The organism is Mycobacterium sp. NGS45, assembly GCF_059812645.1.
In genome coordinates, this window is sequence record NZ_JCALDB010000001.1 from 339925 (window position 1) to 397418 (window position 57494).

At 67.8% G+C, this 57494-nt stretch carries 52 protein-coding genes, 2 tRNA genes and 2 pseudogenes (2 of these 56 only partly in view); 34 read left to right on the forward strand and 22 right to left on the reverse strand.

Translation table 11 applies throughout. The features are described 5' to 3' along the window. Both pat and AC5Y3P_RS01640 read left to right on the forward strand, forming a co-directional pair. On the forward strand, positions 1-242 hold the end of the coding sequence (gene pat / locus AC5Y3P_RS01635; protein ID WP_500044130.1) for an acetyltransferase Pat. The gene continues 754 nt to the left of window position 1, outside the view; 242 of the gene's 996 nt are visible here — the last part of the coding sequence; the start codon falls outside the window, past its left edge; the stop codon is at positions 240-242. A gap of 1 nt (position 243) precedes the next feature. Then, positions 244-1065, forward strand: a complete 822-nt coding sequence (locus AC5Y3P_RS01640; protein WP_500044131.1) for a shikimate 5-dehydrogenase — start codon at positions 244-246, stop codon at positions 1063-1065. A 3-nt stretch (positions 1066-1068) separates the two neighbouring features. Here AC5Y3P_RS01640 and lpqN read toward each other — a convergent pair whose 3' ends face one another. Continuing rightward, on the reverse strand, positions 1069-1770 hold the full coding sequence (lpqN, locus tag AC5Y3P_RS01645; RefSeq protein WP_500044132.1) for an envelope biogenesis lipoprotein LpqN: 702 nt from the start codon (positions 1768-1770) through the stop codon (positions 1069-1071). 588 nt (positions 1771-2358) lie between these two features. Here lpqN and AC5Y3P_RS01650 point away from each other — a divergent pair. The 4 genes from AC5Y3P_RS01650 (at position 2359) to AC5Y3P_RS01665 (ending at position 6506) form a co-directional block, all read left to right on the forward strand. After that, positions 2359-4554, forward strand: coding sequence for a PE-PPE domain-containing protein (locus AC5Y3P_RS01650; RefSeq protein WP_500044271.1), 2196 nt, complete (start codon positions 2359-2361; stop codon positions 4552-4554). A 10-nt stretch (positions 4555-4564) separates the two neighbouring features. Beyond that, a complete protein-coding gene (locus AC5Y3P_RS01655; protein ID WP_500044133.1) occupies positions 4565-5047 on the forward strand; it encodes a TspO/MBR family protein in 483 nt (160 codons plus the stop codon). Positions 5048-5160: 113 nt separating this feature from the next. Further along, positions 5161-5832: a DUF5642 family protein gene (locus tag AC5Y3P_RS01660; protein ID WP_500044134.1), complete on the forward strand. Its 672-nt coding sequence runs from the start codon at positions 5161-5163 to the stop codon at positions 5830-5832. 29 nt (positions 5833-5861) lie between these two features. Next, on the forward strand, positions 5862-6506 hold the full coding sequence (locus AC5Y3P_RS01665) for a DUF5642 family protein (RefSeq protein ID WP_500044135.1): 645 nt from the start codon (positions 5862-5864) through the stop codon (positions 6504-6506). A 49-nt stretch (positions 6507-6555) separates the two neighbouring features. Here AC5Y3P_RS01665 and AC5Y3P_RS01670 read toward each other — a convergent pair whose 3' ends face one another. Next, entirely contained in the window at positions 6556-7161 is a 606-nt protein-coding gene (locus AC5Y3P_RS01670) for an alpha-ketoglutarate-dependent dioxygenase AlkB (protein WP_500044136.1), read from the reverse strand. Positions 7162-7326: 165 nt separating this feature from the next. Here AC5Y3P_RS01670 and arcA point away from each other — a divergent pair, with 165 nt between their 5' ends. Continuing rightward, positions 7327-8517, forward strand: coding sequence for an arginine deiminase (gene arcA / locus AC5Y3P_RS01675; RefSeq protein WP_500044272.1), 1191 nt, complete (start codon positions 7327-7329; stop codon positions 8515-8517). Positions 8518-8549: 32 nt separating this feature from the next. On the opposite strand, the gene AC5Y3P_RS01680 is transcribed toward arcA, so the two are convergent. After that, positions 8550-9815 (reverse strand): HNH endonuclease signature motif containing protein, encoded by a 1266-nt coding sequence (locus AC5Y3P_RS01680; protein WP_500044137.1) that lies wholly within the window; start codon positions 9813-9815, stop codon positions 8550-8552. A 53-nt stretch (positions 9816-9868) separates the two neighbouring features. Continuing rightward, positions 9869-11413 (reverse strand): dolichyl-phosphate-mannose--protein mannosyltransferase, encoded by a 1545-nt coding sequence (locus tag AC5Y3P_RS01685; protein WP_500044138.1) that lies wholly within the window; start codon positions 11411-11413, stop codon positions 9869-9871. Between the two features lie 25 nt (positions 11414-11438). Here AC5Y3P_RS01685 and rsmI point away from each other — a divergent pair, with 25 nt between their 5' ends. Beyond that, on the forward strand, positions 11439-12275 hold the full coding sequence (gene rsmI, locus AC5Y3P_RS01690) for a 16S rRNA (cytidine(1402)-2'-O)-methyltransferase (protein ID WP_500044139.1): 837 nt from the start codon (positions 11439-11441) through the stop codon (positions 12273-12275). Between the two features lies 1 nt (position 12276). Here the strand turns inward: rsmI and AC5Y3P_RS01695 are convergent, their stop codons facing one another. The 5 genes from AC5Y3P_RS01695 to metG all read right to left on the reverse strand — a co-directional run bounded on the left by AC5Y3P_RS01695 (position 12277) and on the right by metG (position 18691). Next, positions 12277-13539, reverse strand: coding sequence for an aminodeoxychorismate synthase component I (locus AC5Y3P_RS01695; protein ID WP_500044140.1), 1263 nt, complete (start codon positions 13537-13539; stop codon positions 12277-12279). A gap of 50 nt (positions 13540-13589) precedes the next feature. Beyond that, complete coding sequence (locus tag AC5Y3P_RS01700; RefSeq protein WP_500044141.1) at positions 13590-14495, reverse strand: RNA polymerase sigma-70 factor; 906 nt, start codon at positions 14493-14495, stop codon at positions 13590-13592. Beyond that, positions 14495-15679 (reverse strand): NAD(P)/FAD-dependent oxidoreductase, encoded by a 1185-nt coding sequence (locus AC5Y3P_RS01705; protein WP_500044142.1) that lies wholly within the window; start codon positions 15677-15679, stop codon positions 14495-14497. Before AC5Y3P_RS01705 ends, AC5Y3P_RS01700 begins: the two co-directional genes overlap by 1 nt. 103 nt (positions 15680-15782) lie before the next feature. Further along, positions 15783-17138 (reverse strand): NADP-specific glutamate dehydrogenase, encoded by a 1356-nt coding sequence (gene gdhA, locus AC5Y3P_RS01710; protein WP_500044143.1) that lies wholly within the window; start codon positions 17136-17138, stop codon positions 15783-15785. Continuing rightward, positions 17138-18691 carry a methionine--tRNA ligase gene (gene metG / locus AC5Y3P_RS01715; protein ID WP_500044144.1) on the reverse strand — a complete coding sequence of 518 codons (1554 nt, stop codon included), beginning with the start codon at positions 18689-18691 and terminating at the stop codon, positions 17138-17140. The genes gdhA and metG overlap by 1 nt, the downstream gene beginning before the upstream one ends. A gap of 26 nt (positions 18692-18717) precedes the next feature. Here metG and AC5Y3P_RS01720 point away from each other — a divergent pair, with 26 nt between their 5' ends. From AC5Y3P_RS01720 to rsmA, 3 genes are all read left to right on the forward strand, one after another. Next, the gene (locus AC5Y3P_RS01720; protein ID WP_500044145.1) at positions 18718-19581 is read left to right on the forward strand and encodes a TatD family hydrolase; all 864 of its coding nucleotides are present in this window, start codon (positions 18718-18720) and stop codon (positions 19579-19581) included. Positions 19582-19700: 119 nt separating this feature from the next. Further along, on the forward strand, positions 19701-20828 hold the full coding sequence (locus AC5Y3P_RS01725) for a resuscitation-promoting factor (RefSeq protein WP_500044146.1): 1128 nt from the start codon (positions 19701-19703) through the stop codon (positions 20826-20828). Beyond that, entirely contained in the window at positions 20792-21727 is a 936-nt protein-coding gene (rsmA, locus tag AC5Y3P_RS01730) for a 16S rRNA (adenine(1518)-N(6)/adenine(1519)-N(6))-dimethyltransferase RsmA (protein WP_500044147.1), read from the forward strand. Before AC5Y3P_RS01725 ends, rsmA begins: the two co-directional genes overlap by 37 nt. On the opposite strand, the gene AC5Y3P_RS01735 is transcribed toward rsmA, so the two are convergent. Then, on the reverse strand, positions 21724-22590 hold the full coding sequence (locus tag AC5Y3P_RS01735) for a serine/threonine-protein kinase (RefSeq protein WP_500044148.1): 867 nt from the start codon (positions 22588-22590) through the stop codon (positions 21724-21726). The two genes, rsmA and AC5Y3P_RS01735, sit on opposite strands and share 4 nt — an antisense overlap. 72 nt (positions 22591-22662) lie before the next feature. Here AC5Y3P_RS01735 and AC5Y3P_RS01740 point away from each other — a divergent pair, with 72 nt between their 5' ends. The 5 genes from AC5Y3P_RS01740 (at position 22663) to AC5Y3P_RS01760 (ending at position 27212) form a co-directional block, all read left to right on the forward strand. Beyond that, on the forward strand, positions 22663-23607 hold the full coding sequence (locus AC5Y3P_RS01740) for a 4-(cytidine 5'-diphospho)-2-C-methyl-D-erythritol kinase (RefSeq protein ID WP_500044149.1): 945 nt from the start codon (positions 22663-22665) through the stop codon (positions 23605-23607). Positions 23608-23873: 266 nt separating this feature from the next. Beyond that, positions 23874-25508, forward strand: coding sequence for a fatty acyl-AMP ligase (locus AC5Y3P_RS01745; protein WP_500044150.1), 1635 nt, complete (start codon positions 23874-23876; stop codon positions 25506-25508). 55 nt (positions 25509-25563) lie between these two features. Then, positions 25564-26331: a thioesterase family protein gene (locus AC5Y3P_RS01750; RefSeq protein ID WP_500044151.1), complete on the forward strand. Its 768-nt coding sequence runs from the start codon at positions 25564-25566 to the stop codon at positions 26329-26331. 178 nt (positions 26332-26509) lie between these two features. Further along, positions 26510-26911, forward strand: coding sequence for a DUF4189 domain-containing protein (locus tag AC5Y3P_RS01755; protein ID WP_500044152.1), 402 nt, complete (start codon positions 26510-26512; stop codon positions 26909-26911). A 1-nt stretch (position 26912) separates the two neighbouring features. Continuing rightward, positions 26913-27212, forward strand: a complete 300-nt coding sequence (locus tag AC5Y3P_RS01760) for a hypothetical protein (RefSeq protein ID WP_500044153.1) — start codon at positions 26913-26915, stop codon at positions 27210-27212. Between the two features lie 58 nt (positions 27213-27270). On the opposite strand, the gene pth is transcribed toward AC5Y3P_RS01760, so the two are convergent. The 5 genes and pseudogenes from pth to glmU form a co-directional block, all read right to left on the reverse strand. Beyond that, complete coding sequence (pth, locus tag AC5Y3P_RS01765) at positions 27271-27849, reverse strand: aminoacyl-tRNA hydrolase (protein WP_500044154.1); 579 nt, start codon at positions 27847-27849, stop codon at positions 27271-27273. A gap of 6 nt (positions 27850-27855) precedes the next feature. Further along, positions 27856-28506, reverse strand: a complete 651-nt coding sequence (locus AC5Y3P_RS01770) for a 50S ribosomal protein L25/general stress protein Ctc (RefSeq protein WP_500044155.1) — start codon at positions 28504-28506, stop codon at positions 27856-27858. A gap of 220 nt (positions 28507-28726) precedes the next feature. Beyond that, positions 28727-29068: an arsenate reductase (glutaredoxin) gene (gene arsC / locus AC5Y3P_RS01775; RefSeq protein WP_500044156.1), complete on the reverse strand. Its 342-nt coding sequence runs from the start codon at positions 29066-29068 to the stop codon at positions 28727-28729. Positions 29069-29070: 2 nt separating this feature from the next. Beyond that, positions 29071-30051 carry a ribose-phosphate diphosphokinase gene (locus tag AC5Y3P_RS01780; protein WP_500044273.1) on the reverse strand — a complete coding sequence of 327 codons (981 nt, stop codon included), beginning with the start codon at positions 30049-30051 and terminating at the stop codon, positions 29071-29073. 807 nt (positions 30052-30858) lie between these two features. After that, positions 30859-32289, reverse strand: a pseudogene (gene glmU, locus AC5Y3P_RS01785) (bifunctional UDP-N-acetylglucosamine diphosphorylase/glucosamine-1-phosphate N-acetyltransferase GlmU); the annotation flags it as partial. A gap of 120 nt (positions 32290-32409) precedes the next feature. Here glmU and AC5Y3P_RS01790 point away from each other — a divergent pair. Next, positions 32410-33390: a DUF1444 domain-containing protein gene (locus tag AC5Y3P_RS01790; RefSeq protein WP_500044157.1), complete on the forward strand. Its 981-nt coding sequence runs from the start codon at positions 32410-32412 to the stop codon at positions 33388-33390. Between the two features lie 12 nt (positions 33391-33402). On the opposite strand, the gene AC5Y3P_RS01795 is transcribed toward AC5Y3P_RS01790, so the two are convergent. Then, a tRNA-Gln gene (locus tag AC5Y3P_RS01795) sits at positions 33403-33474 on the reverse strand. A gap of 76 nt (positions 33475-33550) precedes the next feature. Between AC5Y3P_RS01795 and AC5Y3P_RS01800 the strand changes: the two genes are divergently transcribed. The 3 genes from AC5Y3P_RS01800 (at position 33551) to AC5Y3P_RS01810 (ending at position 38862) form a co-directional block, all read left to right on the forward strand. After that, positions 33551-34144: a TetR/AcrR family transcriptional regulator gene (locus tag AC5Y3P_RS01800; RefSeq protein ID WP_500044274.1), complete on the forward strand. Its 594-nt coding sequence runs from the start codon at positions 33551-33553 to the stop codon at positions 34142-34144. A gap of 66 nt (positions 34145-34210) precedes the next feature. Beyond that, a complete protein-coding gene (mfd, locus tag AC5Y3P_RS01805; protein ID WP_500044158.1) occupies positions 34211-37888 on the forward strand; it encodes a transcription-repair coupling factor in 3678 nt (1225 codons plus the stop codon). 8 nt (positions 37889-37896) lie between these two features. Further along, on the forward strand, positions 37897-38862 hold the full coding sequence (locus tag AC5Y3P_RS01810) for a nucleoside triphosphate pyrophosphohydrolase (protein WP_500044159.1): 966 nt from the start codon (positions 37897-37899) through the stop codon (positions 38860-38862). On the opposite strand, the gene efeB is transcribed toward AC5Y3P_RS01810, so the two are convergent. From efeB to efeU, 3 genes are read right to left on the reverse strand one after another with little or no spacing between them, the layout of a single operon-like run. Next, positions 38835-40136 (reverse strand): iron uptake transporter deferrochelatase/peroxidase subunit, encoded by a 1302-nt coding sequence (gene efeB, locus AC5Y3P_RS01815; RefSeq protein WP_500044160.1) that lies wholly within the window; start codon positions 40134-40136, stop codon positions 38835-38837. The genes AC5Y3P_RS01810 and efeB overlap by 28 nt on opposite strands. Continuing rightward, a complete protein-coding gene (gene efeO / locus AC5Y3P_RS01820) occupies positions 40117-41286 on the reverse strand; it encodes an iron uptake system protein EfeO (protein ID WP_500044161.1) in 1170 nt (389 codons plus the stop codon). The genes efeB and efeO overlap by 20 nt, the downstream gene beginning before the upstream one ends. Further along, positions 41283-42209, reverse strand: coding sequence for an iron uptake transporter permease EfeU (gene efeU / locus AC5Y3P_RS01825; protein WP_500044162.1), 927 nt, complete (start codon positions 42207-42209; stop codon positions 41283-41285). The genes efeO and efeU overlap by 4 nt, the downstream gene beginning before the upstream one ends. A gap of 210 nt (positions 42210-42419) precedes the next feature. On the opposite strand from efeU, the gene AC5Y3P_RS01830 reads away from it, so the two are divergent. From AC5Y3P_RS01830 to AC5Y3P_RS01850, 5 genes are all read left to right on the forward strand, one after another. Further along, positions 42420-43142, forward strand: coding sequence for a lytic transglycosylase domain-containing protein (locus AC5Y3P_RS01830; protein ID WP_500044275.1), 723 nt, complete (start codon positions 42420-42422; stop codon positions 43140-43142). A 98-nt stretch (positions 43143-43240) separates the two neighbouring features. After that, entirely contained in the window at positions 43241-44524 is a 1284-nt protein-coding gene (gene eno / locus AC5Y3P_RS01835) for a phosphopyruvate hydratase (protein ID WP_500044163.1), read from the forward strand. 54 nt (positions 44525-44578) lie between these two features. Further along, a complete protein-coding gene (locus AC5Y3P_RS01840) occupies positions 44579-45310 on the forward strand; it encodes an FtsB family cell division protein (RefSeq protein ID WP_500044164.1) in 732 nt (243 codons plus the stop codon). Continuing rightward, positions 45303-45797, forward strand: a complete 495-nt coding sequence (locus AC5Y3P_RS01845) for a DUF501 domain-containing protein (protein ID WP_500044165.1) — start codon at positions 45303-45305, stop codon at positions 45795-45797. Before AC5Y3P_RS01840 ends, AC5Y3P_RS01845 begins: the two co-directional genes overlap by 8 nt. Beyond that, complete coding sequence (locus AC5Y3P_RS01850) at positions 45794-46732, forward strand: Ppx/GppA phosphatase family protein (protein WP_500044166.1); 939 nt, start codon at positions 45794-45796, stop codon at positions 46730-46732. Before AC5Y3P_RS01845 ends, AC5Y3P_RS01850 begins: the two co-directional genes overlap by 4 nt. Here the strand turns inward: AC5Y3P_RS01850 and AC5Y3P_RS01855 are convergent. Continuing rightward, complete coding sequence (locus tag AC5Y3P_RS01855; RefSeq protein ID WP_500044167.1) at positions 46729-46965, reverse strand: hypothetical protein; 237 nt, start codon at positions 46963-46965, stop codon at positions 46729-46731. The genes AC5Y3P_RS01850 and AC5Y3P_RS01855 overlap by 4 nt on opposite strands. Before the next feature lie 372 nt (positions 46966-47337). Between AC5Y3P_RS01855 and AC5Y3P_RS01860 the strand changes: the two genes are divergently transcribed. The 6 genes and pseudogenes from AC5Y3P_RS01860 to AC5Y3P_RS01885 all read left to right on the forward strand — a co-directional run bounded on the left by AC5Y3P_RS01860 (position 47338) and on the right by AC5Y3P_RS01885 (position 51832). Further along, complete coding sequence (locus AC5Y3P_RS01860) at positions 47338-48846, forward strand: FAD-dependent oxidoreductase (protein ID WP_500044168.1); 1509 nt, start codon at positions 47338-47340, stop codon at positions 48844-48846. Continuing rightward, a complete protein-coding gene (locus AC5Y3P_RS01865; RefSeq protein ID WP_500044169.1) occupies positions 48843-49484 on the forward strand; it encodes a TetR/AcrR family transcriptional regulator in 642 nt (213 codons plus the stop codon). The genes AC5Y3P_RS01860 and AC5Y3P_RS01865 overlap by 4 nt, the downstream gene beginning before the upstream one ends. Positions 49485-49499: 15 nt before the next feature. Continuing rightward, a tRNA-Leu gene (locus AC5Y3P_RS01870) sits at positions 49500-49573 on the forward strand. Positions 49574-50135: 562 nt separating this feature from the next. Further along, positions 50136-51194: an LLM class flavin-dependent oxidoreductase gene (locus AC5Y3P_RS01875; RefSeq protein WP_500044170.1), complete on the forward strand. Its 1059-nt coding sequence runs from the start codon at positions 50136-50138 to the stop codon at positions 51192-51194. Positions 51195-51390: 196 nt separating this feature from the next. After that, positions 51391-51441 (forward strand): annotated as a pseudogene (locus AC5Y3P_RS01880) (hypothetical protein); the annotation flags it as partial. 247 nt (positions 51442-51688) lie between these two features. After that, positions 51689-51832, forward strand: coding sequence for a hypothetical protein (locus AC5Y3P_RS01885; protein ID WP_500044282.1), 144 nt, complete (start codon positions 51689-51691; stop codon positions 51830-51832). A 279-nt stretch (positions 51833-52111) separates the two neighbouring features. Here the strand turns inward: AC5Y3P_RS01885 and AC5Y3P_RS01890 are convergent, their stop codons facing one another. Further along, positions 52112-52738 carry a hypothetical protein gene (locus tag AC5Y3P_RS01890; RefSeq protein WP_500044171.1) on the reverse strand — a complete coding sequence of 209 codons (627 nt, stop codon included), beginning with the start codon at positions 52736-52738 and terminating at the stop codon, positions 52112-52114. 199 nt (positions 52739-52937) lie between these two features. Between AC5Y3P_RS01890 and AC5Y3P_RS01895 the strand changes: the two genes are divergently transcribed. The 3 genes from AC5Y3P_RS01895 (at position 52938) to AC5Y3P_RS01905 (ending at position 56039) form a co-directional block, all read left to right on the forward strand. Continuing rightward, the gene (locus AC5Y3P_RS01895; protein ID WP_500044172.1) at positions 52938-53798 is read left to right on the forward strand and encodes a formate/nitrite transporter family protein; all 861 of its coding nucleotides are present in this window, start codon (positions 52938-52940) and stop codon (positions 53796-53798) included. Further along, complete coding sequence (cynS, locus tag AC5Y3P_RS01900) at positions 53795-54244, forward strand: cyanase (protein WP_500044173.1); 450 nt, start codon at positions 53795-53797, stop codon at positions 54242-54244. Before AC5Y3P_RS01895 ends, cynS begins: the two co-directional genes overlap by 4 nt. 142 nt (positions 54245-54386) lie before the next feature. Beyond that, on the forward strand, positions 54387-56039 hold the full coding sequence (locus AC5Y3P_RS01905) for an acyl-CoA synthetase (RefSeq protein WP_500044174.1): 1653 nt from the start codon (positions 54387-54389) through the stop codon (positions 56037-56039). Positions 56040-56156: 117 nt separating this feature from the next. Here AC5Y3P_RS01905 and AC5Y3P_RS01910 read toward each other — a convergent pair whose 3' ends face one another. Then, on the reverse strand, positions 56157-57494 hold the 3' portion of the coding sequence (locus AC5Y3P_RS01910) for a PE-PPE domain-containing protein (RefSeq protein ID WP_500044175.1). 930 nt of this gene lie beyond the right edge of the window; the window shows 1338 of its 2268 coding nt (coding positions 931-2268); the start codon falls outside the window, past its right edge; the stop codon is at positions 56157-56159.

A 57494-nucleotide genomic window follows, 5' to 3' on the forward strand; every position in this document is an offset into this window, starting at 1 on the left:
TGAAGGCTCTCGTGCTGGCCGCGCCGGTGGCCGGGGTGCGGAAGTTCACCGCGCGGGTGCTGGCCGACAATGGTCCGATGCGCAAGATCCTCGACGGGCTGGGCGCAGTGTGGGTGAGGGAGGACCTGGGAGTGGTGATGACCGCGGTTGAGGTACCCGATCGGGCCGACGTGCATCTGCCCAAACATTTGAAGGCGCAGATCGCGGCGATGGCCGCCCAGGTACTGCAGGCGGTGAGCTGAAATGCCGCGCCCGCCGCTGAGCAAGGACACCACGCTGTGTATCTCGTTGGCCGCCCGGCCCAGCAACATCGGCACTCGCTTCCACAACCATCTCTATGAGCTGCTCGGGTTGGACTACCTCTACAAGGCGTTCACCACCACCGATATCGAAGGTGCGATTGTCGGCGTGCGGGCCTTGGGTATTCGGGGCTGCTCGGTGTCGATGCCGTTCAAGGAAGTGGTCTTGAGCCTGGTCGACCACGTCGAGCCGTCGGCTCAGGCCATCGGCTCGGCCAACACCATCGTCAACGATCGCGGACTGCTGACCGCTACGAACACCGACTACCTTGCCGTCGAACGGTTGATCGACCAGTACGGCCTGGATCCCGCGCGCAGTGTGCTGATCCAGGGCAGCGGTGGGATGGCGCATGCGGTCGGGGCGGCCTTCCGGGACAGCGGATTTGGCAACGGGTTGGTGGTGGCGCGAAACCCGGACGCGGGACCGGCGCTGGCCGGCCGGCTGGGTTACCGCTGGCGTCCACACATCGGTGGGGCGCGGGCCTCCATCCTGGTCAACGTCACCCCGATCGGAATGGCCGGCGGGCCCGAGGAACACGAGTCGCCGTTTGCGGACGAGGTGATCGACGCCGCCGACACCGTGTTCGACGCCGTCGCGCTACCGGCCGAGACGCCGCTGATCCGGGCCGCGCGGGCGGCGGGCAAGCAGGTGATCACCGGCGCGGAAGTCATTGCGCTGCAAGCCGCCGAACAGTTCGAGCGCTATACCGGGGTGCGGCCCGGCCCCGAGCAGATCGCCGAGGCGTCCGCGGTGTCGCGGGCCTGACGTCTAGACCGTGATGGTGGTCTGTTCGTCGATGATGTCGGTGGCCGCATCGAGGATGTCGGCTTCCGATTCGTCGACGTACGCATTGAGCTGCAGCACGTAGACCGCACCGTCGCCGGGGATCACCACCGTCTTCTGCGCGATCATGCCTTGGTTGCCGTCCATGTCGTAGCTGCCACCGATCTGCACCGCATCGAAGCCGCCGAGGCTGTCCCGGGTGCCCTCGCTGGGTCCGTCGAAGCCCGGAATGTTGCGCAGCTCACCGGGTGCCAGTGCGAGGATCTCGTCGGGATCGACATTGCCGGTGAGCTTGGACAGCAGCGACAGGATGCGCGGCGGGTTGTTCGGCACGGCCGAGGAGTCATAGACGATCGCGCCGTACGGCGCGGCGGGGGCGTAGGCGTCGGTGACCGACCAGCCCGGCGGGGTCGGCAGGTTGATCGTCGGGCCCGGATCCTGCGGCCGGAGCGTGGTTTCTTCAATCCCGTTCTCCAGCACGTAATCCCGGATGGTCCGATGCTGTCCGGCCTGCGGTGTCGCGGTCGGGGCGGCGGTGCTGGTCGCGGCCGACGTCGTCGCTTCGGTCGAGGTATCTTCGGGCGCGGTGCGAGCGGTGCCCTCGGTGGTGGTGGAGCAACCGGCCATCGCCACCGCGATCCCGGCAGAAATCAGAGCGGCGCCGACACGCTCGGCCAAACGGGTCATTGCTGCAGCTTACGGTGATCCGCCGGCCGCGTCGTCGATCCTGGGCCACTGGTAGGTCCGGCGCACAACGGCCCCGGTCACGGGTGCCGGGTCTCCGGGCGCCCCGTCCGCTGCATGTCATCTGACGGCGTTGTTGTCAATTTCGCTGCGCAACCCCCGGCACCGGCGCACACTGCTGCTGTACTGCGGGGTCGGGACCCGCGATGACGTGTGGGGACGTCGCTGCGGCGGGGCAGTGCAGGGGTTCTGATCTCAGGGGGAGGTCGGATCATGCGCGGGTGGCTTCGTTCGCTGGCGGTAGCGGTCACTGCATTGGTTGCGGTACTCGCGCTCGGTTGGTCACCACAGCTGAGCACTGTGGTGCGACTGCTGGGCACCACGGCTTTCGTGATGGGCGGTACCGGGCATCCCCTGGTGAACCGGAACGGAAGCCCGCCGAACTACCCGTACTCCGAGCCCGAGGTCGCCGAGTATTACCTGCCGCACGCCCGTGACATGTACATCGTGCCCGCCGGCGGTGGAAACGACGACGACTACCACATGGCGGTGGCCTGGACTCCCGAAGAGTTCTTCCCGGTGGCCGGCCGGATGACCTTCGACGAATCGGTGGCGATCGGGTTCGCCAATTTGTCGAACTGCGTGGCGGGCGACGACGACTGTATTGCGCACTACGAGACCAACCCGGTACCCGGGGATGACTTGGCGGTCTTCGGCTACTCCCAGAGCGCCCGGATCGCCACCATCCTCAAGCGCGTGTTGATCGCCGGTTACGACTCCGACGGGCCGCACCCGGTGAAGGTGATGTTCGTGGTGATCGGAAACCCTAACCGGGCCAACGGCGGGATCCTGCAGCGGTTCAAGGTCCTCGTCATCCCGATCCTGGTCGTGACGTTCGACGGGGCCACGCCGACGAACGGTCCGGTCGACGACAATGGTCACTTCCTGTTCCCGACTGTCGATGTCACCCGCCAGTACGACGGGTGGTCGGATTTCCCGCTGTACCCGCTGAACGTGGTGTCCTTGGCCAACGCAGTGGCCGGAATCCTCTATCAGCACGGCGATTACTTCGGTGCCCCGGACAGGCCGCTGGGCCCGCTGTACGACCAGGGCACCACCGGCGACACCAGCTACTACATGTTCGGGACCGAGCGGTTGCCGATCCTGCAACCGCTGGCCGACCTCGGCGTTCCGTCGCCGATCCTGACCGCCCTCGATGCGCCGCTGCGGGTATTGGTCGAGTGGGGCTACGACCGCGACATTGCGCCGGGCACACCGACCACCGCCCGCCTGCTGCGGTTGGAGAACCCGCTGCGTGATCTGGTCAACCTGCTCGTTGCGATCCCGACCGGACTCGATGATGCGATCGCCGAGGCCACCGGTGACCCCACCAATCGTCCGTTCGGGACCACGCCGGTGCAGTCACCGTTCGGTGTCGGCGGACCGGTGCTCGACGAGGTCGACCACCCGGTGGCTCCGGTGGGCCCGCCGATGACGTTGGCGGCGCCCGATCGAACGCCTCCTGAGACGACGGTCGGGGATCCCCCGGGCCCGGTGCCGGGTGCGGGAAGGACGTCGGCACCCCAAATGACGATGGTGACGCCAATGAACTTGGCGTCGCCGTTTGGGAACGAGCGGCTAGGACCCACCGCGCTGCTCGCCCCGGCCCTCGGCACGCACGAGACCCGTGCTGCCGAGGGTGCCGGGGGTCCCCAGCCGGATCCCGAGACCAAAGGTGCGCCACTCGGTGCTGACCCGTCGGTCGAACTGGACGATCCGCCCACGACGGCGCCGACGCCCGCGGTCCAGGACCTGCCACCGGCACCACCGGCCGCAGCACCGCAAGTCGAACGGCCGACTGCCGCTGCGCCGCAGGAGAACACCCGCCGGCCCTTCTCTCGACTCTCGCCGCAGCGGCGGCCGCTGTCTACCGTTGGAGCATCGAAATATCAACGGCCCCAGGTAGATCAGGATGAGGTCAAGCTCAAGGAACCGGCGCAGGCGCCGCAAGTGCGACAACGAGGGAATGAGGCAACGGCGCCGGGTGAGAGCCGGGCACAGCAGCCGCAGCGGGTCAGGACGGGGCCGCAGAGCAGCTTCGGCCCGCAATCGACCCGTCCCGGCCTCGGCTCACCCGGTCCCAACGACGCATCCGGTCCCGACGCATCCGGTCCCGACGCATCCGGTCCTGATGACGAGCCCGACCGCACCGAGCATCGGGACCGCGGCGACAACGTCGCCGAACGCCTAGCAGATCACGTCGACGTAGACGGTCATGCCGGTGACGGTGGTGACCGGACGATCACGTGCGCCCGGGGTCCGGGAGTCCATGGACGAGAACGTCTGGCCCGGTCGCACCGCGCTGATGGAGCATTGCTCCAGAGGCGCGGAACCGACCTTGTTCAGCACCACCTGGTAGCCCTCGGACTCCAGCTTGGTCACGGTCTGTTCGACGGACTCTCCGCTGGGTGTAGCCGCTGCGATGCCGGACATGCCGATCGCGCCGACAGTCAGCGCGCCTGCTGCCAGCGCGGTGATCAGCAGTCTGCTGGTTTGTTTCTGCATCTCGCTGCCCTGCCCCTCTTTGTGCCTCTTTGCCTCGCCGTTCGCCAACGCCGGGGGTATCAGTGCAAACCACTTGGTTCACAGTTTTGTTCCACAGGATTCAAAATCTGTTCACCTGAACTGCAAATGGCGGGATCTTGTCGCAAATTGGCGGTGTTGCGGGCGATTTCGGCCGCCGTGACCTTGCCCTCAGTGGGTTTGGCGGCGGCCAGGGCCGGGTAGCTGAGCAACCATGCGAATTCCGACTTTGATTGCCACCACGGTCGCCACCGCGGCGGCCGGCGCCATCGGCAGCGTTGCCAGCAGTTCGGGGGTGCGGACCTGGTACCGCACCATCGACAAGCCGGGCTACGTCCCGCCGGACGGTGTCTTCCCGGTGGCCTGGACCAGCCTCTACGCGAGCATCGCGGGAACGTCGGCGTCGACCCTCGATCGGTTACGCGAAAAGGGCGATACCGCCGAGGCCCGCGCGTTCGTCGCTGCACTGGCGACCAACCTGGCTCTCAACGCAGGCTGGAGTTGGGTGTTCTTCCGCCGGCACCAGCTGGGTCCGGCGGCCGTCAACGCCGGACTGTTGGCGCTCAGCAGTGCTGACCTGACTCGCCGAGTCGCGCAGGTGAATCCCAAAGCGGGCCTTGCCCTCATCCCGTATCCCTTGTGGACCACGTTCGCGACCGTCATGTCGGTCGACATCTGGCGGCGCAATCGTCGCTGAGCGTGCTTCGAGCGGTGCTGAAACGAGTGTGCCGAGTCGAAGTTCGACTCCCGACGCCGACGACATATCCGTAATCCACCGTCGCTGAGCGGCGGCTGTGATATCAACGGGCGGTGCGGGTTCGGGTGCCCCCAGTGCTGGCCGTCGCGGTTTGCCTCGTCGCGGCCTGCGGCTCGCCCGCTGACTCCCCTGCGGCGCACCATTCGTCGGGGAAATCCGCGACCCAGCAAACCGGACGCGTCGATCCGAGCCGGATCAAACGGGTCAGCGGGGCACTGCCCGACGGATACGAGGTCGCCGACGCATCCGGGGTCGACTCGCCCGCCCACTTCTGGGGCCTGCGGGACGGATCGATCAGCGCACCAGCGCAGTGCGCTGCGTTGGTCGACGCCGGTGCCGACGGGCCCGCCGTGGGAGTGTCCGGCTCCGGTGCGGGCGGCATTCTCTACGTGGTGGCGGTACCGGGGCCGGTCGCCCCGGACGTCGGTGTGCGGAATTCCTGTGGGCATTGGGTGATGTCGAATCGCAATTCCACAGCCGACATTTCGCTCGTCGACGCGCCGAGCATCGAGCGCGCGCAGACCGTGGGAATGACCGCGACGATCCACACCGCGGTCGAGTCCGGTAGCCAAACCGAGTCCCGGGCAAGCACTTTCACTGCCTACGCCGACGGCCAGCTGGTGTTCGTCACCTTGGTGGTCGACCCCGGATCACCGCTGCCGGCGTTGGATTCCCGGGTGGCCGCCGAATTGTTGGTCGACGCGGTGGCAGTGTTGCGCGGCTGATCCGGCCCGGGTGGGTAGATTGACGCCCGATGAAAACACACGCGGCACTGGCGGCCACCGCGATCGTCGGCCTGCTGGCCGGTTGCACCGCCAACTCGGCCGACATCAGCAAGATCACCGAACTGAAGTCGTCGTTCGGCCCGGAGTTCACCGTCACCGAGCAGGCTCCGACCGGCATCGATCCCAAGATGCTGGGCGGTCAGAAGCTGCCGGAGGGTGTGGCGTTCGAACCCGCGGATTGCGCGCAGTTCGCGGCCGGCCAAGCCATGCCCGACGGGCTGCAGGGCAACATGGCCGCGGTGACCGCGGAAGGTATGGGCAACCGATTCCTGGTGATCGCACTCGAGACCTCCGAGGAGATTCCGCTGAGTGCTCCCGGCGAGAACTGCAAGAAAGTCTCCTTTGCTGGTGAGGGGCGGCGCGGCACGGTCGAGTACGTGCCCGCCCCGCAGATCGACGGCGCTCAGACCCTCGGTGTGCATCAGGTGTTGCAGGTGACCATCGACGGCAAGGTGCAAACCGGCGAGCTCTACAACTATCTGGCCCAGTTCGGCGGTTACCGGGTCTCGGTGACGGCCAACCCGCTGGTCGCCTCGGACCGCCCGACCGTGCCGGTGGACACCAAACGGGCCGAACAACTGCTGGTCGACGGCGTCGCCGCCATCCGTACCTGAGCGATTTCGGTGCGTTTAGGGGCGCTCACCGCACCTAAACGCACCGAAATCACCGGACGCCGCGCGGGCGGAACTGGATGCTGATCCGCGGGCCGACCGGACGCGTGGTCTTCGGGATGGCGTGTTCCCAGGTGCGCTGGCAGGATCCGCCCATCACCAGCAGGTCGCCGTGGCCATGTTTGAGCCGCAGCGACGGGCCACCGCCGCGTGGTCGCAATGCGAACGTGCGCGCGGCGCCCAGGCTGACGATGGCCACCATGGTGTCCTCGGTGCGGCCGCGGCCGATGGTGTCGCCGTGCCAGGCCACGCTGTCGTTGCCGTCGCGGTACAGACACAGTCCCGCGCTGACGAAGGGTTCGCCGAGCTCGCCGGCGTAGATGTCGTTGAGCCGACGGCGGATCTGTTTGAGCGCCGGGTGCGGCGCGGGCTCCTCGACCAGGTCGTGGAAGCTGATCAGCCGCGGGACGTCGAGCACCCGGTCATACATCTGCCGGCGTTCGGCCCGCCACGGGATGCTGGACAGCAACTCGTCGAACAACTGAGCCGGGTTGGCCGGACCGTCGAGCCAACCGGCCCGCACGTCGATCCACGCGCCATTGCTCAACCAGCGCCGATCGGCGTGCTCGAACAGGGCTTCCTGTACCGCCTGCGACACGTGGCCAGTCTATCGCACAGGCGTTCGATAGAAAGCGGTGCGGCACGCCGAATCGTTGGGTTCGAAATGCGCGGCGGCGCGAAGGCTCACAGCCGGGTCGGGCCAGGGCAAAGCGTAGTTGAGCTGGCCGGCCGCGCTACCGTGCTAGCTGTGACCACACAGGCGTTGGGCGTGGATTCCGAGGTGGGCCGGCTGCGAGCGGTCATCTTGCATCGGCCGGGTGCCGAACTGCAGCGGCTCACACCGCGCAACAACGACGCGCTGCTGTTCGACGGGTTGCCCTGGGTGGCGCGCGCGCAAGAGGAACACGACGCCTTCGCCGAGCTGCTCCGCTCGCGTGGTGTCGAGGTGCTGCTGCTGGCCGATCTGCTGGCCGAAGCGTTGCACAGCGGCGCTGCCCGCATCCACGGAGTCGGGGCTGCCGTGGATTCACGCCGGCTGGGTTTGCCTCTGGCGCAGGAACTCTCCGCGTACCTGCGGTCGCTGGAGGCAGCCGAGCTGGCGCACGTCTTGATCGCCGGCATGACGTTCACCGAATTGCCGTTCGACGGCAACGATTTGTCGTTGGTGCGTCGGATGCACCATGGCGCCGACTTCGTGATCGACCCGCTGCCCAACCTGATGTTCACCCGGGACTCGTCTTTCTGGATTGGTCCGCGGGTCGCGATCACGTCGTTGGCGCTGCCGGCCCGGGTGCGTGAGGCGTCGTTGACCGACTTGATCTATGCCCATCACCCGCGGTTCCTCGGGGTGCGCCGGGCCTACGAATCGCGTTCGGCGCCAGTCGAAGGCGGGGACGTGTTGCTGCTGGCGCCCGGCGTGCTGGCCGTAGGGGTGGGGGAGCGGACCACCCCGGCGGGCGCAGAAGCCTTGGCTCGCAGCCTGTTCGACGACGACCTGGCGCACACCGTGCTGGCCGTTCCGATCGAGCAGGACCGCGCCCAGATGCACTTGGACACCGTCTGCACCATGGTCGACGTCGACGCCGTGGTGATGTACCCGAACATCGTCGACTCGGTGTCGGCCTACACCATACGCCGGTCCGGATCCGGGGTGACGATCGCCGATGCGGTGCCGTTCGTGCAGGCCGCCGCCGAGGCGATGGGTATCGACCGGTTACGGGTGATCGACACCGGCCTGGATCCGGTCACCGCCGAACGCGAACAGTGGGACGACGGCAACAACACTTTGGCATTGGCGCCCGGCGTGGTGGTGGGCTATGAACGGAACACCGAAACCAATGCGCGGCTGGAGGATTCGGGGATCGAGGTGTTGCGGATCGCCGCCTCGGAACTGGGCACCGGCCGCGGCGGGCCGCGCTGCATGTCGTGTCCGGCCGCTCGCGACCCGATCTAGGTCCGCCGGTCGGGGTGGAAGTCCCTGGAGGCCTAGAGGGTGATGGGTGGTGGTGGTCGGTAGGGGTCGTAGAACCACCACATGGCGCGTTCGCCGGTGGGTCCGGGACATGGTGGGACGTCGGGGAATCCGGTGGTGGGTGGTCGGGCCAGCGAACCTGGGTGTAATCGCCTGCCTTCGCTGTCGGTGACGACGAGGCGGTGGGCCGGGCCGGTGATGGTGATGATGCCTTTGTGGTGCAGGCGGTGGTGGTACGGGCAGACCAAGACCAGGTTGTCCAGTTCGGTGGCGCCGCCGTTTTCCCAGTGGGTGATGTGGTGGGCGTGCAGTCCGCGGGTGGCGCCGCAGCCCGGTACTGCGCAGGTCCGGTGGCGGTGTTCGAGGGCGCGGCGCAGGCGGCGGCTGATGGTGCGGGTGGTGCGGCCGGATCCGATCGGCACCCCGTCGCGTTCGAACCAGACTTCGCAGGTGGCATCGCAGGTCAGGTACTGGCGTTCGGATTCGGGCAGCACCGGGCCCAGGTGTAGGGCGGCGATGCGGTCTTTGATGTCGAGATGGATGACGACGGTGGTGCGTTGGGCGTGCGGGCGGCGTTGGGTTTCGCTGTCCCAGCTGGTCTCGACCAGGCGTAGGAAGGCGTCGAAGGTGGTGGGCATCGGCGGGCGCTGGTCCGGGGATTCGTCCGGCTCGTCGTCCTCTTTGCTGTCGCCGTGGTCGTGTTTCCAGTCGGTGATCAGGGCGTCGAGGTGGGAGTGCAGGGCGGCGTCGAGTGCGGCGGAGTCGGTGTGGCTCATGGTGATGCGCCAGTAGTCGACGTCGTTGCGGGTGGTCTTGGTGATGCCGTGTTCGGGGGCGGGGCGCTTGTCCGGGTCGGGGCGGGGTTCGAGTTTGACCGCGTGGCGCAACTGGGTGACGGTGGCGACGCCGACCAGCGGTTCGTAGTGGGCGTCGGATCCGGTGCCGGCGCGTTCGGCGATGACGCCGACTTGGTCGAGGGAGAAGCGGCCTTCTTTCATGCCTTGGGCGCAGCGGGGGAATTCGTCGAGGCGTTGCGCGATGGCGGTGATGGTGCGCGCGTTCGATGGTGAGCAGCCGGTTTTCCAGGCGACCAGAGCGGGCAGGGAGCGCACGCCGGTGTTGCCCCAGATGGCGTCGCGGTGGATTTCGGCGATGATCTCTACGACCCGGGCGTCGATGGCGTTGCGTTGCCCGTTGAGTTCGGCCAACTCATCGAAGAGCACCTCGAGGCGCTCATTGGGCCCCACCCGAGGGGCTTCATCGACGACGTCGGTGGACATGACCCCAGCATGACACCAGCCACCGACAAAAAACCGCGCCGAGAGCCCGGCCGTCAACGCCAGGACGGCAACCAGATCTGCATCTGCCAGGTGGACGCCGAAATCGGCGTCCCGGTCAGTACCGGGAACAGCCACGCGAAGTTGGTGATCACCAGTGCCACATAGCAACTCACCACGATCAGGCCAAGTGTTCGTCGTTCCGAGTTCTGCCCGGGTTGATACAGGATGTCGCCGCATATCAGCGCTATCGCCATCACCAGGAACGGCGCCATCGTGGCTGCGTAGAAGAAGTACATCTGCCGGTCGACGTCGGCGAACCAGGGCAGGTATCCGGCGAAGTAACCGACCAGCACCACGGCGTAGCGCCAATCCCGGCGCACGAACGTTCGCCAGGCCGCATACACCAGTACCGGTACCGCGATGAACCACATCGCGGGGGTGCCGACCAGCAGGACGGCCTTGACGCAGGAGGCGGTACCGCAGCCCGGCACGTTGTCCTGATCGATGGCATAGAGCACCGGCCGCAACGACATTGGCCACAGCCACGGCTTGGATTCCCATGGGTGGTGATTGCCGGCGCTGTTGGTCAAACCGGAGTGGAACTCGAAGGCCTTCGACAGGTAGTGCCACAGCGAGCGGATCGCGTCCGGCGGCTGGTACCACGCGCGTTCGCCGATCGCGCGGCCCGCTTCGTAGCGGTCGACGGCGGTTTCGGAGGCGAACCACCCTGCATAGGACGCCAGGTACACCGCGAACGGAATCAGCAGCAGCGCATACGTCGTCGGCCCCAGATCGCGGCGCACGGTGCCCAGCCACGGCCGGGCCACCCGGTACTGGCGGCGGGCCACGATGTCGAACGCCAGCGACATCGCACCGAAGAACACCACGAAGTACAGCCCGGACCACTTGGTCGCGCAGGCCAACCCGAGCAGCACGCCGGCGCCAAATCGCCACCAGCGCACCCCGAGTCGCGGACCCCACGGGGTGTCGGCGATGCGCCCGTCGAGCAGCACGTTGTGCATCCGCTCCCGGACCTGGTCGCGGTCGACGATCAACGCGCCGAACGCCGCGACCACGAAGAACACCAGGAAGCCGTCCAACAGCGCGGTGCGTGAGGTGACGAACGTGACGCCGTCGGCGATGAGCAGCAGACCCGCGATGCCGCCGACCAGCGTGGAGCGGCTGATCCGCCGCACGGTTCGGGCCACCAGCACCACCAGGATCGTGCCCAGCAGCGCGCCGGTGAACCGCCAACCGAGTCCGGTGTAGCCGAACAACGCTTCGCCGATCGCGATCAGCTGCTTGCCGACCGGTGGATGCACCACCAGCCCGTAGCCCGGGTTGTCCTCGATGCCGTGGTTGTGCAGCACCTGCCAGCCCTGCGGTGCGTAGTGCTTCTCGTCGAAGATCGGGGTGCCGGCGTCGGTCGGCGACTGCAGGTTCAAGAACCGGGTGACCGCGGCCAGCGCACCGATCACCAAGGTCATCGCCCAGCCCTGGGCACGATCCAGCGGGCCGAAATCCGCAATGGGAACCAGCGGGCCCGGGCTGATCACGGGTACGGCGCGCTCCGGCAACACCGGACTGGGAGCGGTCATCGTCCACGATCGTAGGCTGTTCGGCATGACCGCCGGCCGACTGTTGCTGGCCGCCACGCCGTTGGGTCAGCCCGCCGACGCCTCCACCAGGCTCGTCAAGGCCTTGAGCACCGCCGACGTGGTGGCCGCCGAAGACACCCGCAGGGTCCGGACGCTGGCTCAGGCGCTCGGCGTGCGGATTGCCGGGCGGGTGGTCAGCCTGTTCGACCAGAATGAAGCCGCCCGGGTGCCGGGTCTGCTCGACGACATCCGCGCCGGGGCGACCGTGCTGGCCGTCACCGACGCCGGAATGCCCTCGATCAGCGATCCGGGCTACCGCTTGGTCACCGCGTGTGTGGCTGCCGACCTGCCGCTGAGCTGCCTGCCCGGGCCGTCGGCAGTGACGACCGCCCTGGCGGTGTCCGGGCTGCCCTGCGACCGGTTCTGTTTCGAAGGCTTCCCGCCGCGCAAGCCCACCGCCCGCCGCACCTGGTTGCAGACGCTGTCCGACGAGCCACGCACCTGCGTGTTCTTCGAGTCGCCGCGGCGGCTCGCCGAGTTGTTGAACGACGCCGTCGACGTGCTCGGGGGGCAGCGCCGCGCGGCGGTGTGCCGCGAACTGACCAAGACCCACGAGGAAGTCATCCGCGGCACGCTGGCCGAACTCGCCGAGTGGGCCACCGGCGGCGTGCTCGGTGAGATCACCGTGGTGCTGGCCGGTGCGACGCCGAGCGCCGACGTCGACGAGTTGGTGGCGGCTGTGCAGGCCCTGGTCGACGACGGCGTCCGGGTCAAGGACGCCTGTCAGCAGGTGGTGGCGGCCCATCCGGGCGCGCCCTCGCGCCGCGAGCTCTACGACGCGGTGGTACGCGCGCGGGGCTGAATCAGCGCGCCGGAACGATTGGCCGAGATCCTGCTCGCGCGGGTTCGGCGCTACACCTGAGCTCCAGCAGCGGCGCCGCCTTGTGCAGGCATTCGGCCCATTCCGCCTCCGGGTCGGAGTCGGCGGTGATGCCGCCGCCCACACCGAGCACCGCGTTGCCGACGGCGTCGAACTCGACGGTGCGAATGGCCACGTTCAACTCGGTGCCGGCCAACGGCGAGGACAGTCCGACCGCACCGCAGTAGACGCCGCGCCGATGCGGCTCCCAGACCGAAAGGAGTTCGCGGGCGCGGTGTTTCGGGGTCCCGGTGACCGAAGCCGGCGGGAACGTGGCCGCCAGCAGCGCGGCCGCCGGCAGCTCCTCGTCGACCTGCGCGGTAACCGTCGACACCAGATGCCAGACCCCGGGCGCAGGCCGCACCGCCAGCAGTTCGGGCACCGTCACCGAACCGGTGGCGGCCACCCGGCTCAGATCGTTGCGGACCAGGTCGACGATCATCACGTTCTCGGCGACGTCCTTGACCGAACTGCGCAGCGCAGCCGGGTCGGCGTGCTTGGGCAGCGTGCCCTTGATCGGGCTCGAGGTCACTGCGGCGCCGCGCCGCACCAGGAATGTCTCCGGCGACAGCGAGGCCACTGCGCCCCACTCGCCGGCCAGATAGGCCGCCCGCGCCGGAGCCAGCTCAGCCACCGCGTCGGCGAAGAAATCCAGGCTGGAGCCGTCCGCGACGCCGGTGAACTGGGTGCAGATACAGGCCTGATACACCTCACCGGCGCCGATCGCGGCCAGACATGCCAGCACCCCGGCGCGGTGCTCGTCGGCATCGGGTGCGGTCCAGTCGACATGCCACCGGCGCGGCCGGGCCGGGGCGGCCAGCGACGCGCTCAACCAGGTCGGCATCGCGGCGCCGGACAGGCTCTCGAAGAACCAGCCGCCGTCGTCGGCGCAGCGCAGCACGCAGTCGGTCCAGCCGCCGGCCGCCTCCGGGATCCGCGGGCCGGCACCGTCGGCGCCCGCGTCGGGATAGGACAAAAAGCCCAGCCAACCGCCGCCGACCACCGGACCACAACCGGGCCGGCCGCCGAACACCTGGTCGGGCGGCACCGCCTGGGCCGACAGCGTCGGCGCGATGACCGCGCGGGAACCGAACCATTGCCCGGTCAGGGCCGCCGGCGGCGCCAGGCCCAGCCGCACGGTCGCGGCCGCCACCGCGCGCAGCACCTCAGCGGGGCTGCCGAGGGGCCCGAGCCGGTCGACGCGCATCGCATCAGGATGGCAGAGGCGACCCGGCGCTGCCCAATGCCGGGCGCCGGCTACCGCGCCAGCCGGCGCGGCACCGACCATGCGGTCAGCTTGTCCGGGTTGCGCATGGCGTAGAAGTTCGTGATCAGGCCGTCGACGACGTCCACCAGGATCACACCCTCCATTTGATCGCCGATGTAGAGCACGAACGCCGGGGCGTTGTTGTACCAACCGGGTTCGACCCGACCGCCGACCCCACCGAGGCGCACCAGACCGACCACCAGCCGCGCGACGTTGCCGGCACCGTGCACCGGCCGGCGCGCCGCGCTGACCTTGCCGGCACTGTCGGCGGTCCACACCACGTCGGGTGCGAGCATCGACATCAGCGCGTCGACATCCCCGGTGGCCGCGGCCAGGAAGAACCGGGTGGTCAACTCCCCGGTGGTCTTGGGGTCCACGGCGTCCACCCGCTTGCGGCGCGCCCGCACGTGTTCGCGGCTGCGGTGCGCGATCTGGCGTACCGCAGCCGTCGACTTGTCCACCGCCGAAGCGATTTCGTCGTACTCGAAGCCGAACACCTCGCGCAGCACGAACACTGCGCGTTCGTCGGGGCTCAGCGTCTCGAGCACCACCAGCATCGCCATCGACACCGACTCGGCGAGCACCACGTCGGCTGAGGCGTCCTGATCGATCAGCAGCGGTTCGGGCAGCCACGGCCCGATGTAGTCCTCACGACGCCGGGCCGCCGCGCGCAGTGCGTTGAGCGACTGCCGGGTGACCAGTGCAGCCAGATAGGACTTGGTGTCGCGCACCGTGGCCAGGTCCACCTCGGCCCAGCGCAGGTAACTCTCCTGCAGCACGTCGTCGGATTCGGTTGCCGTGCCGAGGATCTCGTAGGCAATGGTGAACAGCAACGGCCGCAGCTGGGTGAACCGATCGGCGTGCTCGGTCGAGTTTCCTGCGCTGGGTGCCGACATCAGACCAGCGTCTCCTCATTCGCCTCGGTGATCAAGCGATCCCGGTCACCGCCCTTGAACCAGAAGTAAGCGCCCGGTTTGCGGCCCTCCTTGCCCAGGTAGGTCACGGTGGCCCGGCAGACCTGCTCCTTGATCAGCGCCGCGGTGCGCCCCCCGATGAACAGCCGGCGCGGCGAATCGTCGGCGTGCGAGATCTGCACGGTGCCGTGCGTGCGGCCGATGCTCACGCACTGCCCGGTGAACCGCTGGTCGATGCAGGCGGGCTGGGTGCCGGCGATCCGGGCCAGCACGGTGTTGGCGGATTGGATGCCCATCGGGCCGGCGGCCTGGCAGCTCATCCGCAGCGGCACGCCCGACGGGGAGGCTGCGTCGCCGGCGCCGATGATCCGGTCGTCGTCGACGCTGGTCAGGGTTTCGTCGGTGATCAGCCGGCCCATCTCGTCGGTGGTCAGGCCGCTGGCCGCGGCCAGTCCGGGCACCCCGAAACCGGTGGTCCAAACCGTGACTGCGGCCGGCAGTCGGGTGCCGTCGGCCAGCGTGACGGCGTCGGACTCGACGCCGGACACCAGGACGTCGGGTCCGTCGATGATCGTGACGTGCAGCTTGGTCAGCGCCTTGATCACCGAGCGTCGCGCGCCGGCACCCAGCGACGCGCCCAGTGCGTCGGTGACCAGGGTGACGGGTCGGCCCCGCTCGGCCAATTCGCCGGCCGCTTCGATCCCGGTCAGGCCGCCACCGACGACCACCACCGGAGCCGACATCGGCACGTCCTGAAGTCGTGTGCGCAGCCGCTGCGCCTGCTCGAATTCGGAAAGGGGATAGGCGAATTCGGCTGCCCCGGGCACTGAGTTCGGCACCCCGGCGGTGCTGCCGACGGCGTAGATCAGATAGTCGTAGTCGAGTCTGGAGCCCGAGGTCAGCAGCACCTGACGGGCCTTGGCGTCGATGTGTTCGGCACCGTCGACCACCAGTTGCACGCCGGGCCCGAGCACCTGCGCGTACGGCGTGGTGGCGTCGTGGTTACCGGCGACCAGCTGGTGTAGCCGGATCCGTTCGACGAAATCCGGCCGCGGGTTGACCAGGGTGATCGCCAGGCCGGGTTGGCTCTGCAGGTGGTTGGCCGCCAGCACTCCGGCGTACCCACCGCCGATCACGACGGCGTGAGCAGTCTTCTGCGTGGTCATGGTGTCTCCTCTCGTTGGGCTCCTGCCCTCGAGACACCGCGTAACGCCGGTTTGTGACGATCCGGGCCCGAATGTGGCCTAGATCACGCCCGGGCTCGGCTGCTCAGACCAATCCGAGGGCGGCCATGGCATCGGCGACCCGGATGAATCCGGCGATGTTGGCCCCGGCGGCGTAGTTGCCCGGCTGCCCGTACTCCTCGGCGGTGGACAGGCACCGGTTGTGGATCCGGCGCATGATCTCTTCCAGCCGGAGCTCGGTCTCGGCGAACGTCCAGGAGTCCCGGGACGCGTTCTGCTGCATCTCCAGCGCGCTGGTCGCGACCCCGCCGGCGTTGGCGGCCTTGCCCGGGGCGAACGTCACCCCGGCTTCGGTGAACTGCTTCACCGCGCCGGGCGAACACGGCATGTTGGCGCCCTCGGCGACGAACCGGCAGCCGTTCTTGATCAGGTAGCCGGCCTCGTCGCCGTTGATCTCGTTCTGCGTGGCGCACGGGATGGCGATGTCGCACGGCACTTCCCAGACCGGCCGGTTGTCGATGAAGTGGGCGGCACCGGCCCGGGCGTCGACGTAGTCGGCGATCCGCGCGCGGCGCACCTCTTTGATCTCCTTGAGCAGGGCGAGGTCGATGCCCTTCTCGTCGACCACGTAGCCGCTGGAATCCGAACAGGCGACCACGATGCCACCGAGGTGGTGGATCTGTTCGATCGCGTAGATCGCGACGTTGCCGGCACCGGAGACCACGACCCGCTTGCCCTCGAACGAGTCGTTGGCGGCCTTGAGCATCTCCTTGAGGAAGAACACCGTGCCGTAGCCGGTGGCCTCGGTGCGGACCTGGGAACCACCCCAGGTCAGGCCCTTGCCGGTGAACACGCCGGACTCGTAGCGGTTGGTGATCCGCTTGTACTGGCCGAACATGTAGCCGATCTCCCGCGAGCCGACGCCGATGTCGCCGGCCGGCACGTCGGTGTATTCGCCGAGGTGGCGGTACAGCTCGGTCATGAACGACTGACAGAACCGCATCACCTCGCCGTCCGAGCGGCCCTTCGGGTCGAAGTCCGAGCCACCCTTGCCGCCGCCGATCGGCAGGCCGGTCAGCGAGTTCTTGAAGATCTGCTCGAACCCGAGGAACTTCACGATGCCCAGGTAGACCGACGGGTGGAAGCGTAGGCCGCCCTTGAACGGGCCGAGCGCGGAGTTGAACTCCACCCGGAAGCCACGGTTGATCTGCACGTTGCCGGCGTCGTCGATCCAGGGCACCCGGAAGATGATCTGGCGCTCCGGCTCGCACAGCCGCCGGATGATCGCGGTGTCGGCGTACTCCGGGTGCTTGGCCACCACCGGGCCGAGACTGGTCAGTACCTCATAAACCGCTTGGTGGAATTCACTCTCACCGTTGTTGCGTCGCGTGACCTCGTCGTAGACGTCATGCAGTCGTTCATGTAATCCGTTGGAATTCATCATTTTTCCTCTGCCTGATAGCGCGGGAACACGCCTTCCGGTGCGGGCAACCGGATGCCTGGCGCCAGGCGTTTCCCGGCGGCCACAAAGTCACGGGCGTCAGCGGTCTGCCCGAGCAGGTCGAGCAGCTTGGCCGACGAGTTCGGCATCACCGGCTGGGTGAGCAGCGCGGCGATCCGGACGGCTTCCATGGTGGTGTAGAGCACGGTGGCGAACCGCTGTTGGTCCGCCGGATTCTCGGACTTGCGCAGCACCCAGGGCTCCTGTGCGGAGAAGTAGCGGTTGGCCGCGCCGAGCATCAGCCAAATCGCTTCCAGCCCAAGGTGCATCGCTTGGTTCTCGAAGTGGGTGCGGTTCTGGTCCAGCAACGCATCGGCCTGCGCCAGCAGCTCTTCGTCGGCCGCGGTGAACGGACCGGGCTCGGGCACCACGCCGTCGAGGTTCTTGGCCACCATCGACAGTGACCGCTGCGCCAGGTTGCCCAGTTCGTTGGCCAGATCGGCGTTGATCCGGTTGATGATGGCCTCTTCGCTGTAACTGCCGTCCTGGCCGAACGGCACCTCGCGGAGCAGGAAGTAGCGCACCGCGTCCACACCGAACGCGTCGGCGAGTGCGATCGGATCGACCACGTTGCCCACCGACTTGCTCATCTTCTCGCCCCGGTTGAACACGAATCCGTGCGCAAAGATCCGGCGGGGCAACTCGATTCCGGCCGACATCAGGAACGCCGGCCAGTACACGGTGTGGAACCGGATGATGTCCTTGCCGATCATGTGCAGATCGGCCGGCCAGTACCGGCGGAAGGCCTCGGTGTCGACGTCGGGGAAGCCGACGCCGGTCAGGTAGTTGGTCAGCGCGTCCACCCACACGTACATCACGTGGTCGGGGTGCTCGGGAACGGGGACGCCCCAGTCGAACGAGGTTCGGGAGATCGAGAAGTCCTTCAGCCCGCCGGAAACGAAGCTGATCACCTCGTTGCGCCGGGCATCAGGCCCGATGAACTCCGGGTGCGCTTGGTAATGCGCGAGCAGTCGGTCGGTGTAGGCCGACAACCGGAAGAAGTAGGTCTGTTCCTCGGTCCAGGTCACCGGCGCGCCGGTATCGATGGCCACCCGCACGCCGTCCTCGCCGACCCGGGTCTCGGACTCGGCGAAGTAGGCCTCGTCACGCACCGAGTACCAACCGGCATAGGTGTCCAGGTAGATGTCGCCGTTTGCGAACATCCGCCGCCACAACTCCTGGGACGCCTCGAAGTGATCGGGATCCGAGGTGCGGATGAACCGGTCGAAGGACACCCCGAAGCGTTCCTGCAAGGCCTGGAAGACATCGGAGTTGCGCCGTGCCAGTTCCGCGGTGGCCAGCCCCTGCGCCTCGGCGGTTTGCGCCATCTTCAAACCGTGCACGTCGGTGCCGGTCAGGAAGCGCACGTCGTACCCGTCGAGGCGCTTGAAACGAGCGATCGCGTCGGTCGCGATGTACTCGTACGCGTGCCCGACGTGAGGTGTTCCGTTCGGGTACGCGATTGCTGTCGTGACGTAGTAAGGCTGGCTCATCTGACCTACAACTTTATTGTGTGGCTGTGAGCTCCAAACGTCCGCCACCGCCGTTGCCAGAACCTCTGGCTCCCTTGATCGACGCGCACACCCACCTGGATGCCTGCGGCGCCGATGACGCAGACGACGTCCGGCAGATCCTGGATCGGGCCGAATCGGTGGGGGTACAAGCCGTGGTCACCATAGCCGACGATCTGGCGGCGGCTCGGTGGGCGGCTGCTGCCGCCCAGTGGGACGACCGGGTGTACGCCGCCGTGGCACTGCACCCGACCCGCGCGAACGCGCTCGACGACGACGCCATGGCGACGCTGGAGAAGTTGGCTGGTCAGCCGCGGGTGGTGGCGGTCGGCGAATCCGGGATGGACATGTACTGGCCGGGCCGACTCGACGGCTGCGCCGAACCGGCCCAGCAGCGTGCGGCATTCGCCTGGCACATCGATTTGGCCAAGCGGTTGGGCAAACCGCTGATGATCCACAATCGGGACGCCGACGCCGAGGTGCTCGACGTGCTGTGGGCCGAGGGCGCACCCGAGACGGTGATCTTCCACTGCTTTTCCTCGGGTCCGGACATGGCGCGGACCTGCATCGATGCCGGCTGGTACCTGAGCCTGTCGGGCACTGTGAGCTTCCGCAACGCCAAGGAGTTGCATGCTGCGGCCCGGCTCATACCCGATCAGCAGCTGCTGGTCGAGACCGATGCGCCGTTCCTGACCCCGCATCCGTACCGCGGCGCCCCGAACCAGCCGTACTGCCTGCCCTACACCGTGCGCGCACTCGCCGAGCTGACCGAGCGGCCCCCGGCCGAGCTTGCTGCGGTTTCGGCAGCAAACGCCCGCCGGGTGTACGGTCTAGGCCAGACGGACGGTGCCCAGCGACGGGTCGGGGACTAGAACCAGCGCGCTCGGGACATCTACGAGTTGCCGCTCCCCACGCCGGTTCGTTACCGTCTTGTGATTATTCGTGCCGATTGCGGGCTCAGCCCGTCGAGCTGACGCTTGGGATTCTTGACGTGAACGCTGTTACCAAACTTCATCAGTCGCGGTCGCCGGTGCTGCGGGGTCTGGTCGCCGCAACGCTGCTGACCCTGGGCTGCGCCGGCGGCTACGCCGTGAGCTCGCACAAGACCGTCACACTGGCGGTCGACGGCACACCGGTGACGGTGACCACGATGAAGTCCCGGGTCATCGACGTCGTCGAAGAGAACGGCTTCTCGGTCAGCGACCGGGACGACCTGTTCCCGGCCGCCGATCAGAGCGTGCAGGACGCCCAGACCATCGTGCTCAAGCGCAGCCGGCCGCTCGACGTGACCCTGGACGGCCAGGACACCCAGAAGGTGTGGACCACGGCCTCCACCGTCGACGAGGCGCTGGCCCAGCTCAAGATGACCGACACCGCCCCGGCCGCGGCCTCGCGCGCCAGCCGGGTGCCGCTGGAGGGCATGGCGCTGCCGGTGGTGAGCGCCAAGACCGTTCAGATCAACGACGGTGGAGCGGTCTCCACCGTGCGGCTGGCCGCCCCGAACGTCGGGGCGCTGCTGGAGGCCGCCGGGGCGCCGCTGGAAGGCGCCGACCAGGTGGTGCCCGCCGCATCCAGCCCGGTGGTCGCCGGCATGCAGGTGCAGGTCACCCGGATTCGGGTGGAAAAGGTCACCGAGCGGCTGCCGCTGGAGCCCAACGCGCAGCGCATCGAGGACCCGGAACTGAACATGAGCCGCAAGATCGTCGAGGACCCGGGCACCCCCGGCACCCAGGACGTCACCTTCGCGGTGTCGAAGGTCAACGGTGTGGAGACCGGCCGACTGCCGGTGTCCAACGTGGTGATCACCCCGGCCGTCGATTCGGTGCTGCGGGTGGGCGCCAAGCCGGGCACCGAGGTGCCGCCGGTGACCAATCCGGGCGCCTGGGATTCGTTGGCGCAGTGTGAGTCGGGCGGCAACTGGGCGATCAACACCGGCAACGGTTACTACGGTGGCGTGCAGTTCGACCAGAACACCTGGGAGCGTCAGGGCGGGCTGCGGTACGCGGCCCGCGCCGATCTGGCCACCCGTGAAGAGCAGATCGCCATCGCCGAAGTGACCCGCGCCCGGCAAGGCTGGGGCGCGTGGCCGACGTGCAGCTCCAGGATCGGTGTGCGCTGACGATTCGGCTGCTCGGGCGAACCGAGATCAGGCATCTGGCGAAAGAACTCGACTTCCGGCCACGTAAATCGTTGGGCCAGAACTTCGTTCACGATGCCAACACGGTGCGCCGGATCGTGGCCGCCTCGGGTATCACCCGTTCCGACCACGTCATCGAGGTGGGCCCCGGGTTGGGGTCGCTGACTTTGGCGCTGCTGGACAAGGGTGCGCACGTCACCGCCGTCGAAGTCGATCCGGTTTTGGCGCAACGGCTTCCGCAGACCATTGCCGAGCACTCCAACAGTGAGATCAACCGGTTCCAGGTGTTGCTCCGCGACATCTTGACCATCCGCCGCTCCGACCTGGACGCCGAACCGACGGCGCTGGTGGCCAATCTGCCCTACAACATCGCGGTGCCGGCGCTGCTGCACGTGCTGGCCGAGTTCGGATCGATCACGACCGTGTTGGTGATGGTGCAGGCCGAGGTGGCCGAGCGGCTGGCGGCCGAACCGGGCGGCAAGGAATACGGCGTGCCCAGCGTCAAGGCGCGGTTCTACGGCAAGGTGACCCGGCACGGTCTGGTGTCGCCGACGGTGTTCTGGCCGGTTCCGCGGGTCTATTCCGGTCTGGTGCGCATCGACCGTTATCCCAGTTCGCCGTGGCCTACCGACAAGGCGTTCCGGGATCGGGTCTTCGAGTTGATCGACATCGCCTTTGCACAGCGCCGCAAGACGTCTCGCAATGCGTTCGCCCAGTGGGCCGGTTCCGGCAACGAGTCGGCCCGCCGACTGCTGGCCGCCAGCATCGACCCGGCGCGCCGCGGCGAAACGCTGGGCATCGCCGATTTCGTGCGGCTCTACCAGCGTTCCGAGGAGCCCGGCGAGGCCGGCGACACCGCCGAGCCCACCGCCGCGGTCTAGTCGCCGGGGGCGCCGAGCGCAGCTTGTAAGGCTGCCACGAACTGTGCGCAGGACTCGAACCGTTGTGCCGGATCCTTGGCCAGGGCACGGCTGATCACCGGATCCACCGCGCGCGGGATTGCGTGCCCGCGAACCGATATCGCCGGCGGCGGCTGATCCAGGATCGCGTCGACCAGGTGGCCCGGGGTGGCGCCGTTGAACGGCGGCGCGGCGCTGAGCACCGCCACCGCGGTGGCCGCCAGGCCGTACTGGTCGCCGGCCGCCGAGGGCATCTGGCCCAGCAGGATCTCCGGCGGCGCGTAGGGCAAGGTCGCGCGGATCTCGGGTTCGCGTTCGGGTGAGCGGGGTCGGCGGGCCGGATCCAGCGAAATCCAATGCCGGCCCCGGGCCAACCGAGCGGCCATCTCTTCGGCCAGCGAGTGTGCCTCGCCGAAATCGGTGAGCACCGCGCCGCCGTCGTGGAACGCGCTGTGCACCAGGATGTTGTCCGGGGCGACGTCACAGTGCACCACGCCGAGCCGATGGGCATGGTCGAGCGCGGCCGCGATCTGGTGTAGCGCCTGCACCTGATGCTCCCGGGTGGGCAGTGACCCGATGTCGCCACCGTCGATGAACTGCATGGTCAGCCAGAACGGCCCGAGCTGATGGACTTCGACGACGTGGCGGTGCCGCACCCGTCGGGCGAACTTGAACTCCCGGTGCAGCCGGGCCACGCCGTCGTCGTCGCGATGCTCGGGATGTAGCACCTTCAACGCAACCGGGCGCAGCGAGTCGCCGCGGGCCAGGTACACCGTGGCGCTGCCGCCGCGGCCGATGACACGTTCGATGACGTGACCGCCGTAATCCTCAGTGCTGCCGGGCACGTCGACAGGGTATGCCGCGCGCGGGCGCCCTGGTCTGCCCCGTGCTCACCGGAAGTGGCTTACTCTTCTCCGGTGATCGCATCCGACGGCAGCGCCGCAGCCGAGTGGGTGCCGACTGGGTCGGTGACCGTGCGGGTACCCGGCAAGGTGAACTTGTACCTCGCGGTGGGGGACCTGCGACCCGACGGCTTCCACGAGTTGACCACGGTCTTTCACACCGTGTCCCTATTCGACGAGGTCACGGTCCGCACCGCGGACGTGATGTCGCTGGACCTGATCGGCGAGGGCGCCGGCGTGGTGCCGGTCGACGAGCGCAACCTGGCCTGGCAGGCCGCCCAGCTGTTCGCCGACCATGTCGGCCGCTCACCCGACGTCGCCATCACGATCGAGAAGTCGATCCCGGTCTCCGGTGGCATGGCTGGTGGCAGCGCCGACGCCGCAGCCGTGCTGGTGGCGATGAACGAGCTGTGGGAGCAGGGCGTGCCGCGCCGGGACCTGCACGCACTGGCTGCCGAACTGGGCAGCGATGTGCCGTTCGCGCTGCACGGCGGCACCGCGCTGGGCACCGGCCGCGGCGAGGAGTTGGCCACCGTGCTGTCCCGCAACACCTTCCACTGGGTGCTCGGCTTCGCCAGCCGGGGACTGTCGACACCGAAGGTGTTCGCCGAGATCGACCGGTTGCGCGAGGTGGGCAACCCGCCGCGGCTCGACGACGCCGAACCGGTGTTGGCCGCGCTGGCCACCGGTGATCCCGCGCAGCTGGCGCCGCTGCTGGGCAACGATCTGCAGCCGGCGGCGTTGAGCCTGGATCCGAGCCTGCGGCGCACGCTGCGAGCCGGCACCGAGGCGGGCGCGCTGGCCGGGATGGTGTCCGGGTCGGGGCCGACGGTGGCGTTCCTGTGCGCGTCGGAGTCATCCGCGGTCGACGTCGGTAGTCAACTGGCCGGGGACGGCGTGTGTCGCACGGTGCGGGTCGCCAGCGGACCGGTGCACGGTGCGCGCATCGTGTCCAGCTGATCGGCCGCGAGAGATTTGTCTCACTCCTCGGCGAAGGTTTGGCAAGTTACTTAAGAGGAGTTTAAGATCGTCGCGGTGATGGGTAACGTCGGCGCAGGAGACGCTTTCACACCCGCCGGTACTGCCGGCGGGGCGTCGGCTCGGCCATTCCGATACCTAACCGCAGCCCAATCGTGTGCGCGCCTACGCCCTGGTCTGCGAATTCAGGCGGAGCATTACCCCTGGACACCGACAACGTTGCCGCTCCGGAAGCCGAGGAGGTCCGCGTGAGCAGGTTCACCGACAAGATGTACGAGAACGCCCGCACCAGCTCGAAGGGCATGGTGACCGGTGAACCGCACGAACCCGTCCGGCACACCTGGGGTGAGGTGCACGAGCGGGCCCGCCGGATCGCCGGCGGCCTGGCCGCCGCCGGAGTGGGCCACGGCGACGCGGTCGGCATGCTGGTCGGCGCTCCGGTGGAGATCGCGCCGTCCGCCCAGGGACTGTGGATGCGCGGTGCCAGCCTGACCATGCTGCACCAGCCGACGCCGCGGACCGATCTGGTGATGTGGGCCGAGGACACCATGAACGTCGTCGGCATGATCGAGGCCAAGGCCGTCATCATCTCCGAGCCGTTCATGGCCGCCGCCCCGGTGCTCGAGGAGAAGGGCCTGACGGTACTCACCGTCGACGCGCTGCTGGCCGCCGATCCGGTCGATCCGATCGAGACCGACGAGGACGACCTCGCGCTGATGCAGCTGACCTCGGGCTCCACCGGGTCGCCCAAGGCCGTGCACATCACGCACCGCAACCTGTGGGCCAACGCCGAGGCGATGTTCGTCGGCGCCCAGTACGACGTCGAGAAGGACGTCATGGTCAGTTGGCTGCCCTGCTTCCACGACATGGGCATGATCGGCTTCCTGACCGTGCCGATGTACTTCGGCGCAGAACTGGTCAAGGTCACCCCGATGGACTTCCTGCGCGACACCCTGCTGTGGGCGCGGCTGATCGACAAGTACAAGGGCACCATGACCGCCGCCCCGAACTTCGCCTATGCGTTGTTCGCCAAGCGGCTGCGCCGCCAGGCCAAGCCCGGCGAATTCGATTTGTCCACGCTGCGTTTCGCGCTCTCCGGCGCCGAGCCGGTGGAGCCGGCCGACGTCGAGGACCTGATCGACGCCGGCAAGCCGTTCGGCCTGAAGGCGTCGGCGATCCTGCCCGCCTACGGCATGGCCGAGGCGACGCTGGCGGTGTCCTTCTCGGAATGCAACGCCGGTCTGGTGGTCGACGAGGTCGACGCCGACCTGCTGGCCGCCCTGCACCAGGCGGTGCCGGCCAGCAAGGGCAACACCAAGCGGCTGGCCTCGCTCGGCCCGCTGCTGCAGGGTCTGGAGGCCCGCATCATCGACGAGCACGGCAACGCCAAGCCGGCCCGCGGGGTCGGTGTCATCGAGTTGCGCGGTGAGGCGATGACCCCGGGCCACACCACGATGGGCGGCTTCATCCCGGCGCAGGACGAGCACGGCTGGTATGACACCGGCGACCTGGGCTACACCATGGAAAACGGCCACATCGTGGTCTGCGGCCGGGTCAAGGACGTCATCATCATGGCCGGCCGCAACATCTACCCGACCGACATCGAGCGGGCCGCCGGCCGGGTCGAGGGTGTGCGCCCCGGGTGTGCGGTGGCGGTCCGGTTGGACGCCGGCCACTCGCGGGAGACCTTCGCGGTGGCGGTGGAATCCAACAACTGGCAGGACCCCGACGAGGTGCACCGGATCGAGCGCCAGGTGGCGCACGAAGTGGTCGCCGAGGTCGACGTCCGGCCGCGCAACGTGGTGGTGCTCGGACCGGGCACCATCCCGAAGACGCCGTCGGGCAAGCTGCGCCGGGCCAACTCGGTGGCCCTGGTCACCTAGACCCCTCCGCGGACTCCGGCTACGACGCTTTGCAGGTGTCGCCGGCCCGGCTGCCATGGCATATTTCGAACCACTCGACGCGCACACGTTTCGTGCCACCGAACACGTCAGCGGCGCGTGGAATCTGGCCGAGCAGCACATCGGCCCGGCATTCGGTCTGCTGACGCATTGCATCGAAGTCGACCGGGACCAGCGCCGCGCCGACGGTTTGGTGATCGGTCGCATCAGTTTCGACATCTTGGGTACCGTGCCGGTCGGCGTCGTCGACACCTCGGTGCAGGTATTGCGGCCGGGCCGCACCATCGAACTCGTGCAAGCCACCCTCGGCTACGACGGCCGCACCATCGTGATTGCGCGCGCGTGGCTGATGCAGCCCGGCGACACCGCCGGACTGGCCGGGACCACGCTGACCGAGATCCCGGGGCCGGCGGAGATGCCGTCCTGGGATCCCACCACGATCTGGCGCGGTGGCTACATCGCCTCCGCCGAGGTGCGCCGCAACTACGTCGAGCCGGGGCGCGCGTGTTACTGGGTGCGTACCCGACAGCCGCTGCTGGCCGATCAGCAGGTGAGCCGGTTGGCCGGTGCCGCAGCGCTTTTCGACATCGCCAACGGTATGGCGGTGTGGGTCAGTCCGGACGACGTGGCGTTTCCCAACCTGGATCTCACCGTGCACTTGTTCACCCAACCGCGCACCGATTGGCTCGGGTTCGACACCACAGTGGCGTTCGGGGCCGACGGTATCGGGTTGACCCACAGCGTCTTGCATGACGAGCGCGGCCCGATCGGTACGGTGTCACAAATCCTCACCGTGCGGCCGTGAGTGACCCGATTTCAATTCTTGAATAAGAAAATTCTATTCGAATTCGGGTATGCATGATCTGCATTGCGCGCCGGGTGCGTACCTGCTGTTGTAATGTTTTTCGCGGATCTTTTGCGCATTTCCGAAGTTCATCGATGAGAGGACCAGAATGGTCAACACTCGTGTAGTTTCCGCGATCGTGGCTGCGGGACTCCTGGGCGCCGGGGTGACCGCCGCCACCGCGTGGGCGGGCGGCCCGGATGGTTATGTCGAGGATCCCGAGGACATCTCGGAGGCCGTGGGCACCGGTGAGTTCCAGGGCACCCTGGTTGGATTCACGGCAACCGGTGACACCAACGAAGAGGCTTCCGCCGCAGTGATCGCCCTGTGTGAGAGCGCCGGTGGTGTCGAGTGCACCAGTGACGAGGTCACCAACGACAACTTGTGCATCGTGTCGGTCGCGAGCGATGTCAGCGGAGTCGTCGCCGGTGGCGCCGGCGCGACGGTGGAGGCAGCCCGTGACGACGCGTTCGCGCGGGCGGCAGCCAACAACACCCCCCTCGACGAGAGCGCCCAGATCGTCGTATCGGCTTGCCCCTGACATGGGCTCGCTGATGTCACGACATGCAACCCATGACCATTTCGGTAGCGGCGCAACCCACAAGGGAGATAACAGAATGACAGGTCGCAAGGCGGCAGTGCTGATGGTGAGTTTGGCTGTGGCAGCGGGACTTTCAGCTCCCGTTGCATTTGCTCGACCGACCTGTCAGAGCACCGACACCAAGACCATCTGCCAGACCAATGGCAGCGTTTCGATCAAGGCGCGGCCGGGCACGGTGGCCCCGCCGGCCAATCAGCCGGTGATTCCCTGGCTGGGCCAGCCGGGAGCGCGTCGTCGCTGAAGCAGCGGAACTGAGCTTCGGCGATCGAACCGACTGAAACGGCGTGCCGGAACCCGCTCTAACCCCAGGCGTGCACGGTGTTCTGGGCGGGTTCCAGGCCCTGTTCCACCAGCAATTCGGCGGCGTCGGCGGCCTGCTCCACGATGGTGGGCACTTCGGCGCGCTCAGCGGCGTTGAAGGCCTCCAGCACGTATGCGGCCGGGTCCTTGCGTCCGGGCGGACGACCGATCCCGACGCGAACCCGCTGAAAATCCTTGGTGCCCAAGGCGGATGCCACCGACCGTAGACCGTTGTGGCCGCCCTCGCCGCCGCCCAGCTTGAGCCGGATCCGGCCGAAGTCGATATCGAGTTCGTCGTGCACCACCACGATGTCGGCCGGCGGAACCGAATAGAACTTGGCCAGCGGGCCGACCTGACGACCCGATTCGTTCATGTACACCCGGGGCTTGGCCAAGATCACCGGCCGGCCGGACAGCCGGCCGGTGATCACCTCGGCACCGGAGCGCTTGTGCACCTTGAAGGTCTCGCGCATCCGGTCGGCGAGGACGTCGACCACCATGAACCCGATGTTGTGTCGGGTCTTGGCGTAGTTCGGTCCGGGGTTGCCCAGGCCGACCACCAGAAGGGCGGCGGCCATCTGAGGCTATTCGGACTCGGGAGCGTCGGCCGCGGCGGCCGGCTCGTCGGCGGCGGCCTCGGCCTCTTCCTCGTCGGCGACCTCACCCTCGAGCTGCTCGGCGGTCGGCGCGACCACGATGTTGATCACCAGGAACTCGGGGTCGGAGACCAGCGAGACGCCCTCGGGCAGCTCGATGTCGCCGGCCAGCACCTGGGTACCGGCCTCGGCACCCTCGACCGACACGGTCAGCTGCTCGGGGATCGACAGCGCCTCGGCCTCGACCTCGATGGTGCTGGCTTCCTGGGTGAGCAGGGTGCCCGGCGCCGGATCGCCCTCGACGACGACGTTGACCTCGACGATCACCTTCTCGCCGCGCTTGACCACCAGCAGGTCGGCGTGCTGGATGTTGCGCCGGATCGGGTGGATCTCCAGCGCCCTGGTCAGCGCCAACTGCTCGGTGCCCTCGATGTCGAGGACCAGCACGGCGTTGGTGCCGGCGTGGCGCAGCACCGCGGCGAATTCGCGGGCCGGCAGCAGCAGGTGGCGCGGGTCGGTGCCGTGGCCGTACAGGACGGCGGGAACCTGGCCGTCGCGGCGGGCCTGCCGGGAGGCGCCCTTGCCGGTCTTGCTGCGGACCGAGACGGTGAGGTGGTTGGAAGTGCTGGCCTTGGCCATGGTGGTCGCTCCTGTGCTGGCTCTACTCGAAGTATTCGGGGCACGGCCAGAGCGGACGATCGCAAAGTATTGCGGGTCCCCGTCGATAACGGTGGTCGAGCCACCCTCGCCGTGACGCCCGGTAGCCTAACCCACCCGCAGCGCAGATCGGAAATTCATACCCGTGATTTCGGTGCGATTACGGGCGCTCACCGCACCCAAACGCACCGAAATCGCCCGGTCAGAGGATGTCGTCGACCGATTCGATCGGCCGGGCCAGCCGGGTGCCCTTGTCGGTGACGACGAACGGGCGCTCGATCAGGATCGGGTGCTCGGCCATGGCGTCGAGCAACTCGTCGTCGGTAGCGTCGGCGAGGTTCAGCTCGGCGTATACCGCTTCCTTCTTGCGCACCGCCTTACGCACCTCGATGCCGGCGTCGGCGATCATCGCGGCCAGCTCGTCGCGGGTCGGCGGGGTCTTCAGGTATTGCACGACTTCGGGCTCGATCCCGTTGCTGCGCAACAACTCCAACGTCTTGCGCGAGGTCGAGCACTTCGGGTTGTGGTAGATGCGTGCGGCCATGGTCAGGCCGATCCGTTGAACAGGCCGGTGACCGAGCCGTTCTCGAACACGGCCCGGATGGTGCTGGCCAGCAACGGGGCGATCGACAACACGGTCAGCTGCGGGAAGAACTTGTCCTCGGTGATCGGCAGGGTGTTGGTGACGATCACCTCTTTGGCGCCGCAATCAGCCAGTCGTTGCGGCGCCGGATAGGACAGCACACCGTGGGTGGCCGCGATCACCACATCGCAGGCGCCGTCTTCCTTGAGCAGCTTGACCGCGCCGGCGATGGTGCCACCGGTGTCGATCATGTCGTCGGTGAGGATGCAGGTCTTGCCCTTGACGTCGCCGACCACACGGTTGGCCACCACCTGGTTCGGCACCAGCGGGTCGCGGGTCTTGTGGATGAACGCCAGCGGGACGCCGCCGAGCGAGTCGGCCCATTTCTCGGCCACCCGCACCCGGCCGGAGTCCGGCGAGACGACCACCATGTCGGTGTTGGAGTACTTCTCGCCGATGTAGCCGCACAGCAGCGACTGTCCGCGCATGTGGTCCACCGGGCCGTCGAAGAAGCCCTGGATCTGGTCGGTGTGCAGGTCGACCGACACGATCCGGTCGGCGCCGGCGGTCTTGAGCAGGTCGGCGACCAGACGGGCCGAGATCGGCTCGCGACCGCGGTGCTTCTTGTCCTGACGCGCGTACGGGTAGAACGGCAGGATCGCGGTGATCCGCTTGGCGCTGCCGCGCTTGAGCGCATCGATCATGATCAGCTGTTCCATCAGGTGCTGGTTCAGCGGAGCGGGATGGCTCTGCAGCACGAAGGCGTCGCAGCCACGCACCGACTCGTCGAACCGGACGAAGATCTCTCCGTTGGCGAAGTCGCGCGCGGTCTGCGCAGTGACGTGCACATCAAGTTCTTTGGCGACCTGGTCGGCAAGTTCGGGATGTGCTCGGCCCGCGAACAACATCAGGTTCTTGCGGTTGTCGGTCCATTCGTAGGTCACTTCAGCGCTGCCCTTGGCCTTGGGGGTGGTAACTGGCCAGCACCGTACCGGCCGCATGGGCAATCGTACGTAGCGTTACCCACGATGCGTTGCCGGGTTGCCAGATTCCCAACGGCAAAGGTCGGTGGAAGCCGGGCCGAGGTCGCGTGTCGCGGCCGGGCCCAGGGGACCGGTCGGTGTTACCGGGTGGTCGGGCATGCTGGTCTGCGGGCCGGTGTGCGGGACCGGTCGGCGTTGCCTGGTGGTCGGGCATGCTGGTCTGCGGACCGGGCTGGACCTGGGGAAATGGCCTCCCGCCGGTCCGACGTCCGATTTGGAAGCACATATACCGGTGTCTCGGCTCTGCGCGACTTTTCCGCGACTTTCTCACCGACAGCGACTTTCTGGCCGACTTTCTCACCTGCCAGCGACCTTCCGGCCGGAGTTGATCCGCCGTCCTGCTCGGAGCTGGTATGGCGTACAACACTATTCGCAGAAATTGAGATCGATCGCACCCCGCCCTGCGCCGCTGCCGAAGTCGCTGAATAGTCGCTCATAGCCGGGCAATTCGGTGGGCACGTCGGCGTCGTGCCTGGTGCGGCGGATGATGCGTGAGTGGGCCATGTGACGGACGAAACGGGGTGAGCCCGACCCGTGACCCGGCCCCACTCAGTAGCTCGCCGGCTCCTAGCCTGCGTCGCCGCCGTCACCCGCGTCGCCGCCGTCACCCGCGTCGCCGCCGTCACCTACCTCGCCGCCGTCACCAGCGTCACCGCCCTGGCCCACGCCACCACCCCGGCCCACGTCGCCTTCACCCGCGCCACCCAAAGCGCGTTGGGCCGCCTCGGCCGCGGCCGTGCCCGGCCGTTTGGCCAGCACCCAACCCTCGATCGTCCGCTGCGCGTTGTCGGACACCGCCAACGCGCCCGGCGGCACATCCTCGCGCAGCACCGTGCCGGCGCCGGTGTAGGCCCCGTCTCCGACGCTCACCGGAGCGACGAACATGGTGTCCGAGCCGGTGCGCACATGCGAGCCGACCGTGGTGCGCCGCTTGGTGGTGCCGTCGTAATTCACGAACACGCTCGATGCGCCGATGTTGCTGTGCTCACCTATGTCGGCATCGCCGACATAGGTCAGGTGCGGCACCTTGGTGCCATTCCCGATCACCGAATTCTTCACCTCGACGAACGCGCCGAGCTTGCCGTCGGCGCCCAACTCGGTCCCGGGCCGCAGGTAGGTGAACGGCCCCACCGTCGCGCCGGCGCCGATGATCGCGCCACCACCATGGGTGCGCAGCACCGAAGCGTCCTCGCCGACGGTGACATCGGTGAGCGTGGTGTCCGGTCCGATGTTGCACCGCGCGCCAATCGTGGTGCGGCCCAACAACTGTGTCCCCGGCTGGATCACGGTGTCGCGCCCGACGGTGACGTCGATGTCGATCCAGGTGCTGGCCGGGTCGACGACGGTGACCCCGGAGCGCTGCACGGCCGCCACGATCCGCCGGTTCAGCTCGGCGGCCAGCGTCGACAGCTGAACCCGATCGTTGACACCGGTGACCAACGCGCTGTCATCGACGTGCCGAGCGCTCACGGTCTGCCCGGCGGCCCGCACGATCCCGATCACGTCGGTCAGATACAACTCCTGCTGGGCGTTGTCGGCCGAGAGTTGATCGAGCGCCGAGCGCAGCGGCGCGATGTCGAACGCGTACACCCCGGCGTTGACCTCGCGGATCGCGCGCTGTGATTCGGTGGCGTCGGCCTCCTCGACGATCGCGATCACCTCACCGTCCTGGGTGCGCAGAATGCGTCCATAACCGGTCGAGTCGGGCAGCGTCGTGGTCAAGACGGTGACGGTGGCGGCGCTGTCGTGATGAGCGTCGATCAAACCGGCCAGCGTGTCGGCGTCGAGCAGCGGAACGTCACCTGCGGTCACCACCACGGTTCCGCTGAAATCCGAGGGCAGCGCATCCAACCCGCACAGCACGGCATGCCCGGTGCCCAGTTGCCGATCCTGGATGGCGATGTCGATGCTGCGGCCCAACTCGTCGGCCAGTGCGGTGACCGCCGGCGTGATCCGTTCCCGGTCCTTGCCCAGCACCACGACCAGGCGTTCCGGCCCGACCTTGGCCACCGAATGCAATGCGTGCGCGAGCATGCTGCGCCCGGCCAGGGTGTGCAGCACCTTCGGGGTGTCCGACCGCATCCGGGTGCCGGCCCCGGCTGCCAGCACTACGACGGCGGATTCGCCTCGTGTCGTCATTCAGCTTCGCCTTCCTGCCGCGCCCGTCACGTGCGGTCACTCCCCAGCGTGTCATTGTGCGCGGAGCACGAGCAAAACTGGTGCAGTTGCGCACCGCGCTGCCCACTTACGATCCCAGGTATGACTGTGGCCGACGCGCCCGCCGTGCCGATGGACTGGTCCCAAGCCCAAAGCCGACTGCGTTCGGTGCTGCGTCCGGTCAGCCACGTCAACGCGATGTCGATGGGACAGTTCAAGCCCTGGATCCGTCACCTGTGGCCGTTCGTCACCGAAATGGTGGTCATCGACCTGCCGGAAGGCCGTGCCGCCGTCACCCAGCGCGAAACCGACTACTGGGGCATCAGCGCCGACCAGGCCTTCGCCGTCGGGCGCGGCAATCTGCCCGCGATCGGTGCGGACCTCACGGCGGGCCAGAACTACACCCTGGTCGACGCCGACGGCTCCAGCTACGCCGACTCCGCGATCCTGCGCGACGGCTGGTTCGCGGCGCTGGCCGGAGCAGGGCGCGCCGGCCGTCCGGTGGTGTGCTTCCCAGGCGACGGCACCTTGCTGATCGGCGTCGACGACGGCAGCGCCGCCAGCGACGACGGGATCTGCGCCCTGTTCGAGGCCGCCGAGCAGGTCTACGCCGACGCCGAGCTGCCGATCTCGCCGCAGGGCTACACCATCCAGGCCGGCAGCGTCGTGCCGTTCGACCAGGCCGGCCCCCACCCGCACCGGCAGCTGGGCCTGCGGGCGCGCGCACTGCTGGCGGTCCGTGAATACGGCGCCCAACACGCGGTACTGGCCGACTACTACCGGGCCAACTCGTTGGACCCCTACATCGGGGAACTGCAGCTCATCGACACCCCGCGCGGTGCGGCGACGGTGGCGACCTGGAGCGAAGGCATTCGGTGGGAGCTGCCGCACGCCGACTACGTGATGCTGGTCGCCGAGGACCACTCCGAGTCGATCCTGGTGCCGTTCTCGGTGGTCGTCGACGTGGTCGGGATCCTGCCGCAACCGGCCATGCTGCCGCTGCGGTACCGGGCCTACGAATGGCCGACCGAGCAGCAAATGGACGTGCTGCGGGCGCACAACGTGCAGATGAGCACCGGCTGAACCGGTGCGAAGCTCCGTCGCCAGGACTCGAACCTGAACTATCTGAACCAAAATCAGAGGTGCTGCCGATTACACCACGACGGACTGATGCCGCAGGGCAGTCTATACGCTGGTGATCGTGGCAGCCCCGGACAAAGAGGTACGGCCGGTACGGGCACGGATGACCGGCACCGAACGCCGACGTCAGCTCATCGACATCGCCCGCTCGCTGTTCGCCGAACGCGGCTATGACGCCACCTCGATCGAGGAGATCGCGCAGCGCGCCAACGTCTCCAAACCGGTGGTCTACGAGCACTTCGGCGGTAAGGAAGGCCTGTACGCCGTGGTCGTCGACCGGGAGATGTCGGCGCTGCTCGACGGCATCACGTCGTCGCTGACGAACAACCGGTCCCGGGTCCGCATCGAGCGGGTCGCGCTGGCGTTGCTGACCTACGTCGAGGAGCGCACCGACGGGTTCCGGATCATGATCCGCGACTCGCCGGCGTCGATCTCGTCGGGCACCTACTCCAGCCTGCTCAACGACGCGGTCAACCAGGTCAGCTCGATCCTGGCCGGCGACTTCGCGCGCCGCGGCCTGGACCCCGAGTTGGCCCCGCTGTACGCGCAGGCGCTGGTCGGTTCGGTGTCGATGACCGCCCAGTGGTGGCTCGACGCCCGCGAACCGAAGAAGGAAGTGGTCGCCGCGCACCTGGTGAACCTGGTGTGGAACGGTTTGACCCACCTGGAAGCCGACCCGCACCTGCAGGACGAATAGCACTGAGCGGGACGTCTCCGACGTGAGCGTCATCACCAAGGCCCGCGTCCTACACTGGCTTTCATCATGACCGCACCGGGGCACACCCATGTCCAGACCCCGATTGCGGGGGTCATCGAGCTGGCGCTGAGCGCGGCTCCCTTCAACGAACTCGTCGAGCAGGCCAAGGCCCGCCCCGACGAGCTGCGCCTGGTCGCGCCTGCCGCGGCCCGGGTGTTCGTGGCGGCCGCGCTGGCTGTCGGTGGACCGCTGTTGGTGGTGACCGCGACCGGCCGCGAAGCCGAGGATCTGACCGCGGAGCTGCGCGGGGTGTTCGGCGAGGCGGCCGCGCTGTTCCCGTCCTGGGAGACGCTGCCGCACGAGCGGCTGTCCCCGGGCGTGGACACCGTGGCCACCCGGCTGCTGCTGCTGCATCGGCTCGCGCATCCCGACGACGCCCGGCTCGGCCCGCCGCTGCAGGTGGTGGTCACCACGGCGCGGTCGCTGCTGCAGCCGATGGCGCACGGCCCCGGCGCGGCCAGCGACATCGAACCGGTGCGGCTGGCCCTCGGCGACGAGGTCGGCTTCGAGGACACCATCGCCCGGCTGGTCGAGCTGGCCTATACCCGGGTCGACATGGTCGGCAAGCGCGGCGAGTTCGCGGTGCGCGGCGGCATCCTGGACGTCTTCCCGCCCACCGCCGAACATCCGGTGCGCGTCGAGTTCTGGGGCGACGAGGTCTCCGAGATGCGGATGTTCAGCGTCGCCGACCAGCGGTCGATCACCGAAGTCCCGATCGACTTCATGATCGCGATGCCGTGCCGCGAGCTGCTGTTGACCGAGGACGCTCGGGCCCGCGCGGCCCAACTGGCCGGGGCTCGGCCGCAGACCGACAACACTGTGGTCGGCACGGTGGGGGACATGCTGGCCAAACTCGCCGAGGGCATCCCGGTCGACGGCATGGAAGCGCTGATGCCGGTGCTGCACCCGGGTGAGCCCGCGTTGCTCACCGACCAGTTGCCGGCCGGCACCCCGGTGCTGGTGTGCGACCCGGAGAAGGTGCGCACCCGGGCCGCCGACCTGATCCGCACCGGCCGGGAATTCCTGGAGGCGTCCTGGTCGGTCGCCGCGCTCGGCGGCGACGCGCCGGTCGACGTCGAGCAGCTCGGCGGTTCAGGTTTCCGCGAGCTGGCCGAGGTGGCCGACAGCGCCCGCTCCGGTGGTCACCCGTGGTGGACGCTCTCGCAGCTGCCCGACGAGTCCGCCACTGAACTCGACGTGCGTCCGGCGCCGTCGGCGCGTGAAGGCCGCGGGGTGGCCAACGTCGAGGCGATCTTCGCGATGCTGCGCGCCCACGTCGCCACCGGCGGCAGCGCCGCGGTCATCACCCCGGGCACCGGCACCGCGCAGCGCACGGTCGAGCAGCTGCGTGAATCCGACACTCCGGCAACCATGTTGGAGTCGGGCGCGACACCCACGCCGGGTGTGGTCGGGGTGCTCAAGGGACCGCTGCACGACGGGTTGGTGGTGCCCGGCGCCAACCTGGTGGTGATCACCGAAACCGATCTGACCGGCAACCGGGTCACGGCCACCGAAGGCAAACGGCTTGCGGCCAAACGCCGTAACACCGTGGACCCGCTGGCCTTGACGGCCGGCGACCTGGTGGTGCACGACCAGCACGGCATCGGCAAGTTCGTCGAGATGACCGAACGCACGGTGGGCGGGGCGCGCCGGGAATACCTGGTGTTGGAGTATGCGTCGGCCAAGCGCGGTGGCGGTTCGGACAAACTGTTCGTGCCGATGGACTCGCTGGACCAACTGTCCCGCTACGTCGGCGGTCAGGCGCCGAGCCTGAGCCGGCTCGGCGGCAGCGACTGGACCAACACCAAGACCAAGGCGCGCAAGGCGGTTCGCGAGATCGCCACCGAACTGGTCGCGCTGTACGCCAAGCGGCAAGCTGCACCCGGATACGCGTTCGGCCCGGACACGCCCTGGCAGGCCGAGATGGAGGACGCGTTCGGCTTCACCGAAACCGTCGACCAGATGACGGCCATCGCCGAGGTCAAGGCCGACATGGAAAAGCCGATCCCGATGGACCGGGTGATCTGCGGCGACGTCGGCTACGGCAAGACCGAGATCGCGGTACGTGCGGCGTTCAAAGCCGTGCAGGACGGCAAGCAGGTGGCGGTGCTGGTACCCACCACACTGCTGGCCGATCAGCATCTGCAGACCTTCACCGCCCGGATGGCCGGCTTCCCGGTCACCGTCAAGGGGCTGTCGCGGTTCACCGACCCGACTGAATCCAAGGCCGTCGTCGAGGGAATGGCCGACGGCTCAGTCGATGTCGTGATCGGCACGCATCGGCTGCTGCAGACCGGGGTGCGCTGGAAGGACCTGGGGTTGGTGATCGTCGACGAGGAGCAGCGCTTCGGTGTCGAGCACAAGGAACACATCAAGGGCCTGCGCAGCCACGTCGACGTGCTCACCATGAGCGCCACCCCGATTCCGCGCACCCTGGAGATGAGCCTGGCCGGCATCCGCGAGATGTCGACCATCCTCACCCCGCCCGAGGAACGTTTCCCGGTGCTTACCTACGTGGGCCCGCACGACGACAAACAGGTCGCCGCGGCGCTGCGCCGGGAGTTGCTACGAGACGGGCAGGCGTTCTACATCCACAACCGGGTCAGCTCGATCGACAGGGCCGCGGCCCGGGTGCGGACCTTGGTGCCCGAGGCGCGAGTGGTGGTGGCGCACGGCCAGATGCCCGAGGAGCAACTGGAGAAGACGGTCGAGGGGTTCTGGAACCGCGAGTTCGACATCCTGGTCTGCACCACGATCGTCGAAACCGGTCTGGACATCTCGAACGCCAACACGTTGATCGTGGAACGCGCCGACACGTTCGGTCTGTCGCAGCTGCATCAGCTGCGCGGCCGGGTGGGGCGCAGCCGGGAACGTGGCTACGCCTACTTCCTGTACCCCACCGATTCGCCGCTCACCGAAACCGCCTACGACCGGTTGGCGACCATTGCGCAGAACAACGAGTTGGGCGCGGGCATGGCCGTGGCGATGAAGGACCTGGAGATCCGCGGGGCCGGCAACGTGTTGGGTGTGGAGCAGTCCGGGCATGTGGCCGGCGTCGGCTTCGACCTGTACGTGCGGTTGGTCGGCGAAGCCGTGGAGGCGTACCGCGCCGCGGCTGACGGTGAAACCGTCAGTGGCCCAACCGAACCCAAGGATGTACGGATCGATCTGCCGGTCGACGCGCACCTGCCGCCGGATTACATCGGCAGCGACCGGCTGCGGCTGGAGGGCTACCGGCGGCTGGCGGCGGCGCCTGATGAGGCGGCGCTGCGGGCCGTGGTGGAAGAACTCACCGACCGCTACGGCCCGCTGCCGGAACCGGCCCGCCGGTTGGTTGCGGTGGCCCGACTGCGGCTGCTGTGCCGCGAGTACGGCGTGACCGAACTGTCCGCGACGGGCTCGGCCAACCAGGCTTCCACGTTGCGGTTGGCGCCGATGACGCTGCCCGATTCTGCGCAGATCCGGCTCAAGCGGATGTACCCGGCCGCCAACTACCGGGCCACCACCGCAACCGTGCAGGTGCCGATCCCGCGGGTCGGCGGCGGTGTCGCAGCGCCTCGGCTGCGGGATCTGGAGTTGGTGCAGATGGTGGCGGATCTGTTGTTGGCGTTGGACGGTCGCCCGCAAGGTGAGGTTGACGTCAGCGCGCTGACCGAGCCGGTGGCCAGTCCGACGGGGGCGTGAGGGGAGCGATGACGGTCATCCTGGTCGATCCGCAACGGCCCACCTGGGTGCCGGTGGAGGCGGTGTCGCTGCTGGCCGGTGACGTGCAGTACACCGAGGAGCTGCCGGTGAAGGTGGCCTGGTCGCTGCCCTCGGCGCGGCCGGTGCACACCGGTGAGCAGGCACCGACGCTGTTGTCCTCGGATCCGCGCCACCCGGCGGTGCGAAGCCGGGTCGAGGCCGGTGAAAAGCTGCTGGCCGCACCCGAACCGCGGGCCGGGGAACGCCTGGTCGAGGCCGTCGCGGTGATGGATCAGTTGCGCACCGCCGGGCCGTGGGAAAGTGAACAAACCCACGACTCGCTGCGCCGCTATCTGCTCGAGGAGACCTACGAGCTGTTCGACGCGGTGCGCAGCGGGGACGCCGAGGAGCTGTGCAGCGAACTCGGAGATGTGTTGCTGCAAGTGCTGTTTCACGCCCGGATCGCCGAGGATGCTCCCGAGCACCCGTTCGGCATCGACGACGTCGCCGATGCGTTGGTGCGCAAGCTGGCCAACCGGGTGCCCGCGGTGCTGGCCGGCGAAGAGGTGTCACTCGAAGAGCAGATCGCGCAGTGGGAAGAGCGCAAGGCGCTGGAGAAACGCAACCGTAGTTCCGCGATGGACGACGTGCCGACCGGGCAGCCGGCGTTGGCGCTGGCGCAGAAGGTGCTCAGCCGCGCCGAACAGGCCGGCGTGCCCGCGGATCTGGTTCCCGCCGCCATCGTGACGGTTGCGGTGTCTGCCGATGTGGACGCCGAGAATGCGCTGCGCACAGCTGTTTTGGAGTTCATGGACGACGTGCGCGCGGCCGAGTCGGCGATCGCGGCCGCGCGCGGAGACCTGGACGCGGCCGCGGTGACCTCGGCCGGCGCCGACGAATGGCGTGCAGCCTGGCCGGCCAACCCCGAGCCGACCGAACCCGAGGCTCAACCGAACAGCGTCGAGCCCCAGTAGCCGTCGGCGTCGCCGTCGGGAATGCCCGGAGGCACTGCGAACACCGCCGAGCCGGTGTGGGTGATGTATTCGTTGAGCAGGTCGTTGCGGGACAGCTTGCTCTGCACCGGGATGAACCCGGTCACCGGGTTGCGCACGAATGCGATGAAGAACAGCCCCGCGTCCAGATGGCCGAAACCGTCACTGCCGTCGGTGAAGTTGTAGCCGCGACGCAGCAACTCCACACCATCGTTGTGTTCCGGGGCGGCCAGCCGCACGTGCGCGAACTCGTCGATCGCCGGTTCGCCGTCAGCGCCGAGCAGCTCAAAATCCAGCGGCTCGAACTCCTCAGCCAAGCCGTTGGGCGCCCCAGATCCCTTGGCTCGGCCGATCACCCGTTCCTGCTCCAGCAGCGTGGTGCGGTCCCAGGATTCGATCAGCATCCGGATCCGGCGGGTCACCATGTAGGTGCCACCGGTCAACCATCCCGGGCCGTCGCCGTCGGCCACCCACACGTCCCGGTCCAGGATCTCGGTGTCCTCGGCCTTGACGTTGTTAGTTCCGTCCTTGAACCCGAACAGGTTTCGCGGTGTGGTCTGGCTGCGCGTGGTCGACGAGGTCCGGCCGAAACCGAGCTGCGAGTAGCGCACCGCCGCGGTACCGAAGCCGACCCGGGCCAGGTTGCGGACCGCGTGCACCGCGACCTGCGGGTCGTTGGCGCACGCCTGGATGCAGATGTCGCCGCCGCAGCGGGCCGGGTCGAGGGTCTCGTTGGGGAACTTGGGCAGGTCGGCCAGTGGCTCGGGACGCAGGTGCGCGACGCCGAACCGGTCGACTCCGTCCTTTTCGAACAAGGTGGGGCCGAAGCCGATGGTCAGCGTCAGCTGGGAGGCCGGCAGCCCCAGCGCCTCGCCGGTATCCGCCGGTGGCGCATAGGGATTGAGCCCGATCGCGCCATCGGGGACGGTCTCCTGGCCGCGGGTCATCCGCTCGGCCATCCGCGTCCACTCCTGGAGCATGGCCACCAGTTCGGCGCGGTCCTCGGTGGTGACGTCGAAGCTCGCCAGGTGCATCCGGTCCTGGGCTTCGGTGACGATGCCGGCTTGGTGCACACCACGGAACGGAACCGACGCGTGCGGTGCTCCGGTGTCGTGGGCCGCGGTGGCCCGGCCGGCCAGCATCCCGGCGCCGGCCGCACCCGCCACCGCCGCGCCGACGCCGGCGGCGCCGATCAACCTGCGTCGGGAAAACCCTTCCCGGGCAGGCGATGCCGAGTCACTGCCCGGCGATGACACCTTGCACCTGGCTGACCTCCTTGCTCAGCGCGTCGATGGCGCGCGAGAGTTCCTTGCGTTCGGCCTCGGACACCTTGTCGTAGGGCACGAAGCCCTCGCCGGCGCGCAGTCGCATCAGCAGGTCCTCGACCTCGGCGAAGCGCTGATCGACCCGCTTGCCCAGTTCCGGATCCCGCTCGTCGAGGATCGGGCGCACCGAGGCGACCGCGGTTTGCGATCCCTGCACGTTGGCGTTGAAATCCCACAGGTCGGTGTGGCTGAAGATGTCTTCCTCGCCGGTGATCTTGCTCTTGGCGACCTCGTCGAGCAGGCCTTGCGCCCCGCCGGCGATCTGGGTGGAGTCGATCTTCCAATCCGGCGACTTCACCCCGTCGGCGAGTTCCTTGACGTCGGCCACCAGCTGGTCAGCGATCGCATTGGTGTCCGGTTGCAGGCCGGTCACCCACAGGTCCTTCTCCAACCGGTGGAAACCGGTCCACTTCTGGTCCCCGACCACATCGGCCTCACGTTGGTCGATCCGCGGATCGAGGTCGTTGGGGAACGACTCGGCGACCGGTTCGATGCGCTCGTAGTAGGTGCGCGAGATCGGGAACTGTTGCTTGGCAGCTTCGATGTCGCCGCGCTTGATGGCATCGACGAACTGCTGCACGGCCGGGACCAGGGCGTCGACCTGGCTGATCACGTAGCGCTTGTAACTGTCGGCGGCTTCCTTGAACTTGCCTTCGGTGTCGATCTGCACGGCCTCACCGGTCACGGTGAAGTCGTGCCGGATGCCGTCGCCGACCATGCCCGGTTTGCACGCGACCTGGAAGACGCCAGGTTCGGTGAGTTGCACGATCAGCTTGCGGGACAGCCCGGGGCCGATGTTCTCCACCTCGCCCATCACGCGTTCGCCGGCGCTGTAGACGTAGAACTCGGTGACCTTGTCGCCGTTGTTGGTGATCTGGAAGGTGTTGGCTCCGGTGCTGCCCTCGGTGGCCGACAGCTCGCAGCTGTCGTCGGTCGCGGTGACCGTGATCGGCTCCGCGGTGCTGCCGTCGCCGTCACTGGCGGTGTCCTTGGCTTGGCAAGCGGCCAATGACAGACCGGTCAGCACGGCGGCGGTCACGGCCAGGCCGGTCTTGGCGGACAGCGCAGGAATCAGGTTCACGGAGTCGACCTTTCGGAGTCGGGCAGGGATGCGGAGGTTTTCGGAGCAGGCGCGCTTCGCGAGGTCGGCAGCAGGAACACGGTCAGCACGATGATCAGGTACGCCGACCAAGCCAGCAACTGCGCGACGGTGGGGGTCGGCGTGATGTTGAAGACGCCCTGGATGAACTCGACGACCGCGCGCATGAACCAGTTGTCCCAGTCGAACCACGCGGTCAGGTCGAAGGCCTTGCGGTTGAGGATCGGCAGCCAGCCGACGGTCTGCAGTGCCCCGATCCCGTAGGACAGGATGCCGGCGGCCACCACGATCAGGAACACACCGGTGTAACGGAAGAACTTGCCCAGATCGAGTTTCACGGCGCCGCGGTACATGCCGACCGCGATCGCCGCGGCCAGCAGTACCCCGACGATCAGTCCGCCCAGCGGGAGCAGCGCGCCTTCGGCGGCGTAGCCCACCATGAACAGTGCGGTTTCGGCGCCTTCCCGGCCGACCGCGAGAAACGCCAGGGTCAGCACCGCCAGGTTGCCCGCTTCGAGCGCCTCGCTCAGTTCGGCGCGCAACTGCCCGGAGATGCCGGCGGCGGCTTTGCGCATCCACAACACCATCGTGGTGACGATCACGACCGCGATCAGCGATGCGATACCCGCCATCGCTTCGGCGGCCAGATCGGTCAGGGTGTTCTCACCGAGCTGGATGATCAGAAAGATCGCCAGCGTCATCACGATCGCGGCCGTCACACCCAGCCACACCCACTTGAGCGCGTCGCGCCGACCGGACTTGACCAGGAAGGCCACCAGGATCATCACCACGATCGAGGCCTCCAGGCCTTCGCGCAGTCCGATCAGGGCGCTACCGAATACCTGGGAGGTGGTGCTGGGGCTGGCCATCAGCACCGTGCCGGAGATGTCTCCGAGGAAGATCATCGTGTGTCCTCGCTGCAATGCTTCGCACTGGTCAGCGCTGGCCAGGCTAGGTATGGCTCACCTACGCGGCAAGCGATTAGGACGCTACACCCTCGCAGGGCGGCAGCGCGGTGCACGAAGCTAATTCCCAGCCATGCGACTATGGGCGCTAACTCAGGAGCGACCTAGTAGGGCCGACGGCGGTCCAAGAGGGGTATCGGGAACGTGTCGGTGCGTTGGCTGCAGTCCGCTGCGGTGGTCGGCGCAACCGTCCTGTTGCTGGCCTCCAGCTGTTCCTGGCTGGTCCCGTCACCGATGCCGGAGGGCATCCCGCCGCCGGCCGGCGACCCGGTCCCGGCCATCGACACCTACGTCAAGGGCCGGCCGGCCGATCAGCTGCACAACTGGGCGGCCGCGCGGGCCCCGTCGCTGGACATCCCGGTCACCGCGCTGGAGGCCTACGCCTACGCGGCCCGGGTTGCCGAGGTGGAGAATCCGCGTTGCCAGCTGAAATGGACGACGTTGGCCGGCATCGGCATGGTGGAAAGTCACCACGGCACCTACCGCGGCGCCACCCTCGCGCCCAACGGCGATGTCTCGCCGCCGATCCGCGGAGTCCAACTCGACGGCACCTCGGGCAACCTCAAGATCGAGGACACCGACGGCGGCAAACTCGACGGCGACCCGACGATGGACCGGGCCATGGGGCCCATGCAGTTCATCCCGGAGACCTGGAAGATCTACAAGGTCGATGCCAACAACGACGGCGTCATCAGCCCGGACAACATCGATGACGCCGCGTTGTCGGCAGCCGGCTATCTGTGCTCGCGCGGTAAGGATCTGTCCACGCCGGAAGGCTGGATCACGGCGCTGCGCGCCTACAACCATTCCGATCAGTACGCCCGGATGGTGCGGGATTGGGCCACCGCCTACGCCGCAGGCCACTCGCTGTAAGGGCGGGTTCCGCGGCGCGGCCGGTCCGCGATTAGGCTGATGGCCGCGCAGCACCCGAGAAGGCACGCGCAGCATCGGCGAAGGCAAAGGAGACAGCAGTGCCCATCATCGAGCAGGTCGCGGCCCGAGAGATCCTCGACTCCCGCGGCAACCCGACCGTCGAGGTCGAAGTTGCCCTGATCGACGGCACCTACGCGCGGGCCGCGGTGCCCTCGGGTGCCTCCACCGGCGAGCACGAAGCCGTCGAGTTGCGCGACGGCGGTGAGCGCTACCTGGGCAAGGGAGTGCTGAAGGCCGTGGAGGCGGTGCTCGACGAGATCGCCCCGGCGGTGATCGGGCTGTCCGCCGACGAGCAGCGCGTCGTCGACCAGGCTCTGGTCGACCTGGACGGCACCCCGGACAAGTCCCGGCTGGGCGCCAACGCCATCCTCGGCGTTTCGCTGGCCGTGGCCAAGGCTGCCGCCGACTCCGCCGAGCTGCCGCTGTTCCGCTACCTGGGCGGCCCGAACGCGCACATCCTGCCGGTGCCGATGATGAACATCCTCAACGGCGGTGCGCACGCCGACACCGGGGTGGATGTGCAGGAATTCATGATCGCCCCGATCGGCGCGGCCACCTTCAAGGAGTCGCTGCGCTGGGGCGCCGAGATCTACCACACGCTCAAGTCGGTGCTCAAGAAGCAGGGCTTGGCCACCGGTCTGGGCGACGAGGGCGGTTTCGCGCCTGACGTTGCCGGCACCCGCGCGGCCCTGGACCTGATCAGCTCGGCCATCGACACGGCCGGGTTCAAGTTGGGCACCGATGTGGCGCTGGCCCTCGACGTCGCGGCCACCGAGTTCTACACCGCCGGTACCGGTTACGCGTTCGAGAAGCAGACCCGCAGCGCCGAGGAGATGGCGGCCTTTTACGAGGAGCTGATCGGCGCCTATCCGCTGGTGTCCATCGAGGATCCGCTCTCCGAGGACGACTGGGACGGCTGGGTGGCGCTGACCACCGCGATCGGCGACAAGATCCAGCTCGTCGGCGACGACCTGTTCGTCACCAACCCCGAACGCCTGGAAGAGGGCATCGAAAAGTGTGCCGGCAACGCGTTGCTGGTGAAGGTAAACCAGATCGGCACGTTGACCGAGACGCTGGATGCCGTCGCGCTGGCGCACAACAGCGGCTACCGCACCATGATGAGCCACCGCTCCGGGGAAACCGAGGACACCACCATCGCCGATCTGGCGGTTGCGGTCGGCAGCGGCCAGATCAAGACCGGTGCGCCGGCCCGCAGCGAGCGGGTGGCCAAGTACAACCAGCTGCTGCGCATCGAGGAAGCCCTCGGTGACGCCGCACGCTACGCCGGTGATCTGGCCTTCCCCAGGTTCGAGAGCAAGTAGCCGACAGCGCGCGTTGCTGCGCGGTATTCGGCTGCGCCGGTAGCCTCAACGACGATGCCTGACCCCAAGCGGCCCGACCCCAAGCGGCGTTCTCCGACCTCACGGCCGGCGACTGCCGGCCGGTCGGGTGGTGCGCCGCGGGGTGCCGCGCGCAAGGCGACGGCCAAGCCGTCGGCCGCGCGCAAGGAAGTCCGCACCCCGGACAAGCCGGAAGCCCAGCAGCAGAAGGCCAAACCGGAGATCGTCGAGCCGGCGCGGCAGAACCTGGCTGCCGCCGCAGAGCAGCAGGCCGAACAACGGCTGGGGTTCACTGCGCGGCGCGCGGCCATCCTGGCCGCGGTGGTGTGTGTGCTGACGTTGACCATCGCCGGGCCGGTGCGCACCTACTTCGCGCAGCGCACCGAGATGAAGCAGTTGGCCGCCACCGAGGCGTCGCTGCGTGCGCAGATCGCCGAGCTCGAACAGCAGAAGGACAAGTTGGGGGACCCGGCGTACATCGCCGCGCAGGCCCGCGAGCGGCTCGGTTTCGTGATGCCCGGTGAGATCCCGTATCAGGTGCAGTTGCCGCCCGGGTCCGTTCCGGTCGAGGACGGCGGTGACGCGCCGACCGTGACGCTCAGTAACGACCCGTGGTACACCGCGCTGTGGAAGACCATCGCCGACACTCCGCATCCGCCGCCGGCCGCGCCGGCGCTGCCGGAGCCGCCGGTGACACCGGGCAGTGTTCCGCCACCGCCGCCGGAGGGCGAGCCGGTGCCGGTCGACGGGGAGCAGCCCGGTGGTTGAACCAGCCGACCTCGAGGTGGTGGCCCGTCAGCTCGGCCGGGAGCCGCGCGGCGTACTGGAGATCTCCTACCGTTGCCCCAACGGAGAGCCGGCCGTGGTCAAGACCGCACCGAAACTGCCTGACGGAACTCCATTTCCGACGCTGTACTACCTGACGCATCCGGCGTTGACGGCGGCCGCAAGCCGGCTGGAAACCGCCGGTTTGATGCGCGACATGACCGAACGGTTGGGCGCCGATGCCGAACTGGCCGCCGCCTACCGCCGCGCCCACGAGTCCTATCTGGCCGAGCGCAATGCCATCGAGGACCTGGGGACGACGTTCACCGGCGGCGGGATGCCGGATCGGGTCAAGTGCCTGCACGTCTTGATCGCGCATTCGCTGGCCAAGGGTCCCGGGGTCAATCCGTTCGGCGACGAAACGCTGGCCATCTTGGCCACCGAACCGGCGATGGCCGGAATCCTGGTGAAGGAGGACTGGATTCGATGACGCGTGTCGGAGCGATCGACTGCGGCACCAACTCGATCCGGCTGTTGATCGCCGATGTGGGCGAGGACGGCCTGACCGACGTATTGCGCACCATGCAGATCGTGCGGTTGGGCGAGGGGGTCGACGCCACCGGGCAGCTGGCCCCGGCGGCCATCGAACGCACCCGAGTGGCGCTGGTCGAATACGCCGAACTGCTACGCACGCATCAGGTTTCGCGGGTCCGGATGGTGGCGACCTCGGCTACCCGGGACGCCGGCAACCGCGACGAGTTCTTCTCGATGACGGCGCAGGTGCTCGGCGCCGTGGTACCCGGCGCGGTGGCCGAGGTGATCAGCGGGACCGAGGAGGCCGAGCTGTCCTTCACCGGGGCGGTCGCCGAACTGGACTCGGCGGCAGCACCTTTCGTCGTCGTCGACCTTGGCGGAGGCTCCACCGAGGTGGTGCTCGGTGAGGATGGGGTGGCGGCGTCACACTCCACCGACATCGGGTGTGTCCGGCTCACCGAGCGCTGCCTGCATTCGGATCCGCCCACCGAGGCCGAAGTGGTCGAAGCCCGCGCGGTGGCGCGCGCGAAACTCGAAGAGGCATTGGCCGCGGTGCCGGTGGTGCGGGCGAAGACCTGGGTCGGGGTGGCGGGCACGTTCACCACGATCGCCGCGCTGGCGCACCGACTGTCCAGCTACGACCCGGAGGCCATTCACCTGTCCGAGGTCGGCTTCGGCGATCTGGAACAGGTGTGCAAAGAGCTGATCACCATGACCCGCAAGCAGCGAGCTGCGTTGGGCCCCATGCACGAAGGCCGCGTCGACGTGATCGGCGGCGGGGCGATCGTGGTCGATGAATTGGCCCGGATGCTGGGGGAGCGGGCCGGTATCGACACCTTGACGGTCAGTGAGCACGACATCCTGGACGGCATCGCGCTGTCGATCGTCTAGCGTTCGGCCGGGTAGCGCAGCACCGTCTCGTCTTCGAACAGCGGTAGCGCGAAACCGATTCCGTCTTCGGTACCAACCGACAGTACGTACAGCAACGCTTCGGCGGGATGGTCGCGACCGGTCGGCATCATCGCCGGTGGCCCGAAGCCGAGGAAGATCAGCCGTTCCTCGGGGTGGTCGTGCCGGCCGATGATCTCCCCGTGTTGCAGTTCGGTGGCGTGCGCCTCGGGCATACCGCGACTCTACTGAGCGCACATCCGCGGGCGATGGATCAGGTCGGGTGGGCCAGGAACGCAATCAGCCGGCGGGTGGACCCGCCGGCTGATCAGCTGGATTCGTTACGGTCTGACTCGGCAGCCGCTGCCGATGTTGTGGCAGTGGTGGCCGCCGTCGCAGGCGTTGCAGCGACACTTACAGCCACCGGTGTGCTTTACGGATTCTGCTGCGCGCATGTGGAGATCATCTCCTCGTCGAAACCCGGTCCGATATCAACATATGACTACTTCACAATAGTTTGGGTCAGCGTGATTGACCAGGCTGGGCCGGTCCGACGCGTGGCGAAAACCGGTCTTTAAATTACGAAACGGGATCGTTACAGTAGTGGGATGACTGGTTCCGGGATGGACACGGACGTCATCGTGGTGGGCGCCGGACCGACCGGCCTGACGTTGGCCTGCAGCCTGCGCTTGCACGGGCTGTCGGTGCGGGTGATCGACCGGGCTGCGGGTCCGGCGACGACGTCGCGGGCGAACTTCCTGCATGCCCGGGGTTCGGAGGTGCTGGCGCGACTCGGGGCGCTGGGCAGCCTGCCGTCCGGGTCGCTGCGCGCCATGAGCATCACCACCTACGCGGGCGATCGGCCGATGATGAAGCTGATGTTCGGTGATCCCGGGATGGGCACCGCCGCGCCGCCCATGGTGGTGTCCCAGGCCAAGGTGGAGGCGGCCCTGCGGGACCGGCTCGCGGATCTTGGTGTTACCCCGCAGTGGGGCAACGGTTTACGGGATCTACGCCAGGATGACGTATCGGTGGAGGCGGAACTGGCTGACGGGCAGCGGATCCGGGCCCGCTGGCTCGTCGGCTGCGACGGCACGTCCAGCACCACCCGCAAGCTGGTGGGCATCGACTTTCCCGGGGTCAAACTCTCCGAGCGCTTCCTGCTGGCCGACGTGCACCTGGCCTGGGACCTGAGCCGGGACGGCACCAGCGGCTGGGTCCACCCCGACGGGCTGGTCGGGGTGATGCCGATGGCGGATGAGTCCGGCCGCGACGACCTGTGGCGGGTGTTCGCCTACGACCCGCGTGGCGGTGAAAAGCCCAGTGATGACGAGATTCTCGACCGGGTTACGACGATCATTCCGGAGCGGACCGGCCGCACCGTGCGCGTCGGGGAGGCCGAATGGCTGTCGGTGTTCACGGTGCATCGGCGGCTGGCGTCGTCGTACCGCCGCGGGCGCGTGTTCATCGCCGGTGACGCGGCGCACGCGCACGCGCCGTTCGGCGGGCAGGGCATGCTCACCGGGGTCGGCGACGCGGAGAATCTGGCTTTCAAGCTGGCGTTGGCGGTACGAGGTTCGGCGGGACAGGCGTTGCTCGACACCTATGAGGCCGAGCGCCGGCCGTTGGCCACCGATGTGCTGCGCGGTACCAGTGCGATGACCCGGATGAACGTGGCCAGTAGCCGGCTCGGCCGGTACTTGCGGGATCAGGTGGCGATTCGCATCGCCGGGTTGCCGGTGGTGCAGCGGTGGGCGACGTATTCGGCGTCGCAGCTGTGGGTGAGTTACCGCAAGGGTCCGCTGGGCGGGCGCGGCCGCAAGCCGCGGCCGGGGGACCGAATTGCCGACCTGGCGTGCACGCGGGACGACGGCACACCGACCCGGTTGCATCGTGAGCTTGGCGGCCGGTGGGCGCTGCTCGAGCCGGCGACGGGGGAGGGGCCCGGGCTTGAGGCGGCGCGGCGCCGGCTCGGCGAGTTCGTGGTGGGCTTGGGCTACGACGGGGTCGGGGCGATGCTGGTGCGCCCGGATGCGCACCTGGCCTGGCGCGGTGGCGACGTCGCGGAGCTGGACCGGTGGCTGCGGGACGCGCTGTCCGCCGGGAGGACGCGTTGACCGAGGCGAGCGGGCGGGGACGTCCGCGTGACCGCGGCACCGACCTGGCCATCCTGCGGGCAGGGCTGGAACTGTTCATCGAGCGCGGGGTCGAGGGCACCAGCATGGAGCAGATCGCCAAGCTGGCCGGCGTCGGCAAGCCGAGCATCTATCGGCGGTGGTCGAACAAGGAGGAGCTGATCGCCGCGGCCATCGAGACGCTGGTGGTCGACGAGGTGCAGTTCGCATCGGTGCAGCAGATCGAGGCGCACTCGCCTGCCGCGCTGGTGGAGGCGGCCATCGACAGCGCGGCCGCCGCCACGACGGCTCCGCAGTACCGGGCGCTGGTGGCCCGGGTGTACGGCTCGGCGGTCAGCCACCCCGCGCTGATGGCCGCCTATTGGGAGCGCTACATCCTGCCCCGCCGGCAGATCGCGGCCCGACTCCTTCAGCGGGCACGGGAGGAGGGGACCGTCGCCGCCGACCTGGACGTGGATGTGGCCATCGACATGATGGCCGGCGCGGTGACTTACCGTGTGTTGCAACCGCACCCACCCGATTTCGACGAGATGCGGCGGTATCTGCGTGCGGTGTATCGGCAGATCGGGCTGCTGCCGTCCGACGGAGCCGACGGCGATGGCGAGGGCGGCCTGAAATAGCATCTCCTGTGCACAGCCCCCATAGCCCAATTGGCAGAGGCAGCGGACTTAAAATCCGCCAAGTGTCGGTTCGAGTCCGACTGGGGGCACCGAGAAACGCCAGAAAATGCCGGTGAGATTCCAGCGGGCGAGGCGACAGGGTTATCTCCCCACCGGCGCGCCGCTGTAGACCCCGATCCGGTGATCATCTGACCGCTCGCGGATGCACTCCCTCGGCTGATTCGAGGCAGCGGGTCACGGCCGGGGGCGCGCGAGAGACGTCGCCCGGGGCGGGTTAAGTCGCACGAGGCTCGGACTTGCGGCCGACCGATGTCGTTGGTAATCGCAATGTTTTGTATGACTGCACTAAATCGATGGAGAACGTTATTCTCATCGGTAAAGAACACGTTGGACAGGACGGGACGAATGCCGAGCGCACAGATGTCTCAGTAGGTGTCCGTGAAACGGATCATCAAGGAGACCGCCGACGCCAAGACGTCCGTGCTGTGGTCGTCCACCGCCTCCTGTCGGGGCACGATCGACGGCAAGGACTTGTGTTGCTCCGATTCGATGTCGAGCGTGCCCGAGGTCGACTCGAGGTCATGTCCACCGTGAAACGGGTTCCTGGCGGCCAGGTTTCGTACTGGCTGATCGATCGCCTACAGGAGGGTGATGAACGCCAAGCAAGAACAGATGGGCGCCAACGAGGCCCCCGAACCGGGCACGGCAGCCACCGCGGTGAGGGGAAACGGACTGGAGATGTCGTGTGGGCTGCCGCCCTCGCCGCAGTTCGCTGATCTGGCGGTCCTGGCAGAACAACTCGGATACACCCGAGTGTGGATCTTCGACTCTGCCCCGCTCTGGGAGGACCCGTTCGTTCACCTCGCCCTGGCCGCTCAGCGCACGACGCAGATCGCTCTGTCGACTGCTGTGCTGGTGCCCGCGCAGCGCTCGCCGGTGGCCATGGCGTCGTCGATCGCCACCATTGCGCGGTTGTCGCAGGGCCGATTTCGTACGTGCTTCGGCACCGGGGGGACCGCACGCCGAGCCATCGGACAACTGCCATGGTCACTGCCCCGGCTCGGGGAATATGTCGAGACGGTTCGTGCCCTGCTGGCCGGGCACACCCCGGTATGGGAAGGCGCAGCCGTGCAGATGATGCACGCACCGACACTCGCAGCATCTCGACCCATCGACGTGCCCATCTGGCTCAGCGTATTTGGGCCAAAAGGGGCCAAGTTGGCCGGCGAACTCGCCGACGGGATCATCGGACCGCCGCACCCGACCCTGCCGACGGCGACCTTGGTGTCCGGGACGGTCCTCGATCCTGGCGAAGAGGTGGCCGATGTTCGGGTCAGGGAAGCCATCGGACCGTGGCGCGTGGTGGACTGGCATGAAACGTATGCCACCGCCGGCCCCGAGGCAGTCGACGCGCTACCCGGCGGGCGGCAATGGCGCCTGGCGCTCGAAGGGCTCTGTGCACCAGAGCACCGCCACTTGTACACCTATGAAGGACACGTCACCGATCTGCCCGAGCGTGACCGTGCGCTGCTGGACCACATCAACTCGAGGATGATGGTCGGGGACGAGTCGAAGACTGCGACTCGTCTGCAGAAGCTGGCCGGCATGGGCTTCTGTGAGGTGATCTACACACCCACCGGTCCCGATGTCGAGCGAGAACTCACCGCGATGATGCGTGCGCACCGCCTGACTCAGGCGGCATCGTCGTGACCCGCCCGTCGTTTCGCTCACATTCCTGAGCGCGTCGCTGCCCGCACCGGTTTGTTGGGCGAACGCGGCGACGGTGGGTTGCGCGGTAGGTGCGAACATGGAGGCGTCACGGAGTGGGGTTTGGATGGCAGGATCTCGGCGTAGCGGTGCCGACTCGAACATTCGCGATGCTCTCTACGAGGCGATCGAACGCGTGATGGCCGACGTCGGGTATGCCGGTGTCAGTTACCGTGCGATCGCCGCTCACGCAGGAATCTCTCCCAGTCATGTGCAGTACTACTTCCCGAGCATCGACGGCGTTTTCATCTCGGCGGTCCGGCGGCGCATCGACACCAACATTGCTCGCCTGACCGAGGCCATGCGGGCACGTCCCAGCGAGCAGTTGCGGGTGCTGTGGGAGTTCAGTGGGGAGGAGGGCACCGGCGCACTGATGTCGGAGTTCATGGCGGCCGGCAACCACCGCCCGCGAGTCGGCGCGGCCATCGCCGAAAGGGGTGGAGAAGGTCCGAGCCGCCGAACTGCATCTGCTGACGACTGCGTTCGGCGTTGGCATCGAAACCGGACATCGCGACGTAATCCTGCAGTTCGAGCGTTACCTCGATGACACCGAAATTCAGCTGCAGCAACGCTACAGCTGAGAAGACATCCCGACGGGGTTCTTGTTCCCGTCCGTGGCCGGACCCCGTGAACTGGTCCACGTGATCGGGGTCCGGCCAGCCCCTTCTTAAAATCCACCAAGTGTCGGTTCGAGTCCGACTGGGGGGCACCAACATTTGTGCCCGTACTGCAGTGCGTTAGCGAACTGCGGCGAACCTTTCCGTCCTCACAAAATGAGGTTGAAAGCGAACGCGGTTAACCAACTCACGCTGGGCGCCGGGTTCCGAATCCCAGCCGGATCCCATGCAACCCCCGATGTCTCAGTGTCGTGCGGCGTCAAGCGCTCTGTGCAGTTCGTCGACGAGCGCGTTCGTCGCGGAATTGAACTTCTCGACCTCCCGGTTGAGGTCGTCCAGCGTCGTCCCGCGGTCGTCCCGCTCGACCTCCAACGACAGGTCCCGGAGGGTGTCGAGTTGCACGGCGATGATCGCTGAATGGTCAAGCAGGTTCTGTGAATCCGAATTCGAGATGAGAAACGATGACCACTGCGCGATCGCCCGGGACAACCGGGTGCGTTCGCCGAGCACCTCCTCGCGGAGCGAATGCAGTGCCGCCTTCAGCTCGTCGGGTGGCAGATCTGCGACCGGGTCGATCAGATGCGCGACGATGTGGCCTCGGGCGAAGTCGCTGGCCGAGTCGTCGGCGACGGTGTGCAGGATGTCCGACAACGCCAGCCGGGTCAGCGGCAGCCAACTCTCTCGGGTGGACATCGCGACCACGCGGTCGATGACCAGGGCGGTGAGGACGAAGGTGACGATGCCGGCCGCCAAACCGGACAGGATGACGAACTCCTGCCACATCTGGGTCTTCAGGTCGAGCCAGATGATGACGGCGGCCAGCAGCAAGGCCCCCAGCAGAAGCAGTTGACGTATCGCCGACCAGCGCATCGAACCCCTCCTCGGCTGCGGGCCAGGTGCTTGGCCCCACACCATAGACCAGGGTGAGCACCCACCCCCGAACCTCACAGCCACCACCGCCGCACCGTGCGGACCCGGCAACGCGCCCGCAGCACCGGCGTCGCCGATCCGCAATCGCGCTGCGACACCGTGGCAGGCCGAACCGTCCAGCAGAAGGGGTTTGGCGTCCATGTCCTATCTCAGCCCGCCCGAGTTCGTCGGCAAGATGATCGATGCCGGTGAATCCAAGGCCCACCTGTCCACCCGCGACACCCTGATCCGGGCGTACATGGCCGGTGCGATCCTGGCGATCTCGGCAGCCTTCGCGGTGACGATCACCGTGCAGACCGGCGACGCGCTGCTCGGCGCGGTGCTGTTCCCGGTCGGCTTCTGTCTGCTCTACCTGCTCGGCTTCGACCTGCTCACCGGGGTGTTCACGCTGGTCCCGCTGGCCCTGCTGGACAAGCGGCGCGGGGTGACCGTGCGCACCGTGTTGCGCAACTGGGGCTGGGTGTTCCTCGGCAACCTGGCCGGTGCGCTGACCGTCGCGTTGATGATGGCGATCGTGTTCACCTACGGATTCAGCGTGGACCCCAGTGAGGTGGGCCAGCGGCTCGGCGAGATCGGGCACAGCCGCACCGTCGGCTACGCCGAGCACGGCGGCGCCGGCATGCTCACGCTGTTCGTCCGCGGCGTGCTGTGCAACTGGATGGTCTCCACCGGGGTGGTCGCGGCGATGATGTCCACCAGCGTGTCCGGCAAGGTGATCGCGATGTGGATGCCGGTCATGCTGTTCTTCTACATGGGCTTCGAGCACTCCGTGGTCAACATGTTCCTGTTCCCGTCCGGGCTGATGCTCGGCGGCGACTTCTCCATCACCGATTATCTGATCTGGAACGAAATCCCCACCGTGGTAGGAAATCTCGTCGGCGGTCTCACCTTCGTCGGGCTTACACTGTTTGCCACCCACGCGCGTACGGCAGCGCCGCGATTCGGCGTGCCCGCCGTGTCGCAACCCGCCTCCGATGAGCAAGGGAAGGTAACCGTATGACACCGATCATGGACAAGGCCGACGCCGCCGCCCTGGTGGTCGCCGCCCGGATCCGCAAGCAACTGAGCTGGGCCGACATCGCCGCCGAACTGGACGCACCGCCGGTGTGGTGCGTGGCCGCGCTGCTGGGGCAGCATCCGCTCTCGGCCGAGCAGGCGCAGCGGGTCTGCGCGCTGCTCGACCTCGAAGATGCAGTGTGCGAAAGCCTGCAGCTCCAGCCCGCCCGCGGCATCGACCCGGCGCTGCGGTCCGACCCCACCATCTACCGCTTCCACGAAGCGCTGGCGGTGTACGGGCCGGCGATCAAGGAACTCATCCACGAGGAGTTCGGCGACGGCATCATGAGCGCGATCAACTTCAACGTCGACGTGCGCCGGCGCCCGGACCCCGACGGTGACCGGGTGGTGGTCACCTTCGACGGGAAGTTCCTGGACTACCGCTGGTGACGACCTGCCGAACCGGTGATCTGCAGCAACCAGGGCGTTCCGGGCAAGGCTGAGCCGAACACCTGTCCAGCACCACAGATGTGAGAGTATCGGCGGAACTTTTCGCCCAGTCGCTTGCAAGCGGCGTGCCCCAAGGGATCCAATGACCAGCGCACTGGCCAACTTCCGGCAGAAACTACAACACCTGGGCGAAGCCGGGCGGGCCGCCAAACGCCTCGTCGACACCGGCGTGCTCGACCTCAAAGATCTGCGCGGCACCGTCGCCGGGGCCAAGCTCGTCGGCGTCTACGGACCGCAGGCGACGATGGCCATCCAGGGCGGCCGGCGGTTTCCCGAATTGCCGGCCATCGTCGACGAGCGCGGAACGCTGACCTACGGCCAGGTCGACGAGCAGTCCTGGGCGCTGGCGCACGCCCTGCAACGTCTCGGCGTGGTGGAGGGATCGGTCGTCGGGTTGCTCTGCCGCGACCACCGCGGCCTGGTCATCGCGATGGCCGCCTGCGGCAAACTCGGCGCCCGCATGGTCTTGATGAACACCGGGTTCGCCAAACCACAGTTCGCGCAGGTCTGCGAGCGCGAGAAGGTGTCGGTGGTGCTGCACGACAGCGAGTTCCTCGGCCTGCTCGACGCGCTGCCCGCTGAGCTGCCCCGCGTGCTGACCTGGGTCGACGACGGCGCCGTGCTGCCCGAGGGCGCGCACACCCTCGACGAGCTGATCGCCTCGAACTCCACCGACCCGATGCCGCCGCCGAGCAAGGCCGGCGGGTCGGTCATCTTGACCAGCGGTACCACCGGAATGCCGAAGGGCGCGCCGCGCGACAGCGTCTCACCGCTGGCGACCGCACAGATCGTCGACCGAATCCCGTTCCCGCGCAAGGGCACGATGGTGATCGTCTCGCCGATCTTCCACAGCACCGGCTGGGCCACCTACACCGTCGGCGCGGCGTTGGGCAACAAGATCGTGACCACCCGCCGGTTCAACGCCGAACGCACCCTCGAGCTGATCGCCGAGCACCGGGCCGACATGCTGGTGGCGGTCCCGACCATGCTGCACCGCATGGTCGAACTCGACGCGGCGACCCTGGCCAAGTACGACACGTCGTCGCTGCGGGTGATCCTGATTGCCGGCTCGGCGCTGAGTCCGGACCTGAGCGAACGGGTCCAGGACACCTTCGGTGACGTTCTGTACAACATGTACGGCTCCACCGAATGCGCCATCGCCACCGTCGCCCAACCGGCCGAGTTGCGCGCCGCGCCGGGCACCGCCGGACGCGCCCCGGTCACCTGCGAGGTGGTGCTCTACGGCGACGACGACCAACGCCTGCACGGTGCGCACCGGCGCGGCCGGATCTTCATCCGCAACGGGGCACCGTTTCAGGGCTACACCGACGGGCGCTCCAAGCAGATCATCGACGGCTACATGTCCAGCGGTGACATGGGTCATTTCGACGAGAACGGGCTGCTGTTCGTCGACGGCCGCGACGACGACATGATCGTCTCCGGCGGGGAGAATGTCTTCCCGCAGGAGGTGGAGAACCTGCTCGAGGAGCGCGACGACGTCGCCGAGGTCGCGGTGGTCGGCGTGGACGACGTCGAGTTCGGAAAACGGTTGCGGGCCTTCGTCGTTGCCGAGCCGGGCGCTGCGCGCGACGCCGAGGAGATCAAGCAGTACGTGAAGGGCAACCTGGCCCGGCACAAGGTGCCCCGCGACGTGGTGTTCATCGACGAGTTGCCGCGCAACGCCACCGGCAAGCTGCTGCGCCGCGTGCTGGTCGAGATGGACGTCGAGGACTGAGTCAGGCCGACGCTTTCGCGTTCACCGCGCACTCAGGCCTGAAATAGCGGAGCGCTCCCTCGGCTCTCCCCTCCCGGCAGCCGAGGAAGCGCTCGCGCCTCCAACAGAATTCGTCGCCTAGGCGGCGTCCTTCTGCTTCTCGTCCGTGTTCTCGTTAGCGGCGGGTGCTGGCGCGGTTACCTTCTTGGTCGGGGTGAGCGACTTCTGCACCTTCTCGCCGGTCTTCTGCAGGTTGTCGCCGGCCTTCTTCACCTCGGCCTTGAACGACTCTCGGACCTGCTTGGCGCCCGCCTCGACCTTGTCGCCGACCTTCTTCAACTCCTTGCCGACGTTGTCAGTGGCGGTCTTCAACTCCGTGCGGGTCTTGACGCGCTGATCCTTGAGCTCCTTGGCGATCTTCGTGGCTGGAGGTGCCAACGGGCTTTCGGTGTCGAGGACCGTCGGGGTTTCGACACCGAGGTCCGAGGCGGCCTTCTTGAACAGCGTCGGCCCGCCGGGCGCGACGCCTTCACTGTCCTCGCCTTCGACACCTTCGATGGTGACGCCGGGACCGGCCACCTTGGCGTTCAGGTTGCTGACATTCAGATTGCTGGGGCTGGAAGTGACGGCCGGAGCGGGGTCAAGTGTGTCGACCTTCATCACGTCGTCGATCGCACCTTCAACCGACGAGTTCGCCTGATCCACCGCATTCAGAACGGAGTCCAGGGCAGGCCGGACCTGGTTGTACACCTGGTTCGCGAAGCCCCGGACGGTGTCGATGCCGTCATTGAGGGCGTTGGAGACTGCCATGAACACGGCGTTCTGGATGATCGCCTTCATAGCTTCGTTCAGTTCCGTCTGCCCGGCGATTTCCGGCGTCCACGCCACCGGGTTGAGCAGGTTCGCCTGGATGTCATCGACCAACGCGTTCGTGATCTTCCAGCCCGCATCGAACTGCTCACTCGGGGTCAACGCTGAATGCCACAGCAGGGCCTGCTCGCCACCCATGTCGAAATCGCGTTCCAGGTCGCTCGGGTCGACGTCCTGATAGCCGGTGTTGATCGCCATCCGCAACGCGCGCTCAATCGAATCATGGAAGGGCTGCGGAACATCCACACCTGCCAGACCAAGCAACCGCGGCAACAGATCCAATGGCTCGAGGATCGGAAGGTTGCCCGAGTCGTATGTGATGAAGAATGACTCCCCAGGGATCTTGGTGAGGTCAGCGATGTCATCGATCACGCCTCGGAGACCCAACAAGGTGGCGAGCTCTGCAATAGTTGACCAACCGGGAACCAGGTCCAGGCCCTGCCCCCCAGTGGGGTCCAGCATGACGGCAGTGCCGTTGAGTACAGCAGCGAGCAGTTCGGGGAATTGTCCGTTGGGGTCGAGTGGATTTATGTTGGTGTTGCCAAGGTTCAGGCCATCCGGGATCAGGTAGGTGATCAGAAACCCGCCCGCCAGGGCGTTGGCCCA

Bases quoted from the DNA above. Each gene is read 5' to 3' on its own strand.
- AC5Y3P_RS01640 (WP_500044131.1), top strand. From the start codon at position 244: ATGCCGCGCCCGCCGCTGAGCAAGGACACCACGCTGTGTATCTCGTTG.
- lpqN (WP_500044132.1), bottom strand. From the start codon at position 1,770: ATGACCCGTTTGGCCGAGCGTGTCGGCGCCGCTCTGATTTCTGCCGGG.
- AC5Y3P_RS01650 (WP_500044271.1), top strand. From the start codon at position 2,359: ATGACCTTCGACGAATCGGTGGCGATCGGGTTCGCCAATTTGTCGAAC.
- AC5Y3P_RS01655 (WP_500044133.1), top strand. From the start codon at position 4,565: ATGCGAATTCCGACTTTGATTGCCACCACGGTCGCCACCGCGGCGGCC.
- AC5Y3P_RS01665 (WP_500044135.1), top strand. From the start codon at position 5,862: ATGAAAACACACGCGGCACTGGCGGCCACCGCGATCGTCGGCCTGCTG.
- AC5Y3P_RS01680 (WP_500044137.1), bottom strand. From the start codon at position 9,815: ATGTCCACCGACGTCGTCGATGAAGCCCCTCGGGTGGGGCCCAATGAG.
- AC5Y3P_RS01685 (WP_500044138.1), bottom strand. From the start codon at position 11,413: ATGACCGCTCCCAGTCCGGTGTTGCCGGAGCGCGCCGTACCCGTGATC.
- rsmI (WP_500044139.1), top strand. From the start codon at position 11,439: ATGACCGCCGGCCGACTGTTGCTGGCCGCCACGCCGTTGGGTCAGCCC.
- AC5Y3P_RS01695 (WP_500044140.1), bottom strand. From the start codon at position 13,539: ATGCGCGTCGACCGGCTCGGGCCCCTCGGCAGCCCCGCTGAGGTGCTG.
- AC5Y3P_RS01700 (WP_500044141.1), bottom strand. From the start codon at position 14,495: ATGTCGGCACCCAGCGCAGGAAACTCGACCGAGCACGCCGATCGGTTC.
- AC5Y3P_RS01705 (WP_500044142.1), bottom strand. From the start codon at position 15,679: ATGACCACGCAGAAGACTGCTCACGCCGTCGTGATCGGCGGTGGGTAC.
- gdhA (WP_500044143.1), bottom strand. From the start codon at position 17,138: ATGAATTCCAACGGATTACATGAACGACTGCATGACGTCTACGACGAG.
- metG (WP_500044144.1), bottom strand. From the start codon at position 18,691: ATGAGCCAGCCTTACTACGTCACGACAGCAATCGCGTACCCGAACGGA.
- AC5Y3P_RS01750 (WP_500044151.1), top strand. From the start codon at position 25,564: ATGGCATATTTCGAACCACTCGACGCGCACACGTTTCGTGCCACCGAA.
- AC5Y3P_RS01760 (WP_500044153.1), top strand. From the start codon at position 26,913: ATGGGCTCGCTGATGTCACGACATGCAACCCATGACCATTTCGGTAGC.
- pth (WP_500044154.1), bottom strand. From the start codon at position 27,849: ATGGCCGCCGCCCTTCTGGTGGTCGGCCTGGGCAACCCCGGACCGAAC.
- AC5Y3P_RS01770 (WP_500044155.1), bottom strand. From the start codon at position 28,506: ATGGCCAAGGCCAGCACTTCCAACCACCTCACCGTCTCGGTCCGCAGC.
- arsC (WP_500044156.1), bottom strand. From the start codon at position 29,068: ATGGCCGCACGCATCTACCACAACCCGAAGTGCTCGACCTCGCGCAAG.
- AC5Y3P_RS01790 (WP_500044157.1), top strand. From the start codon at position 32,410: ATGACTGTGGCCGACGCGCCCGCCGTGCCGATGGACTGGTCCCAAGCC.
- AC5Y3P_RS01800 (WP_500044274.1), top strand. From the start codon at position 33,551: ATGACCGGCACCGAACGCCGACGTCAGCTCATCGACATCGCCCGCTCG.
- mfd (WP_500044158.1), top strand. From the start codon at position 34,211: ATGACCGCACCGGGGCACACCCATGTCCAGACCCCGATTGCGGGGGTC.
- AC5Y3P_RS01810 (WP_500044159.1), top strand. From the start codon at position 37,897: ATGACGGTCATCCTGGTCGATCCGCAACGGCCCACCTGGGTGCCGGTG.
- efeU (WP_500044162.1), bottom strand. From the start codon at position 42,209: ATGATCTTCCTCGGAGACATCTCCGGCACGGTGCTGATGGCCAGCCCC.
- AC5Y3P_RS01840 (WP_500044164.1), top strand. From the start codon at position 44,579: ATGCCTGACCCCAAGCGGCCCGACCCCAAGCGGCGTTCTCCGACCTCA.
- AC5Y3P_RS01850 (WP_500044166.1), top strand. From the start codon at position 45,794: ATGACGCGTGTCGGAGCGATCGACTGCGGCACCAACTCGATCCGGCTG.
- AC5Y3P_RS01855 (WP_500044167.1), bottom strand. From the start codon at position 46,965: ATGCCCGAGGCGCACGCCACCGAACTGCAACACGGGGAGATCATCGGC.
- AC5Y3P_RS01860 (WP_500044168.1), top strand. From the start codon at position 47,338: ATGACTGGTTCCGGGATGGACACGGACGTCATCGTGGTGGGCGCCGGA.
- AC5Y3P_RS01875 (WP_500044170.1), top strand. From the start codon at position 50,136: ATGAACGCCAAGCAAGAACAGATGGGCGCCAACGAGGCCCCCGAACCG.
- AC5Y3P_RS01890 (WP_500044171.1), bottom strand. From the start codon at position 52,738: ATGCGCTGGTCGGCGATACGTCAACTGCTTCTGCTGGGGGCCTTGCTG.
- AC5Y3P_RS01895 (WP_500044172.1), top strand. From the start codon at position 52,938: ATGTCCTATCTCAGCCCGCCCGAGTTCGTCGGCAAGATGATCGATGCC.
- cynS (WP_500044173.1), top strand. From the start codon at position 53,795: ATGACACCGATCATGGACAAGGCCGACGCCGCCGCCCTGGTGGTCGCC.
- AC5Y3P_RS01905 (WP_500044174.1), top strand. From the start codon at position 54,387: ATGACCAGCGCACTGGCCAACTTCCGGCAGAAACTACAACACCTGGGC.